This is a genomic window from Sporomusa malonica (assembly GCF_900176355.1).
Classification (GTDB): domain Bacteria; phylum Bacillota; class Negativicutes; order Sporomusales; family Sporomusaceae; genus Sporomusa; species Sporomusa malonica.
This window is the reverse complement of record NZ_FWXI01000004.1, coordinates 1-57,671: the sequence shown is the minus strand read 5'-3', so window position 1 is coordinate 57,671 and position 57,671 is coordinate 1. Positions and strand designations below refer to the sequence as shown.

Below are 57,671 nucleotides of genomic sequence, written 5' to 3'. Positions count from 1 at the left end.
GTGAGTACCAGGCGCAACTTTGAGCTGAACTAGGCCATGGGGTGTAGAGACGCTAATTTTGTCCCCCAATACGGCTTGCTCAGGGCGGAGCGTGAGATCGGTTTCCAGATCGCTGTCGTTTATTTGCCAGGCAGCGGTGGGAACGACCCGGATATGCAGAAACAGATCGCCTGCAGGACCATTGTTGTAGCCTTTACCACCTAGCCCTTTCAGGCGCAGTGCTGCCCCGGGATAAAGGCCTGCAGGTACTTTTACTTTGACAGTTTTGGTGTCTTCTGTGACACCTGTACCGCTGCAGGACTGGCAGACACCTCGTTGGTTGAAACGCTGTCCTTCACAGGCGATACAGACGCTGGGCGTCGACAAGTATAAATCTTTTTCCACCCCGTGGATGAGTTCATCTACAGATAAGCTAAGCTCAGTATCTACATCTTCACCTTTATAATTAGCTTTTCGCGTCCGACCGCCGCCATACTGGCTATGATTGAAATCTTGGCCGAAAATACTTGAGAAGAAATTGCTGAAACCAAATCCGTTGAGATCAGCATCGGTAACCCCCTGATAGGTATAGTTGTGGCTGCTATCGGTGTAGGATGGGTCAAAATGGCTTTCATCGCCCATCTTCCAATTCATTCCTAACTGATCGTATTTGGCACGTTTTTCAGGGTCACCCAATACTTCATAAGCTTCGTTGATGAGTTTGAACTTTTCTTCTGCTGTGGTCTTGGCGTCACCTTGATGAAGGTCGGGGTGATGCTGACGGGCCAGTTTGCGATAGGCTTGTTTTATTTCTTTTTCAGAAGCGGTTTTGGAAATCCCGAGTGTTTCGTAATAATCGATATATTTCATAGAAACATCACCCCTTTTTAAATTATGTACTGAGCCAAGACTTCCGCCTTTATAGGCGGAGAATCAGATGGAGTAGACTCCCCTCTGATTCTCCAATGTTTCAACTATGCTGAAACGAGTTTACTCATACTCAACGTCGATTATATCATCAGGTTGGTTAGTTTGCTTGGTGGAATTATTGCTGTGATTTTGTCCAGCATCGTCGGGTTTCCACTGGATGGCCTGGTTATAGGCTTGCTCTAGTTCACTTTTTAGCTGGTGCAGCTTAGTCATCTCAATGGTGTCTTCGGCGGTTTGCTTGACTGCATCCAGTGCAGCAGTCAGGCGTCCGCTAATATGGGCGGGCAGGGAATCTCCCTTTTCTGTTACGAAGTTGCGGGCCTGATAGGCCAGAGAATCTAGTTCGTTTTGTAATTCCACATAGTGCCGGCGATTTTTATCTTCCTCCGAATAGCGCTTCGCATCGGCCACCATGCGGTCGATATCCGACTTATCCAGGTTGCTGGAACCGCTGATCGTGATGGATTGCTCCTTGGCGGTAGCTTTGTCCTTGGCGCTGACGGTGAGAATACCATTGGCGTCAATGTCGAAAGTGACTTCGATCTGCGGCATACCACGTGGTGCTGTTGGGATACCAGTCAATTTGAAGCGACCCAGGGTACGGTTGTCGGCTGACATTTCCCGTTCGCCTTGGAGAACATGAATGTCTACTTCAGCCTGATTATCATCAGCAGTGCTGAAAATTTGACTGCGGCGGGCTGGAATGGTTGTGTTGCGCTCAATAATTTTAGTCATAACACCGCCCAAGGTTTCGATTCCAAGGGATAGTGGTGTAACATCCAGGAGTACTATGTCTTTGAGGTCACCGCTCAAAACAGCACCCTGGATAGCGGCACCTACAGCTACGACCTCATCTGGATTGACACTTTGGTTAGGGTCTTTGCCGGTTAGCTGTTTGACTAAGCGCTGAACTGCCAGGATACGGGTAGAACCGCCTACCAGGATGACTTCATCGATGTCCTTGGCGCTCAGTTTAGCATCAGCCAGAGCTTTTTCCACCGGAATGCGGCAACGTTCGACCAGGCTGTGTGTGATCTCATCAAATTTTGAGCGGGTAAGTTTGTTGTCCAAATGCTTGGGGCCGCTGGCATCGGCTATGATGAAGGGCAGGTTGACGGTTGTTTCCGTGACGGCTGACAACTCAATTTTAGCTTTTTCGGCTGCCTCGGTAAGGCGCTGCAGTGCTTGTTTATCTTTAAGAAGATCAATTCCGTTATCTTTCTTGAATTCGGCTACCAGCCAATCGACGACAGCTTTGTCAAAGTCATCGCCGCCCAAATTGGTATCACCGTTGGTGGCTTTCACCTCAAACACGCCGTCAGCAACGTCAAGAATGGACACGTCAAACGTTCCGCCGCCTAAGTCAAATACCACGATGGTTTCGTTCTTTTTCTTATCCAGACCATATGCCAGTGCGGCAGCGGTAGGTTCATTGATGATTCTCAGAACATTGAGACCGGCGACACGGCCCGCATCTTTGGTAGCTTGACGCTGGGCATCATTAAAGTAGGCAGGAACGGTGATGACTGCATCGGTAATTTTTTCTCCTAGATACTTGCTGGCATCATCAACCAGCTTGCGGAGTACTTGAGCCGAGATTTCTTCAGGTGCATATTGCTTATCATCAACAAGGAAATTTACTGTGTCATCAGATCCTTGGACTACTTTGTAGGGAACCGATTTCATTTCACCAGCGACTTCTTTGAAGCGGCGACCAATGAATCGTTTTACTGAGTAAAAAGTTTTTTCCGGATTTAAGACAGACTGACGTTTGGCTAGTTGGCCGACAAGACGCTCGTTATCGCGAAATGCGACGACTGAAGGGGTAGTTCGGCCGCCTTCAACATTGGCAATGACCTCTGGACGTTCTCCTTCCAATAAAGCAATACACGAATTAGTGGTACCTAAATCAATGCCCACTACTTTTCCCATAACAAACGCCTCCTTTTATTTATAAGTAAGTAATATCCGTAAGGAATATCCGTAAGGAATTATTTGTTTACAAGTTAATATTAGCAGAAAATAGTTATCAATGAAAAAACAAGAAAAGCTTAAAAATGGCCATTTATAAGCAAATTAGCTATTTTAATGATAAAATAGTTAGAATTTGCAGGCAGGCTAATTATTTTGACCTTTATTGACTTTTGAAAATAAAAACGCAGCTCCCAAGCATTCTTACTTGCGAGCTGCGTTTTCTTTCCCCTAACCTTTATTCACTAAACGCCTTTAATCTGATTCAATACTTCAGCTATATCCGGTAGTTCAGGAATTGGATAAGTTTTGACCCAAAGAACTCTTCCGTCCTCACCAATAAGAACATTTGCCCGTTCTGAGAATCCTTCCTGCTCGCGAAACAGGCCATATTTATTGGCAATTTCGCCGTGCGGCCAAAAGTCAGCCAACAACTGTACTTGAGCAATACCTAATTCTTTTGCCCATGCATTTTTGCACGGATAAGAATCAACACTTAGTCCAAGCGGAATAGTGTTATAACTCTCGAATTCCGCCAAATTGGCTTCCAACGATTGCATCTGTTCGGCGCAAACCCGCGTCCATGCAAGGGGGTGCCACGAGAGTAGCACTTTTTTACCTTTGTAGTCTGTCAGGCGAATGTCCTGCCCTCGGTTGTCTTTTAAAATAAAATCAGGTGCGAAATCTCCAACACTAATTCGGTTCATAGTAATCGCCTCCACTCATGTCTTAGGTAATTTTACCCATTATATAAAGTTATAAATTATCATCGGAAAATCCTTCTTGTAAAAAAATATATATTCGAACTGGAAGCATATCCGGTTTCTATAAATAGCAATAGCTGTTCATTTCTGATTTTTCTTTTGTGTTACAGTTAATGAGGGTTTTCAAAGTTATTAATAAATTAACGAAAAGTAAATTTGGCATCTTCATGACTTTACGAGAAATCGAGAAATATGTAGCGAAACGAGGAGGATATTATAATGAACAGACGTGTTGTTATTACGGGGATGGGAGCCGTTACTTCTTTAGGATTGGGGGCAGAGGAACTGTGGCATTCAATAAAAAATGGAAAGTCCGGTATTTCCCGAGTGGAAAGGATTGATGTGACGGATTTCCCTACCCAGGTCGCGGCAGAGATTAAAAATTTTGACCCAAATCAATTTATTGAGAAAAAAGAAGCTAAGCGAATGGATCGATTTGCCCAGTATGCTGTGGCGGCAACTCGAATGGCATTTGAAAACTCACGTATTAGTGATGGTACAATAGACTTGCAGCGGACCGGTATAATAATTGGCTCAGGCATAGGTGGACTGGAAACCTTGGAGAATCAGCATCGTGTGTTATTGGAGAAGGGGGCAGATAGAGTCAGTCCCTTCATGGTGCCGATGATGCTGCCCAATATGGCAGCTGGAATGATCGCTATTAAGTATGGGATTAAGGGATTTACTGAGTGTGTTGTTACTGCCTGCGCTTCATCGACAAACGCAGTTGGCGATGCTTATAAGATAATTCAAAGGAATGATGCTGACGTTATGCTTGCCGGCGGGGCAGAAGCGCCAATTACAAGATTGGCCTTGGCTGGTTTCTGTGCAAGTAAAACAATGACCACAAATCTGGATGCTGATACTGCTTGCAGACCATTTGATTCTAAACGGGATGGATTTGTTATGGGTGAAGGTGCGGGGGTACTCGTACTAGAAGAACTTAATCATGCTTTAAACAGGGGAGCGGATATTGTTGCAGAAGTTGTTGGCTATGGTTGTACCAATGATGCATATCATATAACAGCACCTAGCCCCGGTGGAGAAGGGGCTGCGCAGTGTATGAAATTAGCCTTAAGTGATGCCAATCTGAATCCTACTGATATTCAATATATTAACGCTCATGGAACTTCGACTGAGCTAAATGATAGAACTGAAACTGCTGCAATTAAATCTGTTTTTGGGGAATATGCTTATCAGTTGGCTGTTAGTTCCTCAAAATCAATGACAGGTCACTTGTTGGGAGCTGCCGGAGTAGTCGAGTCAATAATTACTGCGTATGCAATAAAAGAGGGTTTCTTACCGCCAACAATTAATTATAAAAATCCGGATACTGAATGTGATTTAGATTACATTCCAAACTATGGAAAAGCCAAAAAAATTACTCATGCATTGAGCAATTCCTTTGGCTTTGGCGGGCATAATGCAACACTGATTCTAAAAGCTTACTGTTAATTTATTGATCTAGAGTAAAACTAAGTTTCGGAGAGTTAGGGGGGGCGGCAGCTGGTGGATTTAAAAGAAATTATCACAGTGTGCATCCATTATATTGAGGATAATCTTCATAAGAAGATCACATTGGACGACATAGCTACGTTTTGTGGGATGTCAAAATATCACTTGCATAGGATGTTTAAATCATTGACGGGAGAGCCCCTGATGGAATATGTCCAATCCCGAAAGCTCTCCTCCAGTATCTTTGATCTGAAGGATACGAATAAAAGAATCATCGATATTGCGATGGATTACGGTTTTGATTATGAACAGTCTTATATTAGAGCCTTCCGGAAAAAATTTGAATTTACACCTTTAAAGGTGAGATCTGAACCGATGTCGCTTGTTATTCAAGAAAAGTTAAATCTAGATGACATTATGTCAGTTAACAATTCTGTGATATACAAACCCTCATTTATATTTAAACAAAAGTTTTCCTTAGTGGGAGTAAAGCATAAGATCATGAGTAAGTCTGGCGATAAGGTTGCTAACTCTTACGGTAGGAATTTCTTTTATAATCAGAAACAGCGGATTGTTAATACTATTGATCCACAAGAATACTTCGGATATACGGACTGGAGTGAAAATGATAATGGCTGTATCTATTACATGCCATCTCTTCAAGTACATGATCTGACTCATATACCTGAAGGTATGGAGGGGATTTCAATACCTGCTCATAAGTATGTAGTTTTTCGTTTCGTCGGTTTTTTTCGTCCAGATGATATTAATGGGAGACAGGTAGGGCGGCTGCTCGTCCATATGTATTCGAAATGGATTTTCAAGTCAGGTTATAGATTTGCGGATACGTTTAGATTCGAATATATAGACACCAAGTTATCAAAGGATGATTATTGCGAGCTTGATATATATCAGCCCATTGTAGATGCATAAAAAGGTAAATATCCCATGGTAATAAATGTAGAGCCATAATTCGCGATATGCGAATTATGGCTCTAGTTGATAAAAGGATGGTAAAGAGGTTACGATAAATCCTTCAGATCCGTAATAAAGGCCACTACTGCCTCCTCTTTTGTAGCCCAAGAGGTGACAAGACGAATAACAGAACTATCGGAGTCGATTTTCGTCCAGATATAGAATAAATACTTTACCTGAAGTTTCTCAATAAGCCAGTTTGGTAAGATCGGGAATATTTGATTGGTAGGGGAATGGGTTAGAAATTTATAGCCTGCATTACTTATTTCGTTCTTCAACAAATCAGCCATCTTATTAGCGTGTTTCGCTAGATCGAAGTACAGACCGTCTTCGAATAGTTCTTGAAACTGTATGCCAAGAAGCCGGCCTTTGGCCATTAATGCCCCTTTCTGCTTCATATGAAAACGGAAATCGTCTTTGAGAGAATCATGGCAGATTACAAGCGCTTCCCCCAGTAGTGCACCGTTCTTGGTTCCGCCGATGTAGAAGGCATCTACCAGTATACCTAAATCAGACATTTGCAGGTCATTCTCCGCAGAGCATAACGCCGAACCTAATCGCGCGCCGTCAACGTATAAATATAGGTTATTTATTTTGCAGAGCTGGCTTATCTGTTCCAGTTCGTTCTTTGTATAAATCGAGCCGATTTCTGTTGGATTTGAAATGTAAACAAGTCTCGGTTTCACCATATGCTCGTCTGTATGCGCATCAAGTACAGCTTTGATATGGGTAGTGTTAATTTTTCCGTCGCTTACCTCAATAGAGATGACTTTGTGCCCTGTGGCCTCGATAGCTCCGGTTTCGTGAACTAGAATATGTCCGGTACTAGGCGCAATGACTGCTTCATGTGGCCTTAAAAAGGCTGAAAGTGCGGTAAGATTCGTTTGAGTACCGCCAGAGAACAGGTGAATATCGATATCGTAACGTTCTATTTTTTGTTTCAAAAGCGCAATGGCTTTTTTTGTATAACAATCCTCCCCATAGCCTTCGGTTTGTTCAAGGTTAGATTTCGTTAAAGCGCTCAATATTCTTGGATGCGCTCCCTCACTGTAGTCATTCTTGAAACTATACACTGTTTTAAATCCCCCTCTTACTATTTGCCTCTTGGTGTTTGTTGGCTGACTTAGAAATTGTGAGTAAGAATGATATTCAACCGGTGCTGAGGCCCATCCTTTCGCAAGATAAAGAAACAGATGGAACAATGCATTATCAATCTACTCATTGGTGAGACTAATATCTGAATGTTTATTACGTTGGGTCACAGGTGAGCAGATGAAAAAATTTGCAGGTTTTGAAGAGACATACGCCTTACAGTCAGCTGCTGACGTAGCAGGTCGTGATTTTTGGTTTCAGAGCGTGGTTTTTACTTATCAATGGTGGCTGTTAGTGGCCCTAACCATTATTCCCTTCATTATCTGGTGGAAGATCGTTGATCGTCGAAGATTTTTTGAAATCACAACCTATGGACTGCTGATAGCACTTTTTGCCGGCTTACTAGATGCTATCGGCGTAGAAACTGATGCTTGGGAATATAAATATGACCTGCTTCCGCTGCTGGATGTCTTCATCGTATATGATATATCAGTATTACCTGTTAGTTATATGGTTATATATCAGTATTGCCACACGTGGCAGTCATTTGCTATTGCTCATGTCATAGTTTCACTTGTCTTTGCTTATGTTTCGGAACCCCTTCTTGTTTACTTAAAAATATACCAACTTATTAATTGGCAACACACATACTCTATTCCTGGATATTTTCTCCTTGCAGTATTTATCCGCTGGGTGATGAGCAAATTTATTAAGAAAAGCCAGTCGTTTTGAGGCAAGAAGGGAGAACGATTACGAGATGAGCGAAAATTCTTGCCAAATTAAGTTGCCTTTAATTGTAATTATGTTAAAATATTGGTAATAACCTATATGTGTATTTTTATGTCATATCGTGGCGACTGAAAAGGGGTGAATATGATGATCAAGCTTCCTGAACTTAGTACAAATTCATTCTGGAGTAGTCAGTACAAACCTTCTATAACAAGTATCATAAATTCATCAGATCCAAAGTTTAGCCAACTGGATAATAGTTTTAGATCGTTAAAACTATTAACTCGCATGTCTGTGCAAAATTTGCAGAGCCAACAGCAGCAGTATCGCCAGAATGTTGTTGACTTTACTAGTAGTGTAAGTAGTGTAAATAGCAGTGCTAAAACACTGGCAACACCTAACTTCTTTGAGCGGAAGTATGTGTCAGCCAGTTCTGATGCAGTGACTGGTGAGGCGAAGACTGGGGCCAAGACCGCCCAGTATAGTGTTAGTATTAGTCAGGTGGCTACAACCCAGCGTAATGAGGGAACTAGCTTAGCCGGTAGTGCTTATGGTGGAGTAGCGACCGGTATCTCAACGTTAGGTATTCAGGTAGGTAGTGGTTCAGAGCGTCAATTCTCGGTCAATGTCCTATCGACCGATACAAATAAACAAGTATTAAACAAGTTTGCCAGTGCCATTAATAACAGTGAGACTGGAATTAAGGCTGAGGTCAAAACTAAGAATAACTTTCAGTATTTGAGTCTGGAATCAAAAGAGACAGGTGGGACGAATAGTTTTACAATTCGAGATATTAGTGGCAGTGCTGGCGCGGCTTTGCAACTTGGCAATAAGGTGCAAAGTGCAGCAGATGCTCAGTATACAGTCAATGGCACAGCTTATCAGTCTTCTACCAATAAAGTATCATTAGATAGTGGTAACGTGTCGTTAAATTTAAATAAAATTACTACTGGAGTTATTAAGGTAGAGATTGATCAGGATGACAGTAAAATTGTGAACGAAGCTAAGGCATTGGTGACTAGTTACAATAGCTTACATGACATTCTTAGTAATAGTGATACTATCACACAAAAGGGAAGCAAGGCACTAAATAGCGTAGAATCTCTAGTAGGTAAGACAAGGGCGGGGGAATTTGCTGCTATCGGGATTTCGTTGGAGAAAAATACTGGAGACTTAAAGATAGATGAGAAAAAGCTGTCGGCAGCTTTGGCTTCCAATTCAGAGAGCGTGAAGAATCTCTTTGCTGGCGGGGGGGGATTGGGTAAAACTATAGAACGTGTTACTAAAGAATTATCCAGTAATCCCGTGAACAATTATCTAAAGTCACCTAGTACGATGGATGCATTGAACTATACTGCCCAAATTACTGGGAACAGTTGGATGATGCAACAAAATAATCTATTCCAAGGTCTATTTGTGAATATGATGGCCTAACTTTTGAGGTCGGAATGTACTGAATGGGGCAGGGGGACAGGCTTAGCGTTTATAGGAAACGCTAAGCCTGTCCCCTATTTTGGTGCTTTGTTTTCAGGTTAAGGGCGAAAAAATGCAGAGGTTTCACCAAAAGTCTGTCGAAGAAATTTGCCAACAGCCTGTCCAATCAAGGCTTTTCCCTTGCTATCTGGATGTAAACCATCGGTAGCAAATTGAGCAGGCATAACACCCTCACCACTCATAAATATTGGCGTAATATCTACATGGTAGGGTTGGTCCTTTATCCATTCGTTTACTTTATGCCACTCACTCTGCCACTCTGAGCTTGTATCCTCGTTAAAAGCGCGTTTTATAAGTGCAGGATTTACTGGAGTAAGTGTCAGAAAAACGGGGATGATCTTATTTTCCTGGCATTTTTCCCTAATTTGTCGTAAGTTATTAATTACGTCTGACGCCGGAGTTCCAGCACGAATATCGTTAATTCCCCCCATAATCACAAGTATTTGTGGATGAAAAGGCAATACGTCATAGTCAAACCGCGCATAGATAGTATTGGTTGTGTCACCACTCCGTCCTAAATTTTTCATGGGAATACCGACATAACTTGTCCAGTCGTAAACCGGATCACTCGGAGGATTAGAAATCGCACCACCACCATGAGTAACGCTGTCACCCAATGCAGCCACAATATTACCTTCTCCCTGAACTGTAAAAGGCTGCGCCTCTGACCATTTTCCCAACTGCTGCCCTTTGGCATCCAGAGCAACGACCCGCCACCAATATATGCCTGGTTCTGTAAAAGCGTCGATGTCATAACAGTCAAATGACGAGGCCCCTTTTATTACATAACTCTTTTTAAGGTTGTTAGACTGGAGCTCTCTAGAAAAAATTTGAACCTCATAAGCAGCTGCATTCAAAACTGGAATCCAAGAATAGGTAGGATATAGAGGAAGTCTAGCCAAAGTATCTAAATGAGCGGTAATAAATGGTGATACTGGGTCAACTTCACCGTCCACCAATTTCATCGGATCAGTAAACGGGGAAATCGGCTCTCGGTCCAAATTCAACGCCCTCACTTGCCACCAAACTGCCTCTCTTTTAGGAAAAAGCGAGATGTCTAACTCAACTCCGGGAGTATATATTTCATTGTAAAGAGTGTTATTTTCAAGGTTGATCTCATCTTTCATACCCTCATGTTGGTTCCTAAACACAAGCTGGTATGCTACTGCATCCGGGATAGCTTCCCATACTAAGCGAATTTTTTTTCCATTCAAATCTCCTGACTGAGCTTGAGAAGTACAGGGGAAGGAAATGGATGATTGAAAAAATGGGAATAACAGAACCAAACAAAACAAGATACTCATGGTTCTGAGTACAAAAGAAGTCCTACGCTTTCTTCGGTTATTAGCCTGGCGTGACAGGCGATTACGATCTGAACGTGTCATTTTGGATTACCTACCTTGCATTGATTGTGGTCTGGGATGTATTAAAGTCATATCATTCTTCTATTGGCTTCTCAGGTCCACGGAGTTGGTACTGGTAAAAATTCAAGTCAAGCCATTTGCCAAATTTATATCCAGCTTTCCGAATAATACCAGACTCGCTAAAGCCTAATTTTTCGTGCATTAACTTACTACCATCATTGCTAGCGTCAATTCCGGCGACCAACGTAGCATAGCCGTTTGCGTTAGCAATCTCTATGAGCTTTTGCAATAGGGCGGTACCAATATGTTTTCCTCTATGGTTTTTGTGGACGTAGACTGAATGTTCTATTGTATACTTATATGCAGGCCAAGCTCTAAAAGGTCCAAATGTTGCGAACCCGACGACTAGATTGTTTTCTTCAAACACCAAGACAGGAAATCCGTCGCTAACCTTTTTTTCATACCATGAGCTTCTATCCTCGAGGGTATGAGGCTTGTAATGATAGACTGCCGTCGTGTTAAGTATTGCGTCATTATAAATATCCAGAATAGCAATTAAATCGCCATGCTCTGCATAACGAATCATAGGCACACCTCCATATAGGTTGTTTATCTTTAATTTCGACAGGAACTTTGGCGCTTCCTGCACGAATACGGGGGCTACATTGGCGGTTTTCTATTTACTTTTCCATTTATTTCTAGGTATTATATAATTCAATCGACAGATACTATGAGTGTAAAGGGTCTGTAATGGTCGAGCCAAGATTGGTGTCGGATATCTTCTGGTGTTCGGCATCAGTCGGCCAAAGATTGGCGTCGGGTCGAAAGGCTCGGCGTTAGTCGGCGGGAAGACTGGCATGGGTCTTGAAAGGCTGTACGGTAGCCCAACTGTTGCCGTGTGGTCCCAAGGGATCTATGTTGGTCGAGCTAAGACTGCTATGGGTTGTGAATCATACGGGTCGTTTGCAGTCGAGAGATTGCAGGCGGTTCAGTAGCTATCTGTGGTAGTCGAGCAAAGGTTTGCATCGGTTGTGTAATGCTTGTGGGTAGGCGAAAGTCTGCGTATAGGTATGTAATGATCGGTGTAGGCTGTAGCGTAGATTGTTGCAGGCTCTTTACTCTAACGAATTTTTTAATCCACTCAACAATTGAGTGGATTTTGAATTTCATAAGAAGTCCCCAATCGACAAATATTAGATTGTCGGCAAAGTGCATTTCAATGTGAGGGATCCATGGACAATACAGCTTTAAATTTGGCACGAATCCAGTTTGGGATCACGCTGACATATCATTTTTGGTTTGTTGCCCTTACCCTTGGACTTTCTATCCTAATCGCATTAATAGAAGCTCATTACGTCCGAACTGGAGACAAAAGCAGTAAGGTAATGGCAAAATTCTGGGGCAAGCTGTTTTTGGTTAACTATGCTGTTGGGATAGCGACTGGTCTGGTTAACGAGTTTCAGTTCGGGATGAATTGGTCGGAGTTGTCAAAATTCGTAGGAAGTATGTTCGGGTCTTCATTAGCGTTTGAAGCCTTAACTGCTTTTTTCGTGGAATCTGTTGCGATCGGAATATGGGTGTATGGTTGGGATAAGATTTCTAAACGTGCTCATCTTGCCGCTATCTGCCTTATAGCGGTAGCCAGCAATTATTCAGCGTTCTGGATTTTGTCAGCCAATTCTTTCATGCAACATCCTGTGGGCTATATAATTAATAATGGGCGGGTGGAGCTAAACGACTTAGCTGCGTTAATCACAAATCGATATCTTTTTTACCAGTATTTCCATAGCATTCTATCTGGTTTGGTGGTAGCCGGGTATTTTGTTATGGCTGTTAGCGCCTATTACCTTCTCCGTAAGAATCATCTAAGCAGATTCAAGCGCTCTTTCAAATTAGGGCTAGTGTGCGCAATGATAGCCACGAGCCTCGTGGTTTTTACTGGGCATTTTTACAATCAGTATCTCGCCAACATTCAACCGATGAAAATGGCAGCATCGGAGGCCTTGTGGGAAACAGCCACTCCAGCCCCTTTTGTTGTCTTCGCCATCATTGATGAGGATAAGCGAAGGAATATGTATCAATTGGCACTACCATCAGGACTCTCCGTGTTGGCTTATAATAGTCTTAATACTCCTGTGAAAGGAATCAATAACTTACAAGCTGAGTATGAAGGTCAATATGGCCCAGGGTATTATATACCCCCAGTGACAATATTGTTTTGGAGTTTTCGGGCCATGGTAAGTATCGGTTTTTTTCTGGTTCTGCTGGCTTCATTAAATTGTTGGTATTGGCGAAAAAAGCAAATTGAAGATTGTCCAACCTTATTAAAAGTTACTATGTGGAGCCTGCCGTTACCCTATTTGGCAATCACTTTGGGCTGGACAATGACGGAAATGGGCAGACAGCCTTGGATTGTGTATGGCCTATTGCTAACTGAGAAAGGTGTTTCAAAAATTGTTCCCGCGGCGAGTGTATGGGTCTCTTTGATTACGTTTTCAACGGTCTATGCCTGTATTGCCTTGGCTGCTGTTTATGTTGCTCGCAAAATAATCCTTGAGGGCCCTGACAACTAGGTTAAGCAAGATTCTGATAGGGGTAATAATGGACTTAAACACGATATGTTTTCTAATGTTTGGCTTTCTATTCATTGGTTATTTGGTGTTAGAAGGTTTTGATTATGGCGTTGGTATGATTCTCCCCTTCCTCGGGAAATCAGATACAGAGCGTCAGGCAATTATTAATACGCTGGCCCCAGTATGGGAAGGAAACGAGGTATGGTTAATAGCCGCCGGTGCAGTGTTATTTGCTGGTTTTCCTCAGGTCTACGCCACGCTGTTCAGCGGGTTATACCTTGCGCTGCTCTTAATAGTATCTTCGCTTATTTTTCGGGGAGTTGCTTTTGAGTTTCGCAATAAGGATATCAACCATAATTGGCGGAAATTTTGGGAATGGGCAATTTTCTTTGGTGGAGTTATACCTGCATTGCTCTGGGGAATTGCCGTTACCAACCTTTTAACCGGGTTGCCGATAAACGGCGAAATGCAATATAGCGGCACTTTTTGGGATTTGTTAAATCCATATACGTTGTTCGGTGGATTGGCTTTTGTTTTTGCGTTCTTATTGCATGGAGCGGTTTATCTCACGCTAAGATTGGATCAACAGTTAATTCTACGGACAAGAAAGATGGGGCTTATCACAGGCAAATACGCGATGTATATAGTTGTAGTCTTCGCTATTCTAACATTTGTATATACGGATTTGACATCGAAACCAATAGCAAGCGGGATATTGGTAGCATCTGTGTTGACATTGATCCTTTGTTATCGTTGCCTAAGGGATAGGGAATATACTAAGAGTTTTGTTTGCAGTACTGTTGCTATTTTTTCTATGATTGCCGCTATGTTTGTCGGACTGTTTCCCAGGTTTATTGTTTCCAGTTTAGATCCGAATTGGAGTCTTACTATTTACAACTCCGCTTCAAACCCTTTGACCTTAAAGATCATGACAGTGACTATGGCAATAGTTTTGCCTGTTGTGCTTGTGTTCGAAGGTTGGAAATACTATATCTTTAGGCAGAGGATATGTGTAACTGAAATAGGCTTCAAGTCACGGATAAAACTATGGGAGCAATTACATGATAAATTAGAAGAGCTAAATAAATATTATCGCATTACTACCATCGTTCTAGAAAAAGCAAAAAGTACCGTAGAAAGAGGAGGCAGCATACAATTAGATGAAATGAAACACGGTAGTGTGACTAGGCAAATCTTTGAATTTAAGGCTTTAATACAGCGTGGTCGTCAGCTAATGTACATTATTGCCGAGAAGATAAAAATCTTAAGGAAATCTTGAAATCATTTATTATCAATTTAGCTAATCTAGTTAAGACGGCCAATTATTATTGACAAGAATGCTAAGATAGGATAAAATCAATTCGATGATTATCGAATTTTGATATAGTTAACAGCGGAGATGTAAAACATGGATACAAAAAAAATGGCAAAGATATTTAAAGCTCTTTCAAATCCCAATCGGTTAGAATTATATTTAAAGATTGCCGAGGCGCATGAAGCTAGTTTTGAAACTGGCGGAGAATGTTCTGTCGCAGACATTATGAGTTGCCTAAGCATCGGTGCCCCAACCATTTCGCATCATATAAAAGAATTGGCGAACGCAGATTTGATTGCCACTGAAAAAAGGGGAAAATTTTTAATCTGCAGGGTAAATGAAAAATTGGTTACTGAAGTCAGTAAGCTGCTAACGCTGCAGCAATCGCCTGAATAGACCTTTTTTTCTTCTACATTTCGACAATTATTAAACTATAATAGCGTCGTTGTAATGATATTTTAAGGAGAAATACAAATGAAAACCTTTTATTTTACGGCCACAGGCAATAGTTTGTATGTTGCAAAAAGAATTGGCGGAGAACTACACTCGATTCCTCAGCTGCTGAGGGAAGAGAAGAGTGAATTTGAAGATGAAGTAATTGGGTTTGTATTTCCCTGTTATGGATTTGGAATCCCAAGGATCGTAACCGACTTTATCCAAAAGTCGAAATTTAAGGCTAAATACTTCTTTGCAATCATGACTTATGGTAATAAGGCAGCATCCGGGTTAAAAAACATAGAGGAAATTGGGAGCAAAACTGGTATTCAATTCAACTATACAAATGAAATACTAATGATTGATAACTATCTACCTTTATTTAAGGTAGAAGACCAGCTAAAAAAAGAGAGCTCGAAACAAATTGAAGAAAGACTGGACCAAATAGTAGGTAATATCAAAAGCAGACAAGAAAAGCTGATAAGAAAAGGACTTCTTTCGGATATGTTCTCTAAGCCTATCCATAATTTCTCAGCTAAATATCATCAAGATGATGGGGATAAGCGGTTTATTATTCAGGACAAATGTAACAGTTGTAAAGTATGTGAGCAGGTTTGTCCTGTCAGTAATATTAAAGTTGGAATAAAACCAAAGTTTCTGCATAAATGTGAATGTTGTTTTGCATGTATACATCATTGCCCTCAAAATGCCATACACTTGAAAGCAGAGAGAAGCTCAGCTAGATTCATTAACCAGAATGTAAAACTAAAGGAAATCATTAATGCAAATAATTAGAGCAATTTCTAGGTGCGGGATAGAGAGTAGAGGGATAATGTATGAAAAGCAAGTTTATTAATCAAATTCCTACGCCGATGGGTATGGACGTAAAGAAGCTAGCTACCACGCTAAAAGACTTTGTAAAAGGAAATCCCCAAGGAAGGCCAGATAGGTCTATTCCAGTGGAGCCTTTAGATACTAGCAGCTTGCTAGGTAAGGAACAAACAAGGATTATATGGTTTGGTCACTCTACTGTACTACTAGAAATGGAAGGAAAAAGAGTATTATTAGACCCGACGTTTGCTAGAACTCCTTCCCCCTTTCCTCTTTTTGGCGGTAAACGTTATAGCGAAACACTACCGATAGAGCTAGAGGACTTGCCGCCCATTGATATTGTTCTTTTATCTCACGATCATTATGACCATTTGGATTATGGTTCAATTACCAAGCTAAAGGCCAAAGTCAGTCAGTTCTATGTTCCCCTTGGCGTTGGGAGTCATTTAGCGAGATGGGGTATTGCAAAAGAGAAGATAAAAGAACATGATTGGTGGAATGAATCGGAAATTGGGGGACTACGACTAGTCGCTGCACCAGCCAGACATTTTTCCGGTAGAGGTCTATTCGATCGTAACACAACCCTGTGGTGTTCATGGGTAATTGAAGGAAAGCATTCAAAGGTATATTTTAGTGGTGATAGCGGCTATGGTCCTCATTTCAAAGAAATAGGAGAAAAGTACGGACCTTTTGATTTGACGTTAATGGAGTGTGGTCAATATAATGAGCGGTGGTCTACGATTCATATGATGCCGGAAGAAACAGTACAGGCTCATCTTGATGTAAAAGGTAATCTTCTAATCCCCATACATTGGGCTGCCTTTTCTTTGGCGTTGCATGACTGGACAGAGCCTATTGAACGAATAACCAAAAGGGCAAAAGAAGGCAACACACCTGTTTCTACGCCGAAAATAGGGGAAGCTGTTGTCGCTGGTGCTGCTGAGTACCCCAAATCTATTTGGTGGAAATAAACGATCACTAAGGCGGTTTTGGACATCCGAAAATTTTAATGGCGAGGTGTGATGATTTTGTTGTACAGAAAGTTTGGTAAGACAAATGAAATGGTCTCAGTTTTAGGATTTGGCTGCATGAGGCTGCCGATTATTGCCAATGATCCAACAAATATTGATGAGGACAAAGCAATTAACATGATTCGGTATGCCATTGATTCAGGCGTAAATTATGTGGATACTGCTTACCCCTATCACGGCACCGGTTTTACTCAAGGCGGAGCAAGCGAACCTTTTGTTGCTAAAGCCTTAAGGGATGGTTATAGAAAGCGAATCATGCTAGCGACCAAGCTCCCCAGTTGGCTGATCAAAACTAGAACCGATATGGAAAAATACTTAAATGAACAATTAGAACGCCTTGAGACAGATGTGATTGATTTTTACCTAGTACATTCATTAAATAAAGGCGTTTGGCCTGTATTAAAAGAAGCTGGCATTAGCGAATTTTTAGATCAAGCGATTAAAGATGGAAGAATCAAATACGCTGGATTTTCTTTTCATGATGAGAGCGGGCTCTTTAAGGAAATTGTAGATTATTATGACTGGTCATTTTGCCAAATTCAATATAATTATTTGGACGAAGATTATCAGGCAGGCAAGGAAGGCCTGGAGTATGCTGCCAAAAAAGGTTTGGGTATTGCGATTATGGAGCCTCTACGCGGCGGTAATATTGTCAATCTGCCCACGGCAGCAAATACTTTACTTGATCAAGCTGAGGTAAAGCGAACTCCGGCGGAATTGGCTTTACGATGGGTATGGAATCATCCGGAAGTATCTGTTGTATTAAGCGGTATGACTACTATGGAGCAGGCGACGGAAAACATAAAAGTGGCCCAAGAGGCACAGGCTAATTCACTAACGGCAAACGAAGTAGGAATTGTTGAAGAAATAAAAAACCTTTTTAAAGAAAGAATAAAAGTGAATTGTACAGCATGTGCGTACTGCATGCCTTGTCCTGCAGGAATTAATATTCCGTTTTGCTTTTCAACATATAATGACTATTGGGTTTTTGACGGCACTCCCTCAGCAAAGCAACGGTATGAGATTTTAACTAAGTTTGCAGCTCCAGCGTCCAAGTGTGTAGAATGTGGCAAATGCGAAGAGCATTGTCCGCAAGGCATTGCAATTCGTGAAGAATTAAAGAATGTTAATGAATTATTTGAATGAGAACAACTATTTGGCAAAATACAACTAAGTCCTGTAAATAGCTAATGCCGCCAACATTGTCGTTGGCGGCATTAGCTATTTACTTCCATATCCAAAAGCCATGTTTTGTTCGCTTAACTTCTTCAGGGTGGTTTTTGAGAATCTTTAAATATTCACGCCTGTTTATGTGCGTCATAGACACCCTCCTTTTTGAGTCTCTATGACAGCATGTGTCTGTTTTAATTAAAATATACTCCGGCAAAAGTTGCACTTTGTTTGTTAGAAGCTTCGGATTGTTATCTTTTGCAGGAGTTTAGTAGTTAAATGGCAAATATTACAATATTTACAATTCTAATTGAAGAATTCTTTATCCTAGGCGAAAGCTATGTTCCCTCTTTCAAAGTCTGTTAGAAGATCTAGTAGTTCGTATATTTTTAAACCATAATCGGAGGATGATTTATGCGTATTGAACTGCCTAAAGAAACTGCCTTGCTCATAATTGACGTACAAAAAGCCATAGATCAGCCAGAATGGTCTAAGTATGGAAAGCGGAATAATCTTAACGCTGAAACTAATATGTCATTAATCTTAAGTAAATGGCGACAGTCAGGGCGCACGATAATTCACGTAAAGCACGAATCAAAGGAACCTAATTCAACGTATCGGCCGGGTTTTGTTGGATGTGAGTTTAAAGAATGTGTCACACCAATAGAAGGTGAACTAATAATTATTAAGCATGCCCATAGTGCATTTATAGGAACAAACTTAGAGGCAATACTTAATGAGCAAAAAATTTCATGCTTGGTGATTTTTGGAGTAATAACCAACAACTCGGTGGAGACCACTGTCAGAATGGCTGGAAACTTAGGATTTAATACATATCTAGTAGAAGATGCAACATTTACGTTTGCTAAGCCGGATTATCGTGGCCATATTTATAGTGCCGAAGAGGTGCATGCGATGTCATTGGCCAATATGAATAATGAATATTGTAAAATTATTACTGCGAGTGAACTGGAAAAGGTATTATGAGATAAAAAAAGCAATAATCTACAATACGTTATCCCTAAAGATAAAGATAATATAATTAAAATTCCAATTTAAAAATGGAAAGGGGTAATGTATAGTGACTACTGGTATTTTAGAAGCGATTCAAGAAGAAATGGTTTTTGGTACCTCTGATGAGATAAAAGTGAGGGACTTAACATGGTATGATCATCCTACATTTTTAGGGGTTTCATTAAAACATCTCATCACGGCAAAAAATACCGACGGAAAATTTAGTAGCCATTTGGTACGCGTGAATAGTGGATGTGAAATTGGTAAACACATTCATGAGGGTAAATGGGAATTGCACGAGGTAATAAAAGGTCATGGGAGATGTATTATTGAAAGCAAAGAGGTCAATTATCGTGCTGGTGTCGCTGCAGTAATTCCTCCTGACATTCCCCATATCGTAAAAGCTGGAGAAGAAGATCTCTACATTTTGGCAAAGTTTATTCCAGCATTAGTATAATGGTTTTCAATAATATTAAAGTCGATCGCTAATCGTCGGTCGGCTTTAATACTGTGTAAAGGTGGAAAGAATGCCAATGAAACAACTGTCTGGAAGAATTCATTTCTATGATTTCAGGAAAACTTTTGGACTAGAGCTTATACGTGGAAGACATGTTAGGCATAATTTCTCTCGCCATACTCACAGGACTTTATGCATCGGGGTAGTGGAACTAGGAGTTCGCTTTATTTTATGCCGTGGAGAACGGTATGAAGTAATACCTGGTCAGGTATTTGTCATACCCCCGGATGAGGCGCATTCCTGTGGATCAGGAGGAGAACCACATACATATCATCTGTTTCTGATTACGTCAGATCTACTGAACATGATACTACCAAAAAATGAAAAGGATAGTTATATAATTAAGAACTTAGTTTTCGATGATAGAAGGCAGTTTGCGCAATTGCTAAACCTTTATACTGTATTAACGAGTACCGAGACGAGCTTTTGCAAACAATCCGCATTAATCTCTACGATAGGTGAAGTAGTTGAATATTGCGCGGATATTGCCGAAGATTTAAGGATAAGTAATAATCAGTATGACAGCGTTAAGCGTGCTCAAAATTTCATTGAAACCCATTATGAAGATAGCTTTTCGCTAGGTGATATTGCAAGATCTGCCTATCTTAGTCCCTATTATCTGATTCGTGTTTTTAACCAAGTAATTGGGATTCCCCCACATATATATCAGCAGCAAGTTCGTATACGACATGCTAAGGGAATGTTAGCCCATGGTATTTCGATAAGCGAAGTAGCATTTAAAACTGGTTTTTCAGATCAGAGTCATTTTTCAAATACATTTAAAAAATTAGTTGGTATAACGCCGGGGGAATTTATAAAGTCTATTTAAAAGCTTGATCGACTGTTTCAATAAAAGCATGTAACGCAGGTGAAAGCCACTTGCTTTTGTGATAGATAAGCTGCGTCATATATTGTGGAAGCGGCAGATGGTTTGTCGCTGCAGCCAGCTGGTTATTTTGAAGTTCTTTTTCAACAGTAAAACGAGGGAGTAGTGAAATACCTAAGCCCAGCATAACCAACTGCTTAATAGATTCAATACTATTTACTTCCATGCTAGCGCGAGGAGTGATATAGGAATCATCAAGAATTCGCTCAAGCGTTGCCCGATAGCTGCAACCTGGTTCGGTCAAAATAAGGCATGTTTCACTCAGCGCTTGGGGTGAAATTATCTGTTTAGCAAAAGGATGATCCGGGGCGGTAATAAAAACCATTGGTTCAAGTGACAAGGTTTTCACTATAAAGTCAGGATCTTCCACTTTACGGTTAATTATTAGGGCAATATCCAGCTCGTTGTTACGAATACAGTCGCGAATTTTACTGCAATTCTCAAACTTTAGAACGAGTTCTACGTTAGCGTAATCATGACGATAAGTCTGTAATAAAGTTGGAATCTTATAAGTGCTGAGTGACTCACTTGTTCCGAGGATTATTGTTCCATGAGGCGTATTTGCGGGTTTGACTGCTTCTTTCGCCTCATCAGTAAGTTTAATGATTTTTTCCGCATAAGTTTTAAAAGTTCTGCCTTCAGAAGTTAGATTGATTTTATGTCCCAGACGGTCGAAGAGTTTAATACCCAGGTAACCTTCCAGGTTTTTTATCTGCGTAGTTACAGTAGATTGCGTATACCCGAGATGAGTGGCAGCTTGAATAAAGCTGCCCATTTTTGCAATGCTGAGGAAGGTTCTTAACTGGCGTAAATCCATGATTATTCTCCTTGCAAATTCGAAAAAATTGAATGTTTCATTTGAAATATTCAATTTTACGCTAATGTAATCTATATGATACTATGAAATCATAAATATTTCCAGAAATTAAGGGAAGGTGGGAAACGGCTGTGAAAAAAGTATTGCTTTTACTGGCTAACGGCTTTGAAGCTTATGAAGCCAGTGTTTTTACAGATGTATTAGGATGGAACGAATATGAAGGAGATGGAACTACTCAAATAGTGACTTGTGGAATGCACAAGCAGCTAAAGAGCACTTGGGGATTTACCGTCATTCCCGAGATACAAGTAAATACTGTGGACGTATCGAATTATGTTGCCTTAGCGATTCCCGGTGGATTTGAGGAGGCTGGTTTCTATCAAGATGCCTATCACGAGGAATTTCTCTCCTTGATTCGTCAGTTTGATGAAGCCGGAAAATATATAGCGACAATCTGTGTAGGGGCGTTGCCTGTAGGTAAGAGTGGAGTTCTCACAAGGCGAAAGGGGACTACCTATCATCTTAATAATCAGTTACGGCAAAAGCAATTGGCTTCGTATGGAGTAGACATAGTGAATCAACCAGTAGTTGTTGATGGAAATATTATTACTTCTTCTTGCCCAGCCACGGCGTTGGATGTAGCTTTCATTTTACTTGAGCGGCTAACATCAGTAGAAAACTGCCAGCGTGTAAAGTCCCTTATGGGATTCCAAGACATTGAATGACTCAGGCTGGCAAAAACGCAATACCCCCTATAAGTAGGATTTTTTAAGGTTGAAATAGAGTAAATGCTGGAGGGATAAGCATGGCGCAACAATTGAATGTAGGTATTCTATTGTTTAATGAAGTGGAGGTACTGGATTTTGCAGGGCCGTTTGAAGTATTCTCTATAACGACATCACTCAGTAAACTGGATAGGCCTTTTGCCGTACATATTATTTCGCAAACAGGAGAAATGGTGAGTGCCCGAAATGGTTTAATGGTAAAACCTAGCTATAGTATTGCTGATGCGCCTGCATTGGATATATTAATTATTCCAGGCGGGTATGGTGCTGAGGAAATAGAAATACATAATGAAATAATCATTGATTGGATAAGAAAACAATCAACTAAAGTAAAACTGCTCGCATCGGTTTGCACAGGTGCTTTTCTTCTGGCAAAAGCAGGACTGCTTGATGGTAAAAAAGCGACTACACACTGGATGGATATTGAACGACTAGCAAGGGAGTATCCTCAAATTGATATTCAGCAGGGGCAAAAATATGTAGATGAAGGATCAATCATTACTGCCGCTGGAATTTCTGCTGGTCTTGATATGTCATTTCACATCATAAAAAAACTTTTGGGTCCTGAGATTGCCAGAGCTACGGCCAAACGTATGGAGTACGATATAGTGATCGCTGAGTAAAACTGCTATTCAGAGTACGTGCCTCAAGTAAATTGCCTATCAAATTGATAATATGAACTATTTTATCGCCATGTAGTTGACATTTCAACTACATGGCGATAAAATTTAAGTAGTTGAAATATCAACTACTTAAATAATGCGTAAAATATTGAGCAGGATTAAAAAGAGTTAAAATCATACAGAGAAGAGCTCTAATAAGTTAGGGGAAAGGTCAACAAGGAGGCGTACAAAAATGAAAAAAATTAGTATACGGGAATTTTCTCAGGAGTATCAAAATGATGTTATTGATTTAATTCTCAATATTCAACGAAATGAGTTTGATATTCCTATAAGCAGAGAAGATCAACCAGATTTAGGTGATATCCCCAACTTTTATCAATCAGGCTGTGGGAATTTTTGGATAGCACTTTATAATAACCAGGTTGTTGGAACAAGTGCACTGATAGATATTGGAAATCATCAAGGGGCTTTAAGAAAAATGTTTGTGAAAGCTGATTATAGAGGGAGAAGCTATAATACAGCAGATTTGTTGCTATCAGAATTAATGTCATGGGCCAGTGAGCATAACATGCATGAAATTTACCTGGGAACCACCGAAAAATTCTTAGCTGCACATCGCTTTTATGAGAAAAATCGGTTTGCTCTAATATCTAGTGAGTTATTACCAAATACATTTCCAATTATGAAAGTGGATACAAGATTTTATAAGATTACGCTTAAACAGCAATCAGTGTGATTATTTACCCCAACAACTATAGAGACTTTCAAGTGATTTGGTATAATTTTTCCCTGGCAAGCCGGTAATGAATTGGCAATCCGGACTTTTGCAGGCATGCTCACCACTGCAATATTTCGTAAGTAGTTCGCTGGTCTGCTCCTTTCCTTGATCGGAGAGGGTATATGCTGAAATTTGCTGAGCTACTTCTTTATTTGTAAACGAGCAATGGATAATTCTATTAATTGTAATTGTTTCTCGCATTCTCAATTTCCTCCCAAAACTTCGGTATATTCTAAGAATATACCGAATAATCGTGTTGAGAGATAGACAAATTATGTTAAAAGATTATTAATTTTTCGTTACCATGCACTTAAATTTAATATTGAGAAATGTAATTTGATCGTTTAGCCGGAGAAGTAGCTATCCAGCTTTTTGATGTATTCGGACTTGGTCATTAGAGGGCGATAGGACTTTATGATGGAGTTTGCTTCTTGCGCATTGTTTGTGAGCAGATCGATGACTGTCATTGCCATGAGTTTTGCAGGTAGGACGCAGGCTGCAAAGTAGTCTACAGCTTTGAAATCCCGTGTGTGCAGCGCACCTGCTACCCCGCCAATATAAGGGTGAATGGTTGGCATGAGGTGGGACACATCCCCCATGTCGGTGGAGGCGCCGAAGTGCCCGGAATATTTAACATTCTCTTTTGATACCATTTGCAAGGCGTTGGCGATAAACAGGTTATTGAAGGATTCGGGGCAATTTAGTGGCAGGTAGCCGGGCAGGGTTTTAATAACTGTCTGTGCTCCAATGGCATCGCCACCAGCTCGGAATGCCCGATCTACCTTAAGGTGCGTAGCGTCGATGGCGTTCATGGTTTTAGCTCTTACGTATGTTTCCAGCCGTACATCGGCTGGTACGCTGTTTACCAGGTCACCGCCCTTGGTGATGATAGGGTGTACGCGCACAATATCACCGTCCCGGAAAGTCTCCCGCAGGGCGTGAACCCCCATGAGGCCAAGCATGGCAGCATTGAGCGCATTAATGCCTTGGTCTGGGGCTTCGGCCGCGTGTGCTTCTTTGCCAATATACTGAATGGTTTTGCCGATAAAACCATTGCTTGATTCACCCATTACTACTGTAGGCTCAGGTGATTCCTTAGCAGAGTGAATCATCATTGCCATATTAATATCATCAAAGGCGCCGCGATAGATCAGCTCTTGCTTGCCGCCGAGGTAATGGATTTTTCCTTCTTCGCGAAGTTTCATCCTATAGGCAATCTCGACATATTCTTCGGCAGGCACGGCCATAAAGGCTACGTTTCCCGTAAGGTGCGGGCTGATACCGCTCAGTTTCAGGCCCAGTGCCGCACCCAGCATAGCACCAAGCTGGAGATGGTGCCCGCAGGCATGCGCTGCCCCGGTTGTTGGGTCGGCAGAGGGGCTATCGGGACATAACACTGCATCCAATTCCCCTACTATGGCAACAGTAGGACCGTTGCTCTTTTCCTTTAAGGTCGCTTTTACACCTGTGATGGCTAATCCGTCCTGGTATTGTAAGCCAATTTCATCAAAGAAATCCTTCACTGATTGAGAAGTGACATATTCTTTGTAGCCCAACTCCGGATGCTGTGCAACCGTTTGTGCTAGACTGATGATTTTTTCACTATGTTCGTCAATAATTTTGCATACTGCACTTTTTAAATCCATTGTTTGCATAAATAACTCCTAATTTGTTTTTTATCTATTTTACCATAGGTTACCTATAATATGGTATAATGTGTGTTATATTTCACTAACAAAGGAGGAGTTACAATCTTGGCTATCTTAAAGAACTGGAAAATTCATATTGTGGCACTCATTATTGTCGTGGTTTGTGAGTGGATTGGTACGAAAAAGGTGCCGCTGGGCCCAGGGGTACTATTATTCCTGCCAATGCTGTATGCAATGATTATTGGTGGTATTCTGAGTGTTCCTCGTTTGAAGTTAATTAAAGTCGAGGAAATGAACCTGGCTTCGACTATTTTAAGCATAACCACACTTATGCTTGTTACTAAACTTGGAACGGTAATCGGCCCGCAGGTTGTAAAGGTCGTACAATCTGGACTTGCTTTATCGTTGCAGGAGCTGGGACATTTCCTGGGGACCGTTATCCTTGGTCTGCCAATTGCGATCGCACTGGGAATGGGGCGTGAAGCTATTGGCGCAACATTTTCCATTGACCGAGAACCTAATATTGCCATTATCGGGGAAAAATATGGGATAAGCTCTCCTGAAGGGCGCGGGGTAATGTCTGTTTACATATGTGGTACGTTATTCGGCGCAGTATGGCTGGGATTATTAGCAGGCTATCTTGCTGCTTTAAAAGTATTCCACCCGTATGCATTAGCCATGGGAGCCGGAGTTGGTTCAGGCAGCATGATGGCGGCAGCCTCTGGTGCGATTAAATCTGTTTTCCCTGATAAGGCCAATGAGATTTTAATGTATGCCGGGGCCTCAAATCTTTTAACGACCATTATCGGCATCTATTTTTCACTCTTTATATCCCTGCCGCTTACCGAGAAACTTTATGGTGTACTTAAGCCTATTATCGGGCGAAAAGACAGTACGAAGGAGGTAAGCCAATAATGAGTATCCGAGACATGTTCATTGCCTTTACCTTGATGGGGATTATGACAATAGCAGGTAATACTATTGGTTATAAGATGCCGGTCGGAGAGGCTGCTATTGGTTATATAATCATGCTGGTAATTACGTTGCTGGGTGCTGGGCTTACCCGTGTGATACCCCTTAAGCTGCCGATGGTGTTTTGGGTATCCATAGTGGCGCTTGTTGCTACAGCCCCAATTTCGCCAATTGCCGCGACGATTACTTCATATACCTCTAAGGTTGATTTTCTTGCTATTTGTACGCCAATTCTAGCTTATGCTGGTTTATCTATCGGCAAGGATATAGAGGCCTTCAAGCAGATGTCTTGGCGAATTATTGTGGTGGCATTGGCTGTTTATACAGGTACGTTCTTGTTTGCCACTCTCATTGCGGAGATTGTGTTGCGTTTTGAGGGCATAATTTAAAGTCATATTATATGGTCTGATTTCTAAATGAAAACCAGCCGCAACCTTGTGCAAGGGCGGCTGGTTTTTGCTGCATCTGGCCATAGGCTGCATGGTCCAAGTGAACAAAAAATGTTAAAGTCTATATCAACTCTAATTTGGCCATCTTACGGTACATAGTAGTGCGACCTATTCCTAGTTTTCGGGCTGCAGCAGCGATATTTCCATTAGTATCTTTTAATGTCTGAATAATCCGTTTTCTCTCGAGGGCGGCAGTTTGCAGCGATATTTCATTTTCAAGACTAGCGCTTGATCTTTGAAACTTAGTTTTGTATTCATTAGGTAGGTCTTCTATGGTTAACGTTGATGCTCCTGTCGATAAGGCTATCATATTCTCGATACAGTTTTCTAACTGTCGTACATTGCCTGGCCATTGATTATTAACTAAATGGTGAAATAACTCTGGGCTGATATCCATTCTTGGCAATCCGAATTTATTACAGAATTTTTCGATAAAATAGGGTACTAGATCCCAAATATCCTCAATTCGTTCTCTAAGTGGGGGGATTTCTATAAAAATGACTTTTAGACGATAATATAAATCTAACCGAAATTTTCCTTGATCTACCATCCGGCGTAAATCCTGATTAGTTGCAGCAATAACACGGGCATCCATTACCCGGCACTTATCATCACCAATACGATAGAATTCTTTTTGTTGAAGGACTCTTAACAGTGACGCCTGAACGTGAAACGGCATATCACCGATTTCATCTAAAAATATTGTCCCAGCACTCGCTAGCTCAAATTTCCCCGGCTGTCCACCCCTCTTTGCCCCCGTAAATGCGCCGTCAGCATAACCAAAGAGTTCGCTTTCTACCAGGTTGTTGGGAATTGCCGCACAGTTTAATGTTATAAAAGACTTTTCCTTTCGAATACTGGAGTTATGGATAGTCCTAGCGACAATTTCCTTGCCTGTACCACTTTCCCCTTGGATGAGAACGGTTGAGTCTGTCCGAGCTGCGCGCGTAGCGATATCAAGGATAGAATGAGTTTTTGGGCTGCGTCCATGCCATTGATTGTTTTCACATTCTACTATGTGATTAAACGAAATCGGTACATAGAAATTTTGTGGTTCTGTCTTCCTTAAACCGTCGTTATCAACATGTACTGAGCCACGCAGCAAGATTTTACCTAAAACATCTAGATCTCCCTTGGCAAGATTAAATCTTGCTTTCATTTCAGCGATTTGGAGGCTTTGTTCAATCATAGTTGCTCCAATGGTCGTTAACTCCATTAAATGTTTATGCTTAGCACCGGCCTCGCCAGAGATGTTAAGTACTCCCATTAAGTTTCCGTCACTGGAGCTAATAGGAGAAGCCCAACAATCTAAAAAGCTAACAGGCAGCGAATAGTGCGTCCAGCCAGGAATCGCTAAAGGAGTTTGCTCGATGAGTACAGTACCTATCCCATTTGTACCCTTTAAATTTTCCCGCCAGTTAACGCCGGGGGATAAAAATATTTTTTCAGTTTTGTTAACAAATGAGGGATCTCCAAGGGTTTCCAGAATGTATCCTTCATTGTTACTGAGCATGATTTGATAATTACTTCTACGCAATAAACTTAATATATGCTGCAGGATTGGCTTAGCGGCATTAATTAGTGTTTCATTTCTTTCTAATAACTCTTTCAGTCTGCTCGATTGCAAAATATCATCTTGAAAGATCTGTTCATGATTGATATTTAGTCCCCGGCATCTTTTCCAAGATTGGAAGATAGGCGGCGGGACTTTATCTATTACTCTGGTATCATTTCCATGAATAAAACTGTTTAATAGGCTAGCCATAATTCACCTCCAGCAAAAAGTACACGATACGTGTATCACTAATGGTACATTAGTCCAAGCAAACCGCTCCTTGCTTGGTACATATTTCCATATAGATTTATAATATTCCTTTTTTGAATACTGCTTATTTTTGAGTTTGTTGATGAATAAGCCATCTACGTAGTATTATTTTTAAAATCTAATTTTGGCACAATGCTTGCATTATTAATAGTCCAGTAAATCAAAATGGGCTTAGCCCTAAGGAGGTTTTATATTTATGGCTATTGGTGAGCAAGTCTATGGTTATTTTATTCCTACCGTGAGCCTAATGGGCGTAGGAGCACACAAGCAGATTCCAGCACAAGTGAAAACTCTTGGCGGTACAAGTGTATTCCTAGTTACGGATGCTTACCTAGGCCGCCCTGGTGGGATGGCCGATGATATTAAGGCAATGCTGGAAGCGGATGGTATTAAGGTTGCAGTTTTTGCAGGAGCAGAACCCAATCCTACTGACAAAAACGTTCATGATGGTTTAACGGAATACCAGGAAAGCGGATGTGATACCATATTAACCCTGGGCGGTGGCAGTGCCCACGATTGTGGTAAGGGAATTGGCTTATTGGCTACCAATGGAGGAAACATTCGTGACTTTGAAGGTCTTGATAAATCTAAGAAGCCGATGCCGCCGTTTATCGCCGTAAACACCACCGCCGGTACTGCTTCTGAGATGACTCGATTTGCTGTTATTACCAATACTTCTAACCATGTAAAAATGGCTATTGCTGACTGGCATACTACTCCAAATGTTGCGATTAATGATCCTTTACTGATGGTTGGTATGCCGCCAGCTCTTACTGCTGCTACCGGCATGGATGCATTAACTCATGCCGTTGAAGCGTATGTTTCCATTGCCGCTACACCAGTTACTGATTCGGCGGCTCTAATGGCCATTAAACTTATAGCTACTAATTTACGAAATGCAGTAGCCAATGGGCAGAATATGGAAGCCCGTGACAAAATGGCTTATGCTGAATATTTAGCTGGAATGGCATTTAACAACGCGGGTTTGGGATATGTGCATGCTATGGCTCACCAACTAGGCGGTTTATACAACCTGCCGCACGGTGTGTGCAATGCTATTTTACTGCCTCATGTTGAAATATTTAATATTATTGCTTGTCCAGAGCGTTTTGTTGATATTGCCGTAGCAATGGGGGAAAATATACAAGGTTTGTCTGTCCGTGATGCTGCTGATAAAGCTATAGCGGCTATTAAAAAATTATCCGCTGATATTGGTATACCTTCCGGCCTTACTCAATTAAAGGTTAACGAAAAAGATTTCGAGGTTATGGCCGGTAACGCAATGAAAGATATTTGCAGCCTATTTAATCCACGTACTGCTACTCTTGATGATATAATTGGTATCTATAAGGCAGCTATGTAAAACAGTGGTTGAATGATGTAACTGGATTTATATCGATTCATGCTAAAATGATTGATTGCTATTAATGTATCCCCGCAAGGTTTGAAAAACCGCAGACGCTTCGTCTACGGTTTTTTAATGTGTGAAACCGCGGATGTTAACAATCGGTTAAAGTACTGTTAAGTCATTTGAATTGTAAGGGAAAAAATGCTAAAGTGAAATTACAAATTGAGGAATTAGATTAGGGTTGTAGGTGTGACAATTTTAGAATCGGCAAACTTATCGAAAGGTAAGGACGCAAAGCTATGGGTCTAAGGGCAAAAAGCCTATGATTGCCAGGTTGCCGTTTGGTACTAACAGCCAAACGCCTCATAAACCAGCTATGGGGCTGGTTTTATTATTTCTAAAACATATCCATGCCTAATTCTTTAGTTACTAGGAGGGTCAACAAGCCTATGAAAAAAAATATTATTATTTTACTCATGCTCGTTAGTGGTATTCCGTTACTGGTATCAACCTTCATTTCCCATTCTCTGTTTGCTAAACCGCTGGAGGCTGATTATTATGCGATTAATGCCAGCAAAGTTGAAGTTTTTAAAACGGAGACTCAATCCTACATTAATAGGCACATGGAGATTATTAAAGCGGTTTCCCGCACCGCTGCTGTAAAGAACTTGGATTTGCCAGCTACTAAACAACTACTTGCCGACTTTAAAAAGACCTATTCTAATATTGATATGGTTGTTTCTAATACAAAGGGTAGTCAAATTGTTAGAGGCGATGATGCCAAATTGGTCAACGTATCTAGTCGGTTTTTTTATCAGGAAGCGATGAAAGGCACAGACGAGGTTATTTCCGAAGTCCTCATCAGTTCGAGAGATGGGCAGCCAGTTGTGGTATTAGCTACACCTATACGTGCAGACAATGGAACCGTTATCGGGGTATTACAAGCAAATCTGTATCTTAACATCTTTAAAGACTTTGTCGTTAACCGCTCAACTAATGGAGTTACCGCGTACATATTGGATCAAGACGGAAAAATAATCGTTCACCCTACTGCCCAGGTAGCAGGAGAACGTACAGATATGAGTAAGCTATCCTTTATCCAAAACGCGCTGAAGGGTCAAAGCGGTTCTGAAGAAATCGCAGGGGAAAATGGTGTTCGCAAACTAGCCAGTTATGTATATGATCCCAAAACACGCTGGATTATTTGTATGGAAAAGAATTATGAAGAGTATGATGCAGTCAGCAAAGGGATGCTGCTCACCAATCTAATGGTTTTGGTTATCACGATAATAGTGGTCATTTTTGTCAGTATAGTTGTCTCCAACCGAATAACCAAACCCATCACTCAATTAGTAAGTGCGACAGAAACCCTGAAAAACGGTAATCTCAATATAAAAATAACAAATCAGAGTAATGATGAAATCGGTAAATTGGCACAAAACTTCGATGCAATGGTTAATGGGCTAAAAGCCTTGCTCAAGAACGTGTCAGTTTCCACCCAAGTAGTTTCGGCAGCAGCTCAGCAGCTAACCGCGAGTGCCGAACAATCGGCTGCTACTGCTGAACAAGTGACAACCGCAATTACCGACATCTCAGAAAGCGCTGAAAAACAAGTAACTACTGCCAATGATACCACCGGGATTGTGACTCAGATCGTTGCCGACATTCAGCAAATTGTTTCCGACTCTAGTACTGTTGTTGCGGTATCAGTGGAGACTGCCCAGTTGGCTGCAAATGGCGGAAAATCGATAGAAAATGCCGTTGCTCAAATGCAAAGTATCGAAACCAGTGTTGAAAATTCGGCGGCAGTGGTGACGAAACTGGGAGAGCGTTCCACCGAAATTGGTCAAATTATTGATACTATCTCCGGTATTGCCAGCCAAACTAATTTGTTGGCCTTAAATGCAGCAATAGAAGCAGCTCGTGCTGGCGAACAAGGACGCGGTTTTGCCGTAGTGGCCGATGAAGTGCGAAAGCTGGCCGAACAGTCAGGAAATGCTACTAAACAAATTGCCTTCCTCATTGGTGAAATACAGGCAGATACCAATAAAGCGGTTGTGGCCATGAACCAGGGCAATGACGAGGTCAAACGGGGAACCAATATAGTTAGTGAGGCTGGACAGACATTTGCTGAGATTATTGCCATGACTAATCAGGTATCAGACCAAATTCGAGTTATTTCATCCTCTATAGAGCATATGGCATTGAATAGCGAAAAAATCGTGGCTGCGATCAAAGATATTGATAATATGAGTAAAAACAACGCCAATCAGACTATGCAGGTATCAGCAGCCACCCAAGAGCAAGTTGCATCTATAGACGAGATAAGAAAGGCCAGCCAATCATTAGTGGAAACAGCGGATGAGCTACAAAATGCGATTAATAAATTCTCCTTATAACATTTTTTTCAGAGAGTAAACTTGTCGAAAGAAGGTCGTATAATTTCCAGGTTGCGGGTCGGTATTAACTAAGAAACCCGGTAGTGAGTAGGAAACAATTAATCAGAATGGAGCGATGAGTATGTCAAATGTAGGAATGCGTATTTTTCTTAATATTAATCGACCGCCCAAAGTTCTAATTGATGGTTTTGCAGGGATACCGGTAGCGAATATAGCAGACAGCATGAATCGCATGTCATGCATGAATGCAAAACTTCGCCCAGTTAACGACGTGCCTTTACTTGGACCGGCTTTTACCGTTAAGTCACGTCCTGGTGATAATCTTTTGCTTCACAAAGCAATTGATATTGCGCAACCTGGCGATATTGTAGTAGTAGATGCCCAAGGTGACTTAACTAACTCCATTATGGGAGAATTGATGGCTTTATGGGCAAAGAAACGAGGTATCGGCGGTTTTATTATCGACGGTGCTATCCGTGATCTTGGAGCATTAAAAAAAATGGGGATGCCTATCTATGCGGCAGGAGTTACCCCAGCCGGACCTTATAAAGACGGACCAGGGGAAATCAATGTTCCCATCGCTTGTGGCGGAGTCGTGGTTCATCCCGGAGATATAGTGGTCGGCGACGAGGATGGTATTGTAGTCTTAAGCCCGCGAGATGCCGAAAGTTTGTTGGAAAAAGCGAAAGCTAAATCTCAAGCTGAGAGTAAAATAGTGGAAGATATAGCGAACGTGGCGTGGGATCGAACGTGGATTGACCCAGCTCTTGCAGAACGGGGAGTCGAAATTATAAATGAGAGACGGTTTTCCTCACGGGCTGATGTTAATGTGCCTGTGAGAATTATACCCAAAGACTCAGAGCAGCATAGTGATGCCATTGCGATGAAGAGTCAAGGGGGATTGTAATTTGAATACTGATACAAAGATGATCAAGGCGGATTGTTTGCGCGACTATTGCTGCCAACTATTCAAACAGGTCGGTGTGCCAGAGGCTGAAGCTTATATCAATGCCGATAGTTTAGTGGATGCCGATTTGAAGGGTATCGACTCACATGGGGTAAGCCGTATGGCGATATACCTAAAAAGACTGCGTTTGAGAATCGTTAATCCAGCCGTTCAATTAAAAGTAATAACGGAAAGCCAGGGGACTGCCGTGTATGATGCTTGTAATAGTATGGGTGCTGCAGCTGCCTGCAAAGTGATGGAAGCAGCCATTGATAAAGCTCGTAAAACTGGTGTTTCCTTTATCACTGTGTGCAACTCTAACCACTATTCGGCAGCTGCTTACTTTGCTGAGATGGCGTTAGAGCATGATATGATTGGTTTTACTGCCAGTAATGGTCCGGCTCGTATTGCCCCTTGGGGTGGTACTGAGCCATTGTTTGGTACGAGCCCCTTTGCTTACGCCATTCCGGCAGGTAAAGAGCTCCCGATTATTGCCGATATGGCAAGCAGTGTAGTCGCTAGAGGCAAAATTATTATGGCTGCAAAAAAAGAGCAGCAAATACCTTTAGGATGGGCACGGAATAAGTTTGGAGAAGATACCACCAATGCCCAAGATGCCTTGGAAGGATCAGTATTACCTTTTGGCGGGCCGAAAGGATACGCAATTGCAACGATGATTGAAGTGCTAACCGGTATATTAGCAGGCTCCTGCTTTACAACTGCAATTAAAGATCTATATGCGGATTTTGATAATCCGACTTGTACGAGTCACTATTTTGGCGCCATTAGCCTTGAAGCTTTTGGGCCGGTACAGGAATTTAAAGATACCATGGACCAATTTATCGTAAGTGTAAAAAATAACCCCAAAGCTAAAGGCGTCGAGGAAATCCTTCTCCCCGGTGAAAGGGGATTGAATATGAAGAAGATGAGGCTGCAAGAGGGAATTCCTCTGCCACGAATTACTTTAGACAGTTTGAAATATGAAGGCGAGGTATGCGGCATACCCTATGACCTTGAATAAGATTTACTGATGGCAAGTCTCCAAGCCGGCTAGTAATGTCAGTACGGTGAAAAAGCACGTATTGGGGGGAATGATTGTGAAATTGGAGTTTGCTGCTGTTAACGAATGGTTAGGGAAGAAGATGTTTTTGCTGGTCTTGGTGGCGCTTGTGATGGGGTGTTTACTGAGAGTGCCAGATAGCCCGCTTGTTCGCGTTCTTCTTGTTGCATTGTTTGCCTACATGACTTTTGTTACTTCGCTGGGTACCGGCTTCAAGAGCTTTATTCAGGTGCTTGGAAGACCATGGGTTCCACTATGGGCTTTGATACTTATCCATCTTGTGACTCCGTTAATAGCCTACTCATTGGGGAACTTATTTTTCGCGAACATGCCCGAAACGAAACTAGGGTTGCTGATAGGTGCCGCCATTCCCGTGGGCGTCACATCTGTAATCTGGACAGCTCTTACTCAGGGTAATATACCCATTTGTCTCGTAGCTGTTACGCTTGATACGCTTATCGTTCCGGTGCTTTTGCCACTTTACTATAAACTGATAGTGGATCAGTCGATCATTATCAATTATGCATCCTTGCTTATCCAGCTTATTTTGATGGTGACGATTCCGAGCATAGCAGGAATGTTATTTTATGATTGGACTGGCGGCAAAGCAGCCGGTTTTTCTAGAGGCATCGGGGGAGTGAGTTCTAAAGTAGCCTTGTTTATTGTAATACTCTTAAACGCATCACTCGTAGCCCCAAACGTTAGCTGGTCAGTAGAAATAGTACAAATGATGGCCGTTGTGTTGCTGATGGTAGCAGCCGGCTACGTGCTGGGATATGTTGGTTCGTTATGTATACCTAACAGCTCACGTGATATTATGCTGGCGATGATCTATAGTGTCGGTATGCGCAATATTAGTTGCGGGCTTGTCATAGCAATTACTTACTTCCCGCCGGCGGTAGCAATCCCCATTACCTTGTGTATGCTATTCCAACAGCCGATTGCGGCGGTGATTCCTAATCTTTTTAAATACTTTGATGAAAGAAAGTTAAGATTTGAAGAGAGACGGCAACGCCATCAAAGAACTATTTATAATTCTTAGTCGATTGTATTATCCCTTAGATACCAAAGATTCACAGGATATTATCATCCAGGTAGTGGATTTTAGTTGACATTTCAACTAAAAAACCATATATTATAATTAGTTGAAATTGAAACTAATTATAATATATGGGGGAATAATTATTAGCAAATTAAAAAATAAGGTTCTCCGGGAAGTTGGGGCGCTTGCACGTTGCATTCAGTCAATTAGCGATATTAAATTTCGAGAAATAAAATTACAAAGAGGCCAATTCATATTTTTGACCCGTATTTGCGAATATCCGGGTATCAATCTGATCGATCTCTCCAACATTCTTAAAGTGGACAAAACAACAACCACCAAAGCGGTACAAAAGTTGATGGATGAGGGATATGTGCTGAGAGAACGTAGTGATGAGGATAAAAGAATGTGGCACCTTTTTCCTTCAGCCAAAGCTCAGAATGTTTATTCCTACCTGATAGAAGAAGAAAATCGAAATATTGAATGCTGTTTTACTGGATTTAGTCCAGAGGACAGAGAGACTGTTTTGAAGTTGCTAAAGCGAATGCGTGAAAATATTGAACAGGATTGGAAAGAATTTTGAAGTATTAGCGTTAGCTGATACTTTTTTGTTTTTTGTAGCGAATTGTGCAGCGAGAATAGATCGGATATCTTTTGGACTTCTACCAGTAAATTAATTGGATATTTACTTTTTTGGGCTTAATCTATATGATCAAAGGTAAATATTACAAAATGAAAGGAAGTTAGGTTTATGCAAATACAAGACGTACCTTTTTGTACAATTGAGTGGGATAAGATTACCCCAACAGAGCATTCCGGAATAAATGGAGTAGCCTACTGGCGCACATTCGAAATGGGGAATATTCGCGTGAGAATGGTAGAATATACACCGGGATATTTAGCCGACCACTGGTGTAATAGGGGACATGTTTTACTAGTCTTAGAGGGCGTATTAATTACGGAGCTTGACGACGGGAGAAAATTCACTTTAACTCCAGGCACTAGTTACCAAGTTGCGGATGAAGCTAATCCGCACAGGTCATATACTGAAACAGGGGCTAAGCTTTTTATTGTGGATTAGGTAAGAGGATCCTCGGAAAGGAGAACGGAACGACTAAGCCGCTTTACTAATATGGTGTTACGTTCCAGAAGTCTGACAAATGGTTAATAATGAGAAGAAACCGATAAATATAATCTATGGACTTCATGATAACATACCGAATAAAGTAGCAATTCCGCTTGTTATCCAACAAATAGTGGTATTGTCAATGGATTTGGTGCTGCCCGTTTTGATCATAAGTATGACGGGCGGGTCGCGAGAAGTAGCCCGAAATTTTGTAAGTATAATGATGATAGGGATTGGAATTGGGACGTTATTGCAAGTCTTACGTAAAGGTGCGATGGGATCAGGATATTTTTGCGCTGAGGAAACTGGATTTTTGTATTACCAGGCTTCTGCTTTGGCTGTGCAGACAGGTGGCTTGGCATTATTATGTGGTATGACCACTATTGCTGGTTTCTTTCAGGTGCTGCTTAGTAAAATAATCCCGCGCATAAGGTTTTTATTTCCTACAGAGGTGGCAGGATTAATGGTGGCAATGACCGGGATCGCCGGTATTGCTCCCGGGGTTTCGGCGATATTTGGCATTGATGATATAAAAACTACAATAGATACTACATCAATGTTGATTGGAATCATAACCTTGGCGATCATGGTTTCATTAAACGTATGGGGAAAATCTTCTATGCGACAATACTCTATATTTATCGGCATAGTAATGGGGTATATACTGTCTTCCTTATTCGGAATTTTAAAAGTAGATGATATTGGACAATTAGTTGCTACGCCATTTGTCGCTGTTCCTTCCATTCGCATGGAGTGGTCTTTTGATGAGCGATTAGTATTGCCTTTTTTCATCGCAGTTATTTGCTCCACTCTGAAAACAATGGGTAATTTAGCAATATGCCAAAAGACAAATAACGCAAATTGGAAACGCGTTGATATAAAAAATGTTGGGAATGGCATCTTTGCTGAAGGAATTGGAACATCATTTTGTGGAATTATTGGCTGTATGGGACTGAACAGTAGTTCAAGCAGTGTGGGGTTATCTATTGTAAACGGGGTTACTAGTCGCTATTTGGCGTACCTTGTAAGCGGTGTGTTTATTGCGATGGCTTTTTTTCCGAAAGCTGCTGCTTTATTGGCTATCATGCCTGCACCCGTTATGGGAGCAGTGCTGCTAATAAATCTTGGATACTTTATTATTGAAGGGTTTCAAATAGTTGCTTCACGTATGCTCGATGATAGGAAAATATTTGTAGTTGGTTTATCACTGGTTTTGGGATTGAGTGTAGACTTACTGCCCAGCATATATGCTCAATTTCCGGTGCAGCTCCAGCCTTTATTCAAATCCTCCCTTGCAGTGGTTTCCCTTACTGCTATTTCTTTAAATCTGTTATTCCGTATCGGCATAAAACAGAAAAGTACTATTGAACTAACATTAGGAACGGATTCGACAGAAAAAGTGATAAATTTCATGGAAGGCAGTGGAGCGGCTTGGGGAGCGCGAAGTGAGGTTATACACCGGGCTTCATCCGCAATTATAGAGTTCTTCGAGACAGCCCTTGGATTAGAGCTGGTTAGAGACGGAAAGGTAAAACTAGAAGTCAGTTTCGATGAATATAATTTAGCTGTCAAAGTTGTATATAACGGAGCTTTGATGGAATTTCCTGAGAAACGTCCAACAGATGAGGAACTGCTTAATGACGACAGTGCACTCGTAAGATTATCGGGGTTTCTGATGCGTAAGTATTCAAACAGGATAGATTCTTGTATTTTGGGTGAGAGTTGCATTGTGCAATTTCATTTTGAACACTGATCTGCCATGAAACGAGTTTAACAAAGTAGAACCATAGCTAAATCTTAGGGTTAGCTATGGTTCTATTAATTTTCAAAGGATTGACTTCACGATAATATTCAATAGCAATTTTGAATTGGAACCACCTGAGCCAATCGAGAATATATTTAAACTGGAGTGTGAAAAAAAGCTGGAGTGATAAGTTTATGACTTTAAGTGTATGTAAATACAAGGATGAATTGCCGTTGAGAACCATAACTAAGATACGAAATATATTGACGGACTTAAATATTCTTGCAGTTGAAACTGGATGGAAGAACTCTGCGGATGGGTTTTACTCAGTCACTGTTACGATTAGGAACACTAACCTTGCTACAAACGGAAAGGGAACCACATACGAGTATGCTTTAGCAAGTGCCTACGCCGAACTTATGGAAAGACTTCAAAACCAGGCCTTCTTTCGGCTTAATTATGATTTAAAAGAAGATGCTCTCGGGTATCAGGGGTTTTACTATGCTCCTGATGAGCAACGCATTGGTAGGGAAGAGTTTCTTAACAGTAATGAGGAGTGGTCCAGCATCCAAATTAATAAAACACCTAGGGACTTTGATGTTCAAGAATTGCTCAAAAAGTGGCAGCAAGTTTCTTACGAGAAGGTTCCAGCAGACTTTATTGCTTTACCATATCTTAATATCAATAGTGGACATATATCCCACATACCGATAAAGATGGTTTCCAAAATGTATATGTCTAATGGAATGTGCGCTGGTAATACAACCGAAGAGGCGTTGGTTCAGGGACTCTCGGAGGTGCTAGAACGCTACGTCAACATGCGTATATTAGTTGACGAAATTACTCCACCTGACATTCCGGTAGAATATTTAAAACAACATCCTATCATTTATCGAATGATTCAGCAAATTGAACAAAGCGGGAATTTTGAAGTAATCATGAAAGACTGCTCCCTCGGGCAAGGACTTCCCGTAGTAGGGGTAATTTTTATCAACAAAGATGATCAAAGTTATTTTGTTAAGTTTGGTTCTCACCCGATCTTTGCCATTGCGGCTGAAAGAACTTTAACAGAACTATTACAGGGGCAGGAAGTTCGAGATATGATGGGTGTGAAAGAGTTTGTCTACAGGAGTCCGGTAGATGAAGATCATGAAAATGTACTTGGTATTTTAGTAAATGGATCGGGATACTATCCATCACGATTTTTTGCTTCAAAATATAGTTATGATTTTACCGAATTTCCTAGTATAGAAGCAAATAGCAATAGACAATTGCTTGAATATCTGTTTAGTTTAATCAAGGGAAATGGCTATCAAATTTTTGTCCGTGATAATTCCTTTTTGGGTTTTCCTAGTTTTCATATCATAGTCCCTGGTATGAGTGAAATTGAACAGTTTTTTGATATAAAGCCGATAGATGAATACTCGCAATACAACAAAGTAAAAGAGTATATTAGAAATTTACCAGAAATAACCATTGAGAAGACTGATGAAATTATCAAGTTTTTTGGCGAAATTCCTTATCATAATGGAAGTTCAATTGCTAATATATTGAATCTGACAATCAAGAAACCTCTCCCTTGGTACTATGTGAGAATAGACTTGTTTCTGAGCGCACTCCATTATTGGAAAGGTGATTTTGCTAATGCTTATTATGCGTTTGAGAGGTTTTTAGATTTTTCAAGGCGCATGCAGCCGGGAGTGTTTGATCGGGGTTTATTTAATTTTTATAAGTGTGTACGAGACTATTTTGGAGCCCGTGCCGATGAAATGGAGGAAGGCGATATTGTCAGTCTTCTAAGTGAGTTTTATCCTATTCCTATGGTTCAAGGGGTTATTAACGAATTTGGAAGTGCGGACCGATTTTTCAATGTATTTGGGTATCTTCAGTGCTGGCAGTGCGAAAAATGTGACTATAGCGAGGGTTGTTCGTATATTGAGCACGAAAAGGTATACAAAACGCTTAAGGAAAAATACGCTGAAAAACTGATAGAGCAGGCCACATTATCAAGACTAGCATTGCCATAATTCTTTATAAAGAAAACACGGCTTGCGCCGAGCCTTTGGCGACAGCGGAAGCCGATGTTGCCCTTATCCAGGAGAAAGTTATACTTTCTATCAGGACAAGGAAAATAAGCCCGTAGGTGATCTGGATACCCACGATCACCTACGGGCTTATTAACAAGCTAACCTATCGCTGGTAGTTTATCTGGCCATGCAGTTCATGCAACTCATTGCTTTCATGCACTTCATGCACTTCATAGATTGCATGCAGTCCATGGATTTACAAGAGTCCATAGATTTGCAGGAGTCCATATAGTCCATGGACTTACAAGAGTCCATGGATTTGCAGGAATCCATGCAGGACATGGACTTACAGGAGTCCATAGATTTACAGGAATCCATGCAGGACATAGACTTTTTGTGGCTCATAAAATACGCCTCCTATTAATAGTGGGGTGCCTAGTAACATAATATGATATATAGTATCAAATGTTACTTAGACCCGGGATATTATAAGGAGTTAAGCAAATGATAGGGTCGACTGGTTTATTACAGCACGTACATAATCCGATAGACTGGTATCCGTGAGGCGAAGCTGCGTTTGTTTCCTGAAAATTACCTGCTTGGTAGGGAGCTGCAAAAAAGAAAATATGTAGCCGGAACGACTTCTGTGATACATTTTTTAGTCATCATTACACAAGCTATCTTCTGGAGGTGTATCATGAATACTAATGAGCTATTTCATCAACTTCAACTTCAAATCTGGAATATAACCTGGACCCGCTATATTAATGAAGAGCTTTTTTCAAATCAATGGTGGGGGATGCTTATCCTGTTATCGATTTTATATGCAGTATGGATAAAGCTACTGGATAAAAGCAGAACATTTGAAATTCTTTTGTTTGGCTCCTTTGTAGCTGTACAGGCAGTGCTTGTAGATATCGTAGGTTTTTCTATGGGTCTTTGGCAACACAACATAAGGTTAATCCCAATTGTCCCGGGAGTATTCCCCATAGATTTTACAGTCGTTCCGATTCTACTCATGTTTGCCCATCAGTATGGGTCTTCCTGGACAAGATATCTTACCTGGTCAGCTTTAGCTTCCATCTTATTTAGTTCTGGGATATCACCTGCCTTTCAACTCTTTGGAATAAAAGCGTACTATAACTGGAATTTCATTTATTTTTTCTTTCTTATGATGGTTGTGGCTATTATATCGAGGGCAGTTATTCAAATGATTGCGAAAGTCGTTCAAATAAACTCGACCAATTTTTCATCTTCAAAAGGGTTTTCTCTTTCGCCTCAGCCAGCAGCCAAACGTTTATCTTATGTAGAAGAAACTGAAAAAGATACTCAGGAATAATTAGTAAGCTTTACTCTTTTCGTATTAATTGGTAATAGTGATTATAATAATATCAATTTTAGTAACAATATTGTTTTTAGGCGCTTCGGGTTTTGGGTAATTATAGAATGTAAGTAAAATAGACATTAGGCAAATTTCTTACCTAATGTCTATTTTTTATAGCGTGGCATGTTATGGAAGTGGACTTAATATGGGGGGGCGCATCTCTCATAAGAAAAGATAACAGGCTGATTGCAAAAAAAAGATAGCATGGTATAATTATATTGAATAAAATTTCAATCAATAAAAGAGGGGGAGTGGTACTTTGACGAGGAATAAAGAACTAAATCAAAAGATTAAGGAAGAACGCAGACAACAGATACTGTCAAATGCACTAATGCTCTTTGCCCAAAGGGGTCTGGCGGCTACTAAGATAATTGATATAGCTTCAGCTTCAGATATATCCCAGGGGCTTATGTACCACTATTACAAGTCTAAGGAAGAGATTTTTATTGAATTGATTCGAATTGCCTTTGATAGAATGAATGAAGCGTGCCGCTGGCTAGTAAGCCAACCCTTATCACCAAGGGAAAAGATTAAGTTTGCAATTGAAGAACTACTAAAACTTCTGGAACAGAACGAAGATGCTTCACGGTATCATTTGCTTATCGCGCAGGCTACCGCATCAGATGCTATTCCTGAGGAAGCTAAAAATATAATAAAAAAAGAAAACACATTTCCCTATGAAGCAATTGCCAGTATTATTGCTGAGGGACAAAAAAACGGTTCAATTAAGATGTATGATACTAAGGAATTAGCTATGGTATTCTGGACGTCAATAAATGGCTTAGCCATATATAAGGCGGTCCATGGAAAGAAATTTAAGGCTCCTGATGCTAATATACTTGCAAGCATGTTTTTTAAGGAATAACACCGTCAAGAATTGATAAAATTGGAGGGATAACAATGCCCAGTTTGCGGGGACGCTTAATCAAATTTTTATTACAAAACCGTCATTTTTTTAGCTTAAAATTTAAAAAGGAAATTATCGATTGGAGTCAGTATGAAGCGATACTCAGTTTTCGTAAACAGGTTGAAGAAGGGGCCGGAAGATTTGGCAAGATGCCGAAAGAAATCCAAGTATCACCTGTTTATATAGATAGTCTCTATGCCGAATGGATTTTACCGGCTGGAGCAACAAAAGATAAAATAATACTATACTTTCATGGCGGCGGATATGTGTGTGGTTCGTGCCATGCGCACCGAGCGATTACGGCTAAGTTTGTTAAAGGCAGCCAAGTTGGTGCACTGCTCTTTGAGTATCGATTGGCTCCAGAGCATCCTTATCCTGCAGCCATAGAAGACTCATTAAAAGTATTTCGTTGGTTGTTGGATCAGGGGGTTGAGCCTTCTAATATAGTATTTGTGGGAGACTCCGGCGGAGGAGGTTTATGTTTAGGCACTTTACTTGCACTTCGCGATCAAGGTACTCCTCTTCCTGCTGCGGCAGTGGCTTACTCTCCGATTACAGATTTGAAGTGTGCTGGTGAATCCCATCGAACTAAAGCTAAGGTATGTCTATCTCCAGAAGGGATGGCAAACGCTGTGGCAAAGCATTATGCAGGGGATAAGGGTTATGAATTACCATATGCATCACCTCTTTACGCGGAACTTCAAGGGCTGCCACCTCTGCTTATTTATGCCGGTGAAGATGAAATCCTTCGCGACGACTCAACTCAGTTTGCGGCAAAAGCGAAAAATGCAGGTGTTGACGTCACTTTAAGGGTTGGGGAGGGTATGTTCCATTGTTATCCCGCGACGGCTCCCCTTTTTCCGGAGGCTACACAAGCAATGCATGAAATTTGTGCTTTTGTCAAAATGCACCTTGGCAAGTAATTATAAAGGTTTAGCATTTTAACCTTTATGCAAGCATGTAGCTTAATATAGCATTGATATGTATCTGTGTCGTGTCCAAAACCAAGGCATCTAAATCATTTTCCTGAATTATAAGCGGCAGTTCGGTGCATCCGAGAATCAGTGCATCTGCATTTTTCTCAGAAATCATTCGATTTGCGATCTGCAGCACTGTTTTTTTATCTTCCGGTAAAACGATGCCCTCCTGCAAATTCGGGAAAATAATATTATGGATTGCCTTTTGCTCATCTTCCGTGGGGACAAATGCATCGATACCATATTTCGCAAACGCATTTGAATATAGCCCGCTGCTCATCGTAAAAGCTGTACCGAATATCACGACGCTTTTGCAATTCTTTGATTGTGCGTATTTGCACGTTTCATCGACGATGCTTATAAGGGGCAAAGGGGATTGGCTATTAACTTCACCAAATACGATATGAGCAGTATTGGCCGCCATGACCGCAAACTCAGCCCCACCAGCCGCCAGGTTTTTTATTGAGGTGACCAATCGATTAGTAAACTCATCCCATTGCTTGTTTGATACACAGGAATACATTTCGGCGAGATTTAAGCTGTCGATGATCATTTGGGGATAGTTATCGCCAGCTGTCCTCACCCGATAACCATCGATGATCCCTTTGTAGTAATCCAGCGTGGATGCAGGGCCAATCCCACCTACCAGTCCAACTTTTTTCATTATAAGCACCTCCAGCAAATATTAGTTTGTTTTTCAACCCTTGATTTGATTATACCACGATACGGGTTATAGCCACTATTATGCTTATATAGATACATCCTTTGAGAGATTATTAAAGAGTTTTCTGAGCATAAAAGAATAATTCGGTTGAGGTTGTTCCATCTGGTTCAGGATAATCCTTTAGCTGACAATAGATTAGGGAGGTAAGATTCAGAATGAAGATCGATGTTGCGTTTTTGCCTAAAGATGTAAATAAACCTGATATTTCAGACACTATTTGTATTATACTGGACATATTCCGTGCAACAACTAGTATAGTGACTGCTATGGCTAATGGCTGTAAAACCATTATTCCAGTTTCAAATATTGACGAGGCTTATAGTGTGGCTCGCCAAATGGAATCTGCTCTATTTGCGGGTGAGCGGCAGTCAATAAGGATCGAGGGATTTGATTTTGGGAACTCACCCTTCGAGTTCTCTACAGATAAGGTGAAGGATCAAACGATTATTATGACTACTACCAATGGAACAATTGCAATTACATCGACAGAAGAGGCTTATCTTACATTGATAGGCTCATTTATAAATGCTAAAGCAGTTTGCCATCAGGCTAATGAATATGGGAAAGATATTATGATTGTTTGCGCCGGAACTGATCAGCTTTTTTCACTAGAGGACGCTCTCTGCGCAGGACTATTAATTAGCATCTTAAATGAGGAAGCGGACTTGATAATGACAGATTCGGCTCAGGGGGCCTGGATGATGTATAATGGAGCGAAAAAATCTATAGTGGAGATTGCTAGTAACAGTAGAAATGGTAAACGACTATACGATATAGGCAATAAAACCGACATCGAATATTGCCTACAATCAAATATTGTAAATGTCGTACCTCGGTATAGCGAGGGAAGGATTACATTGGCAGCGAAAGAGTAAGATTAGATTCGAAGATATAAGGTATGAGTATTGGTTCACATTTCACTCAATAACGAGAAGGCCAAGAATCTCAATATAAAAAGAAGAATGTGCATATGTCAATGTAGATAACTCTCCGAGTCATGGCGTGAAATAAAGGGGGGCGTTTATACATGGATTTGATATATAAACAAGTGAACACTGAACAGGAATTGATTGAAAGCATAAATATCATCCGAGAATCTTTTCTTACGGTAGCGGGAGAATTTAATCTTACAAGCGAGAATGCTCCCACCAATCCAGCATTTATTGAAATAAGACATTTGCAAAAAATGCGTGAAAAAGGAATTGTAATGCTTGGGGTGTTTTGTAAAACGGTACAGATTGGTTTTGTTGCCATTGAAAAACATAAAGATAACGGTTTTTATATGGAACGATTGGCAGTATTGCCTAAATATAGGCATAAAGGATGTGGCCGGCAGATTGTTGAGTATGTGACAGATTACGTTGCTGACCAGGGGGGCGATACCGTTTTAATTGGTGTTATTGATAATCATGAGATATTAAAGGCATGGTATCGGAAATTGGGATTTACGCAGTCTAATGTTAAACATTTTACCCATCTTCCTTTTCCTGTGTGCTATATGGAAAAAAGATTGCATATTTCGTCGGTTTAAAAATAGAGCAGGACCCGCCTAAGCTCTTCGCTTTAAGCGGGTCCTGCTCTATTTTGAGACTGTATAGCATTGGACGCGACAAATCCAATGTTTTCTGGCATCTGTGTCACTATCTTAGAGGCAGATTCCACTACATATCGCTGTTGTCTACCTTGCGCTACTCAATAATGGACAGGGCTACTTGATTGGCTGCTTGAGTTGACTGTTCAGAGCTAGCATTGAGTTGTTCCGAAGACGCTGCAACCATAATGTATGAAATCAGATTACGATTTATAGACAGGTGGATCATGAAGCCACCCGCGTTTATCCATAAGCTTTTTTAGTGTTGCTCCGAAAATTGTTTTTTTAGCGATAATTTTGAAAAAGATTAATCCTACATCAGCACGAATAGACTCTGTAAGTCCTCTTGAAGCATAATTAATTCCAAGAAGAAGATTAAAAGACATTAGATTGGCAATTTCTTCATCATTTAATTTTGCTCCCTCAGGGATAAGTTGAAAATCTACAACTGGTTTTGGTGGCGTCCCTTTGGGTAAGGGCACCCTTTCTGCTAGCAGAAACTCTTGTATCTCCTTAGCAATTGGCTGATGAACGCTAGCCTTTGCATCCCAGAGCTTTTCTTTAAGCTCCTGGTCTTGAGCTAGATTGTAAGCTATTTCTTCATTGCGCATCGTCGTCTCACTTATAGCAAGAAAAAACCATAAATTCGTGGCTTCCATAATATTTAATGGTCTTTTTTCGCCATCTAAAAATGGTTCAAACGCATCATGAATTACCTCAAAGATATTCATAACAATCAACTGCCTTCCAACAATATCAACTGCATCTAGTATATCCCAAATTTTGGCTATTAATGCACTTCATTGTCGAAGGTATTATTTGCGTAAAAAAAACCCTTTTCCAAGAATAAAATGAGACAATAAATAATGACAGGCTTTAAAAAAGAGAAAGGAAGTAGGTTACATGACTCAGATTAGTAATACTCTATCTACCGGAAGTACAACCGCTTCTATGTATACTTCTTATGCTCAGAAATCAAAAACGCAAAAAGAAGAGGATGCACAGTCGCAACAGACTAATTCAACAACCAGCTCAATCAATATTACATCGACAGCCACACCCCAATTAATTACTGACCAAGCTGCTTCAGACACTGAAAAAACTGGTATTTCCGCAGCATATTCGGTTGAAATCAGTCAGGAAGGTTCTCGCTTGAATGCACTCAATTCTTCAACAAATGCTAAGCAATCATCGGCTGACATATCTTCTGCCAGCTCCCCAGACACTGCAGCCTTAGCAACCTCCTCTCTTAGTGAGACTGCTAAAATGTCCAGTACAACTGCTCCTAGCGGCGCTGCTCCCAGTGGTGACGCAAGCAGTGATGATTCTGATTCCACCTCTAGTGATAGTCTCTCACAATACAGCGAATCTCAGTTAAAAGAGATGCTGAGTAACGGTGAAATCACGCAGAGTGAATACTCTGCAGAAATCAGCAAACGTGAACAAGAAGAACAAGAAACCGAGAATGCTAACTCTACTAACACCGCAATTGATATTGCAAAATAGCTTAATGACGATGAAGAATGAAATCTAAATAATATTGGGTAGAGCAGAAAAGCATGAACCTCCATTGTCAGGAAAAAAACTTGATGATGGGGGTTTACATTTATGGAATGAAAAGGAAAGTAAAGTAGTAAAACCCACGCATATAGTGCGTGGGTTTACCTGGTTATGAGTTCTTTTGATTGTTCTTCGAATTACACTATGCAATTTAGTTTTTCTTTTTGCCCGGAAACTTTAAGCCACTAGTTAAAGTAATAAATAATATCATTAAAGCAAACGGGTTTTTCCGAGGTATTTCGATAAGTGTGTGCTTTATTAGCAGCAAAAGCTAGTGCATCGCCTTTTGCTAGCTTGTATACGGTTTCCGCTATCACCAGTTCCATTTCTCCTTCTGTTATGATTATATATTCCTCGACGCCGTCATTGTGAGGGGTGGAAATATGATCACAGCCAGGTTGTAGATAAATAGTAAATATTTCAAATCTTCTTTTGTCATCGTAGGGAAACAATGGATATGCAGCCATTTTATTTTTGTATTCATATAGAGGGTGAACTTCTTTGAATGGGATGTAGCGTATTTCATCATCATTCGCTTCGATAAAATAGGAAAACGATACATTCAGACCAGAGGCAATTTTCCACAATATTGCTACAGACGGATTGGAGAGACCCCGTTCAATCTGCCCTAGCATCGGTTTGCTTACACCGGTTAACTCAGAAACTTTATCTAAACTAAGGTTTTTCTTTTTTCTGATATCATATAGATTTTTACCTATAATAACCGACAAGTTCTCCATCTTAGCCTCCATTAATACTATTGTATGTTATAACATACAATAGTATAATATAAAATATACATTATAGCATACATTTGTATTATATCATATGTAAAGCGTTAGGGGGCAGTTGGGTGAGCTATAACTTAAGCAAAAGCGCACAGAAAGTACAGGATTTACTCGATGAGTTTGGCGTCAAACTTCACGTTAGGGAAATGTCCGAATCAACCCGAACATCGCAAGAAGCTGCTGATGCTATAGGCTGTGAAGTCGGCCAAATTGCAAAATCGCTGGTATTTAAAACTAAAGCTGCCAGTAAACCGGTATTGATAGTGGCAAGTGGAATCAACCAGGTTAACGAAAAAATAGTGGCTAAGCATCTTGGCGAAAAATTGGAAAAGGCTGACGCGAAGTTTGTACTTGAAAACACGGGATTTGCTATAGGCGGGATATCACCAATCCGGAGAGATAACTACTTTGCTGTATATATGGATGAAGACCTAATGAAATATGAAGAAGTTTGGGCAGCAGCAGGTACACCACATGCCGTATTTAAACTGACCCCAGATGTCTTGCGGGATATATCTGGAGCAATTATTATACCCGTTAAGTAACGGATTGCTTCAAAAACCTAGCCGATCCCAAAACAATGTGTATATCTTTGATACGTTATTTTTTACAAGCATGCCGGCAGGATTGTCTAAAGAATTTGCAGAATCGTGGTTTAAGGCAAACATTCGAATGTAAGCTTTTTGGGGGTAAAGATATGGCAGATTGAATACAATCCATTGACTTTGGATATAATTTTACTGGAGTGCGCAACTCCCTAGGCCGGAGCGACTGTATAAAGCAGAGCTCTGGCTTTTTAAGTTTATTCCCATTCCCATAAGCTGCCTTCCCTAGGCTGGCGGTGGCTCAATCGGTCGCACGTTTATTATGGTTTTCAATGCTTATCTCTATCTCTCAGAATTTAAATCATTGTTCACGCAAACAATAAGTAATGGGAGGTGATACTGTGGTTAAGAATAATTCGAATGACTCTCAGGCGCAAAAACGCGCAAAAGAACAAAACCAGAACCTCAAAAATAAGGATATTAGCGGCGATAAGCATCTCACAGGTCCCAATCACCCATCAACCTGAGGGCACATAGGCTGCTCTTACTTCCGCTTTCGCCAAGGCTCGGCGCAAGCCGTATTTTCTTTAGAAATACTAAATTTGGGGGTGACTCACTTTGGAAGAAACCATTTTTAGTGGTAGCAAGTTGTCTCGCGAAATTTCACTTAAGCGGGGATCAGCAGATACACCTCAAGATGACAAAAGAGTAAAACGAGATATCCGAGTAGCTAGAACTAAATAGTCTTTTTTCCTCTAACGTATATAAGCCGTACTTGGGAAATACTAACTTTCAGGAGGTGTTTTTTTGAAAAGCTCTGGTAGTTACGGTGAAAAGCTTGGATATACATTGCCTAATAACGAAAAGACTGAAGCTAAATATACTACTGGCCAAACCGGAGTTCAGGAAAACTCTGATGCACCACCTGAGACGAAAGAACAGCACACAATAGAAGCACCAAAGGTTTCTACTCTACATTATTGAGTCGGCAATTATGCCGGCTTTTTTTTATCCTGACAGAAAGTATAACTTTCTCTGGATAAGAGCAACAGCGGCTTATTGATTTACAATTGTCAGCAATTTGCTTAAACTGCTTCTTTATATATCATCATACCAATTAGTCTCATGGCTTAAACACCAAGCAAAATGTAGATGACATATCTTTTTTGCTTAATGGGCAGATTTGTATTGAGTTTGTGAACTTCTTACAGTACGCTATAATAGCAAGTAATGTAGTATGTTAACAATAAGTATGCTTAAATGAAATGAGGATGATATGTGGAACTGTTTGCAATACTATTAAGTCTGATCTTACTAATGTTCTTTGCCTTCCGCGGTTACTCCATTATCTTGTTCGCCCCATTGTTCGCCATTTTGGCGGCAGCGGCCAGTAATTTTAGTCTGATGCCGGTCTATACTGAAATCTTTATGACTAAGGCGGCCGAGTACTTTAAAATGTATTTTTCAATTTTCTTACTGGGGGCCGTTTTCGCTAAAGTTATGGAAGACGGCGGGATGGCTCGGGCAATTGCTGGAGCTATAGCCAGTACACTGGGTAAAGAGCATGCTATACTCGCGGTAATACTAGGGTGTGCCTCCCTCACTTACGGCGGTATCAGCGTATTTGTCGTTGTTTTTGTAATGTATCCATTTGCGGCTGCCCTGTACCGGGAGGCGAATATTCCTAAACGTTTCATACCTGCTGCTTTATGGCTGGGAACATTCACCTTCAGTATGGGTGCTTTTCCGGGTTCGCCCCAGATTCAAAACATCATACCAACAGCATTTTTTGGTACTAGCACCTGGGCTGCTCCCTTACTTGGCATGAGTAGTGGGTTCGCTGTTTTCTTGCTGGGTTGGGCTTGGCTTGTATACAGACAGCGCCAAGCTAAGGAACTGGATGAGGGGTATGGGGCACATACAGTAAACGAGCCGGAGGACAAAACGGAGCGCCAATTGCCGGGCCAGATGCTTGCATTTCTCCCTCTTATCGTAGTTCTCCTGACTAACCTATATCTTAGTAATCCCTTCAAATGGTCTTGGGCTTATCAATGGAACGAAGAAATCCTGTTACCCTTCAAAGTTTTGAAACTGTCACTTTTGAGCACAAGTGTAGACAAAGTACGAGCAATCTGGTCGCTGAATATTGCCTTGATTCTAGGCATCCTTCTAGCAATATTCATTGGGCGTGAGCAGCTTTGCAGAACAGCTGGGATTGCATCTTCACTCAATAGCGGAGCAAACAGCTCCCTTGTAGCAGTCCTTAATACGGCTTCAGGTTATGGTTACGGCAGCGTGGTAGCCAGTTTGGCAGGCTTCCAGGTAATAAAATCCTTCTTGATGGATATAAAAATTGGGGCAGGCCCCCTGGTCTCAGAAGCCATTACTGTCAATATTATGGCGGCAATTACCGGCTCGGCGTCAGGAGGAATGACAATAGCACTTGGTATGCTTGCTGCTGACTACTTAACCTGGGCACAGGCGGCCAACATCTCACCCGATGTTCTGCACCGTTTTGCCGCGCTGGCTTCCGGCGGGCTGGACTCCATGCCTCACAACGGTGGTCTTATTACAGTGATGGCAGTATGCGGCTTAACCCATAAGCAATCATACTACGATCTTTTTGTAATTACAGTTATAAAGACATTACTGGTATTTATATTTATTGCGCTGTACATATAAACAAGGAAAAACGAGCCGGAAAGTAATTCTTCGAACAACAGTAAAGTAAATACTGCAGCAGGAAAAATAAGTAAAATATCGAACTAGAGCCATAGCTAATATTACGATAGCTATGGCTCTAGAATTTATATAAAACAAGTCGATTGAAGGTGGACGCTATTTGTATTACATACCGGATGAAATTTATAAATATTCTGGGGAGGTTAGTCGGACTAGGTGTAAATGCCATTCGTTTTAAAAAAGTAAGCTACTGTGAAATTGAAATGCTCCGAGAACAATATTCCTTATGGCCTCATGTTCAAGCCTTCGGGATGAACGGATCCGATTAAGGTAGCCGTAAAGATAGAGTTTAAGTAAATCCTTCGGATGATAGGGTAGGCGTCCTAGGCTTGGGCAGACCGATCTCTGAAATTTCAGTTCCTCCATGTCCAGTTGATTCACATATTTGTAGATTCGTGTTAATAAGAGGGGCGGTTTTCACACAGTTTGCCGTCTGTGAGTTTCTATAAAGTTATTGAAAATGATTATCATTAGTGTTAAAATGTAAATGTCATCACAACAATGTTTGTAAGCTCAGCTCAGGCGGTTACTTGTGTTTTTCATAAAATAATATGAGGAAGTGTTCAACAATGTGTACTTCATGTAATGCAACGTTCACAATATTTTCTGTTGAAATCGTTACAAAAGAGCCAGTTAGTACAAATACGGAATTGTATAAAGAAATGGCTCACAGATTGTTTCAAAACAAAGTAATTTCAAATATTAACGTTAGTAAAAATCAAGCCTATACTGTTAATGACAGACAAATATTTGGGTTCGATCTCCATTTGGCTAATACAAATGACCCTCTTACGGTAACTCTCGCTAATGTTGAGAACGCGCTGAATGGGATTCTGGACAAATTTGAAGACTATTATGAGCTGAAGATAGAACTTAAATAAATTGTTTAACAGCTAAGCATCCTACGGGGTGCTTTTTATAATTTCTTAAATAGGAAAGCCGTTCATGACAGTGATGCTATGTTCATTAAGGTAACGAATTATTCTTTTTATCCAAGCGAGTGTGGAATTTTGTCAGTGGCACTGTTATGAATAATCTATGGTTTGAAAAATACAGCCATTCATCGAATAAAGCCAGCTAACTTAAAAGAATATACTTTCGGATAGTATCGCAAAAAGCAAATTCATTTTACTATTAAAGTGGATTTGTTTTTTTGTGGAAATGAGGTGTTTTTATAGAGAAATAACTTGAAGTGATTATTGACGCAACAGTCTGGTTGGTCACGGGCACCGTGCCAATATTCTCAATCTGGATATACTCATGTCGGGGAGGTTTTATATCCTAGCGAGAAGGGCACTATCCATGGCGTGCAGCTAAATGCCAGTCACAGATAGTCGCCCTATATGCGAAATACGCCAGCCGTGTGTGGGAAGGCGTTTCGACCCTGAAATAAAGGAAACATACCGGGAAATATGTGTGCGCCAAGCGGTCAATTTCCAGTATTGGGATATGGATGGCAATCTAGCGGTTTGGAAAGAAAAGGAACTATGCAAATTCTTTTTTGTGCATTGAAATGAGAATGGCAATTTCACCTATGTCTTTGAATAAGTAACTTCGTTCGAGAAGTATCTTTCTGAAAAAATAAAAATGGTGGGGTGCATGGAATTGAAAAAGTACATTCAGCTATGTTTGATATGTTTAGCTGTATTTTTAGGATCATGTTGCTTTTTGTCGCCTAGGGTGGAAGCAGCAGACAAGGTTGTTTGGACAACAACCAATTTGTATTATGAATTAAATAGCGATGGTAAGCCAAAAGATGTTCTTTTGAAAAAATGATTGATCCTTATAGCGATTCTAATCACAGATTTAGAGTTACTAATGCACAAACCATTTGGCCTGTTGAGGAATATGAAGTAATTCAAGGTCTTACAAAATGGAAACAAAGTGATGCGGCAGGTTGATCCGCTCTTATTAGATTTAAGTTTTCTCACGCGGCTGGACTTTTGTATACTATATTTTTTAGCTGGACTAGCAGGAATTGGTTATGGGATCAAAAAGAAAAGCAGGCTGACCGTATTGGTTGCGGTTGCAGTGAGTATTATATTTGGGCTGATGATACTTGCCAGTATTATATTGGTTTATGGAGAAATCACTAAAGTGATCCTATGTGTGGCTAATAATCTACGCCGCCTATATAGGCGGGAGTTTTGGCTCGAACAATAAGACAAATGATTACAGCAGGGGGATGGGAGAATATGATAGCCAGATTATTTATGGTGGGAATACTTGTTATAGCCTTATTGCTTTCAGGGTGTGGAAGAAGTCCCGAGGAAGCCAGAAAAGATTTATCTGATAAGAAAATACAATATACTGAACAAAGTTTTGTAAAAGCAGTTGAAGACAATGATGCCAATGTTGTTGAGTTGTTTTTAGAGGCAGGAATGAGTCCGAATATAATTACAGACAACGGGAATCCGTTGATAACTGCAGCCGCAAGTGGCAATCTGGAAATAATGAAGTTGCTGATTGAAAAAGGCGCTGATGTTAACATAAAGAGAAAAATTGTGGGCAAGGATAAGGCGGAATTGACGCCCGTGCTTGCAGTGATTTTGGGCAAAGGGAAAGGAACAGACAAGCAGGAAGCATTTAAGCTTTTACTGGATAAAGGTGCGGATTTGAATGTGCAGTTTATTTCGAAAGGCTTTGAGGCTACACCGCTGATGATGGCAGTATTGCAAAATGATACCGAAATTATCAAATTGATAGTATCCAAAAAAATAGATATAAATGCGGCAGATGCCAATACGGGACTTACGGCCTTGATGCTGGCGGTAAGCAATAACAATGTTGACGCGGTTAAAGAACTCGTAGCTAAAGGGGCAGATGTCAACCGTAAAGATAAAAAAAATGGTACGGCGCTTTCTGTTGCTAAATCAAATAATAACCCTGAAATGATTAGTGTATTGACTAATGCAGGGGCAAAATAATAGGACGCTGTATACGGGCGTAATATGTTCTTGTTTAATAAATAGGTGTGTGGTATGAGGCTTTGATTTATTGCTAATAAATCGTGGTCTGATGTCAGTACTAATTATTGGCTTAATTGGAGGCTGCAATTAGGGGGAGTATGGTAATAAAAATGGAAAGAAGAAGGTAAACAAAATTGAATGTGAAGAATTCCAATAATAAAAATTCAACTACCCCTTTTCTGTGTTATGAATAAGTTCTTACGCTAAACAAAACAGCCAGGGTAAAAATTTCATGTTGCCGATTGAGGCGGTAAAGAGTGGTGGCCAGTGAACGAAGCCGGTGGAAATAGATGCATTATTGGAATTGTCAATGCTAAAGCATTTGCCTATTATGATGGCGGAGAATATAAGATTGATTTTAAAAAGAACAAAATAGCGTGACCTTCGCCGAAGAATCACGTGTAGGGAGGCCTCGGTTTGAGGCCTCCCTTTAAATGTGGCTCGCGCATATCAAAGAAATACTCGAATCTCGGTTCCTACATATGACGCCCTATTCGCTATGGTTCAATATTACTTTCGAGTTCAATTGGGCGACAAAGCGGCATCATTGCTCGTGAGCGGCGTGGGTGGGGGAAACGAACTTTCCACCTAGGGGCCGTCTAACCCAAAATGGATGTTCACCGGGGGCGATCCTTCATATTCTACTGGACTTTTTGCGGGATGGATTTGCCATGCGAAATGATTTATCGGTAGAACCATCGATGAGTTAACCCCAATTTACTGCATACGACATTGTGACATTGTTTTATATGCTATGCAAATAAGTTTGTAATATTTTTTTATAATCAACTTCAGTTGGTGGGAGTTTGCCATTTGTAATTACAAATTTAATTTTATCATCTATACTAGGAGCTACTCCTTTTTGCTTTAATATATCTGCCAAGTGATTTATGGTTCCAACACTTCCGTCGAAAAAAACAGTTTCCTTTGTAAACGATTTTTGCAAAACCTTGTTAAATAATGGGAAATGTGTACATCCAAGAACAACAGCACCATAATCAAGTATCGCTAATGGTGCAAATTTCTTTTGCAAATACTGATATACATCTGAAGTGTCAAACTCAAACTGTTCGGCAAATTCTACCAAGCCGCCTAACGCCATTGTATCAACCATTTCTGTCGCATCAAGTCTATGAATTAATTGATGAAATTTTTCCTCCCGTAAAGTAAGACTGGTTGCCAATACCAATATCTTTTTACCTCTTTCTTTACAATAAGCAACAGCTGGTTTTACAGCAGGTTCCATTCCAATGATTGGGAAACTATAATTCTTTCGCAATTTCCCGACAGCAACACTTGTTGCCGTATTACAAGCGATCACCACGGCATCTACTTTGATTTTAGCCATATAATTCATACCGTTTTGGACGTATTGTTTTACTTCGCTTTTTGTCTTTTCCCCATAAGGCAAATGCTCAATATCTGCATAGTAAGTGTAATCAGCAAACGGTAGTATTTTTAAAGCGTGACCAAGAACAGTTAAGCCGCCAATACCAGAGTCAAAAAAGCCGATCTTCATCCTAATCCCTTCCTAGCTTCAATTATTGTATTTATATTATCATGAACAACCCGTCAAAATATAGAACTCCGATTTTAAAAAGTAGTGCCTATATAATACCATAAACTAGCAGCCGTAGGAATCTTTTAGGGGAGTTGACTGTTCTACTTCTACAACGTAGTGGGTGCTACAGGGTGTCAGAGGGAAGGGGTTATTGACAACAATGGAATGTCAATAACCCCTTCCCTCTGACACTCTTAGTGTAGCTTTACTTAAATGAGGAATTATTGGTATAATATACAAAAAAAGACAAAAAAGTAATACTAATCAATTCTGATACTACATACAATGGTAATTTGAAAATAGTAGTGCATTGCTAGATACATAGCTTATAGTTATTGACGGGAGTGGATGACTAATTAATACAATGCTTGCGATTCAGATGAATATTTTTATGATAATATTGTTGTCAAGCATTGCTGTACATGCTTGCTATAAGCTAGATCGAAAAGAGCAAGTTAACAGGTTGTTTTTAGCATTAATATTCTCAACGATATTAATATTAATATTAGAAATTTTGAGTGTATTATTAAATTCTAGTAATTACATTAGTTTTATTATTGCACATAAACTGGTTAATACATTAGGATTCACGCTGGCACCAGTGGTACCAATTTGTATAGTATTGTATGTATATAGAAGAACAAACAAATACCAAAAAATGAATATAAATCAGGTTCTCTGGTTGAGTGTGCCCTTGACTTTAAATAGCATCATATCATTGGGCAGCTATAATTTTAATTGGATATTTGGTATAACCAATGAGAATATATATATACGGGGGCCACTGTTTTTTGTTTCACCGATGACAAGTTACATTTATTACATGATAAACTTACTATTCTTATATAAAGCTCGTGAGAAACTCAATAGAGAAGAACTGCTCATACTTAGTTTGCTTACAATGCTCCCCTCTTTGCTGTCTATCTTTCAATTGTACTACTTTGTATATTTAACGATTTGGAATAGTGTAGCCATTGCTGTTGTAATTAACTATGTTTTTATTATACACAGTCAGACAAAAATCGACTCATTAACAGGATTGGGAAATCGCATAGCTTATGATGAATATCTTACAATTTTGTGTAGGAGAAGTAACATTGTTTTAGCGGTAATAAATATTGATCTGGACAACTTTAAAAGTATCAATGATGTTTTTGGGCATCATGAAGGCGATAGAGTGCTGAGGGTATTTGCTAAGCAGCTGGAAGCTGTCTTCGAAGGAAAGGGAGTTTCTATCCGTTTGGGCGGTGATGAGTTTATTGTCTTGATTAACGAAAATCAAAGAGAAATAGTAGAGAAGTATATAAAAATGCTAAATGATAACATCAATGCATATAATGCAAGCAGCAAAATGCCTTATCGTATTAAATTTAGTTATGGAATGGCGATATTTAACAATACGTATAATAGTATACATGAGCTTATTCAGCATAGTGATAAACTTATGTATGAAGAAAAGAAAAAAAGAACTGAAGAAATCTCAAAAGCCAACGTAATAGTTGAATGCTAAAAACTAATTGGGCGATAAGATCATGTGTTTCGTAGTTTATGCAATCTAGAGGACGTTTAGCTACTGGAGCAGGATTGGTTTGTTTGTCCAACTAACTTATTTGACGTAAGTGATACGGAGAAACGTCACTGGTAACTGCGAGAAGTGACCTTACGAGTGACACTGGCGTGACACAGGGACCTGATTTGTCAGGGGGAAACAAGGGGACGGTTCTGTGCGCCAAGAAGTGCACAGAGTATAGCGGGTGGGAATCCCGCCTGAGAAGGCTTAGCCAGCCACTCTGTATCTAGCCTTGGGA

The 57,671-nt window shown here is 40.6% G+C and carries 57 protein-coding genes and 1 riboswitch (1 of these 58 running past the window's edge); of the genes, 42 read left to right on the top strand and 15 right to left on the bottom strand.

Going from position 1 to position 57,671, the window contains the following annotated elements; all coding sequences use genetic code 11:
* The 3 genes from B9A22_RS05550 to B9A22_RS05540 form a co-directional block, all read right to left on the bottom strand.
* Positions 1 to 849 carry the 5' portion of a DnaJ C-terminal domain-containing protein gene (locus B9A22_RS05550; protein ID WP_084574722.1) on the bottom strand. The gene continues 183 nt to the left of window position 1, outside the view, so the window shows 849 of its 1,032 coding nt (coding positions 1–849); the start codon lies at positions 847 to 849; its stop codon lies beyond the left edge, outside the window.
* Positions 850 to 969: 120 nt separating this feature from the next.
* Positions 970 to 2,841: a molecular chaperone DnaK gene (gene dnaK, locus B9A22_RS05545; protein ID WP_084574721.1), complete on the bottom strand. Its 1,872-nt coding sequence runs from the start codon at positions 2,839 to 2,841 to the stop codon at positions 970 to 972.
* 284 nt (positions 2,842 to 3,125) lie between these two features.
* Positions 3,126 to 3,587: a redoxin domain-containing protein gene (locus tag B9A22_RS05540; RefSeq protein WP_084574720.1), complete on the bottom strand. Its 462-nt coding sequence runs from the start codon at positions 3,585 to 3,587 to the stop codon at positions 3,126 to 3,128.
* A gap of 276 nt (positions 3,588 to 3,863) precedes the next feature.
* Between B9A22_RS05540 and fabF the strand changes: the two genes are divergently transcribed.
* Both fabF and B9A22_RS05530 read left to right on the top strand, forming a co-directional pair.
* Positions 3,864 to 5,099 (top strand): beta-ketoacyl-ACP synthase II, encoded by a 1,236-nt coding sequence (fabF, locus tag B9A22_RS05535; RefSeq protein WP_084574719.1) that lies wholly within the window; start codon positions 3,864 to 3,866, stop codon positions 5,097 to 5,099.
* 54 nt (positions 5,100 to 5,153) lie between these two features.
* Complete coding sequence (locus B9A22_RS05530) at positions 5,154 to 6,032, top strand: helix-turn-helix domain-containing protein (RefSeq protein ID WP_245823828.1); 879 nt, start codon at positions 5,154 to 5,156, stop codon at positions 6,030 to 6,032.
* A gap of 89 nt (positions 6,033 to 6,121) precedes the next feature.
* Here the strand turns inward: B9A22_RS05530 and B9A22_RS05525 are convergent, their stop codons facing one another.
* Positions 6,122 to 7,147, bottom strand: a complete 1,026-nt coding sequence (locus B9A22_RS05525; RefSeq protein ID WP_084574717.1) for a threonine aldolase family protein — start codon at positions 7,145 to 7,147, stop codon at positions 6,122 to 6,124.
* A 199-nt stretch (positions 7,148 to 7,346) separates the two neighbouring features.
* Between B9A22_RS05525 and B9A22_RS05520 the strand changes: the two genes are divergently transcribed.
* Positions 7,347 to 7,898 (top strand): CBO0543 family protein, encoded by a 552-nt coding sequence (locus B9A22_RS05520; protein ID WP_084574716.1) that lies wholly within the window; start codon positions 7,347 to 7,349, stop codon positions 7,896 to 7,898.
* A 141-nt stretch (positions 7,899 to 8,039) separates the two neighbouring features.
* Entirely contained in the window at positions 8,040 to 9,329 is a 1,290-nt protein-coding gene (gene fliD, locus B9A22_RS05515) for a flagellar filament capping protein FliD (protein WP_084574715.1), read from the top strand.
* 98 nt (positions 9,330 to 9,427) lie between these two features.
* Here the strand turns inward: fliD and B9A22_RS05510 are convergent, their stop codons facing one another.
* Together B9A22_RS05510 and B9A22_RS05505 are read right to left on the bottom strand one after the other, a co-directional pair.
* Positions 9,428 to 10,693 (bottom strand): SGNH/GDSL hydrolase family protein, encoded by a 1,266-nt coding sequence (locus tag B9A22_RS05510; RefSeq protein ID WP_176215409.1) that lies wholly within the window; start codon positions 10,691 to 10,693, stop codon positions 9,428 to 9,430.
* Between the two features lie 133 nt (positions 10,694 to 10,826).
* Positions 10,827 to 11,339, bottom strand: a complete 513-nt coding sequence (locus tag B9A22_RS05505) for a GNAT family N-acetyltransferase (protein WP_084574713.1) — start codon at positions 11,337 to 11,339, stop codon at positions 10,827 to 10,829.
* A gap of 199 nt (positions 11,340 to 11,538) precedes the next feature.
* Here B9A22_RS05505 and B9A22_RS25990 point away from each other — a divergent pair, with 199 nt between their 5' ends.
* From B9A22_RS25990 to B9A22_RS05455, 10 genes are all read left to right on the top strand, one after another.
* A complete protein-coding gene (locus tag B9A22_RS25990; protein ID WP_245823827.1) occupies positions 11,539 to 11,748 on the top strand; it encodes a hypothetical protein in 210 nt (69 codons plus the stop codon).
* Positions 11,749 to 11,985: 237 nt separating this feature from the next.
* On the top strand, positions 11,986 to 13,326 hold the full coding sequence (locus B9A22_RS05495) for a cytochrome ubiquinol oxidase subunit I (RefSeq protein WP_084574712.1): 1,341 nt from the start codon (positions 11,986 to 11,988) through the stop codon (positions 13,324 to 13,326).
* Positions 13,327 to 13,354: 28 nt separating this feature from the next.
* Positions 13,355 to 14,605, top strand: a complete 1,251-nt coding sequence (gene cydB / locus B9A22_RS05490; protein ID WP_084574711.1) for a cytochrome d ubiquinol oxidase subunit II — start codon at positions 13,355 to 13,357, stop codon at positions 14,603 to 14,605.
* A gap of 129 nt (positions 14,606 to 14,734) precedes the next feature.
* The gene (locus B9A22_RS05485) at positions 14,735 to 15,037 is read left to right on the top strand and encodes an ArsR/SmtB family transcription factor (RefSeq protein WP_084574710.1); all 303 of its coding nucleotides are present in this window, start codon (positions 14,735 to 14,737) and stop codon (positions 15,035 to 15,037) included.
* Between the two features lie 78 nt (positions 15,038 to 15,115).
* Positions 15,116 to 15,871 (top strand): EFR1 family ferrodoxin, encoded by a 756-nt coding sequence (locus B9A22_RS05480; RefSeq protein ID WP_084574709.1) that lies wholly within the window; start codon positions 15,116 to 15,118, stop codon positions 15,869 to 15,871.
* Between the two features lie 41 nt (positions 15,872 to 15,912).
* Positions 15,913 to 16,878, top strand: coding sequence for an MBL fold metallo-hydrolase (locus B9A22_RS05475; protein WP_084574708.1), 966 nt, complete (start codon positions 15,913 to 15,915; stop codon positions 16,876 to 16,878).
* Between the two features lie 51 nt (positions 16,879 to 16,929).
* On the top strand, positions 16,930 to 18,084 hold the full coding sequence (locus tag B9A22_RS05470; RefSeq protein WP_245823824.1) for an aldo/keto reductase: 1,155 nt from the start codon (positions 16,930 to 16,932) through the stop codon (positions 18,082 to 18,084).
* A 438-nt stretch (positions 18,085 to 18,522) separates the two neighbouring features.
* On the top strand, positions 18,523 to 19,095 hold the full coding sequence (locus B9A22_RS05465; RefSeq protein ID WP_084574707.1) for a cysteine hydrolase family protein: 573 nt from the start codon (positions 18,523 to 18,525) through the stop codon (positions 19,093 to 19,095).
* Between the two features lie 94 nt (positions 19,096 to 19,189).
* The gene (locus B9A22_RS05460; RefSeq protein ID WP_217805883.1) at positions 19,190 to 19,579 is read left to right on the top strand and encodes a cupin domain-containing protein; all 390 of its coding nucleotides are present in this window, start codon (positions 19,190 to 19,192) and stop codon (positions 19,577 to 19,579) included.
* 76 nt (positions 19,580 to 19,655) lie between these two features.
* A complete protein-coding gene (locus tag B9A22_RS05455; RefSeq protein ID WP_176215408.1) occupies positions 19,656 to 20,468 on the top strand; it encodes an AraC family transcriptional regulator in 813 nt (270 codons plus the stop codon).
* Here the strand turns inward: B9A22_RS05455 and B9A22_RS05450 are convergent.
* A complete protein-coding gene (locus B9A22_RS05450; protein ID WP_084574705.1) occupies positions 20,461 to 21,342 on the bottom strand; it encodes a LysR family transcriptional regulator in 882 nt (293 codons plus the stop codon). The two genes, B9A22_RS05455 and B9A22_RS05450, sit on opposite strands and share 8 nt — an antisense overlap.
* Before the next feature lie 131 nt (positions 21,343 to 21,473).
* Here B9A22_RS05450 and B9A22_RS05445 point away from each other — a divergent pair, with 131 nt between their 5' ends.
* The 3 genes from B9A22_RS05445 (at position 21,474) to B9A22_RS05435 (ending at position 23,486) form a co-directional block, all read left to right on the top strand.
* Positions 21,474 to 22,067 (top strand): DJ-1/PfpI family protein, encoded by a 594-nt coding sequence (locus tag B9A22_RS05445; RefSeq protein WP_084574704.1) that lies wholly within the window; start codon positions 21,474 to 21,476, stop codon positions 22,065 to 22,067.
* Positions 22,068 to 22,147: 80 nt separating this feature from the next.
* Positions 22,148 to 22,750, top strand: coding sequence for a DJ-1/PfpI family protein (locus B9A22_RS05440; protein WP_084574703.1), 603 nt, complete (start codon positions 22,148 to 22,150; stop codon positions 22,748 to 22,750).
* A 232-nt stretch (positions 22,751 to 22,982) separates the two neighbouring features.
* Positions 22,983 to 23,486, top strand: a complete 504-nt coding sequence (locus tag B9A22_RS05435) for a GNAT family N-acetyltransferase (RefSeq protein ID WP_084574702.1) — start codon at positions 22,983 to 22,985, stop codon at positions 23,484 to 23,486.
* Here B9A22_RS05435 and B9A22_RS05430 read toward each other — a convergent pair whose 3' ends face one another.
* Both B9A22_RS05430 and B9A22_RS05425 read right to left on the bottom strand, forming a co-directional pair.
* Positions 23,487 to 23,729, bottom strand: a complete 243-nt coding sequence (locus B9A22_RS05430) for a hypothetical protein (RefSeq protein WP_084574701.1) — start codon at positions 23,727 to 23,729, stop codon at positions 23,487 to 23,489.
* Between the two features lie 143 nt (positions 23,730 to 23,872).
* Entirely contained in the window at positions 23,873 to 25,183 is a 1,311-nt protein-coding gene (locus B9A22_RS05425) for an amidohydrolase (RefSeq protein WP_084574700.1), read from the bottom strand.
* Positions 25,184 to 25,282: 99 nt separating this feature from the next.
* On the opposite strand from B9A22_RS05425, the gene B9A22_RS05420 reads away from it, so the two are divergent.
* Complete coding sequence (locus tag B9A22_RS05420; protein ID WP_084574699.1) at positions 25,283 to 26,092, top strand: DUF3100 domain-containing protein; 810 nt, start codon at positions 25,283 to 25,285, stop codon at positions 26,090 to 26,092.
* Positions 26,092 to 26,538 (top strand): hypothetical protein, encoded by a 447-nt coding sequence (locus B9A22_RS05415; protein ID WP_084574698.1) that lies wholly within the window; start codon positions 26,092 to 26,094, stop codon positions 26,536 to 26,538. Before B9A22_RS05420 ends, B9A22_RS05415 begins: the two co-directional genes overlap by 1 nt.
* A gap of 121 nt (positions 26,539 to 26,659) precedes the next feature.
* On the opposite strand, the gene B9A22_RS05410 is transcribed toward B9A22_RS05415, so the two are convergent.
* Positions 26,660 to 28,363 carry a sigma-54-dependent Fis family transcriptional regulator gene (locus B9A22_RS05410; protein ID WP_084574697.1) on the bottom strand — a complete coding sequence of 568 codons (1,704 nt, stop codon included), beginning with the start codon at positions 28,361 to 28,363 and terminating at the stop codon, positions 26,660 to 26,662.
* Positions 28,364 to 28,619: 256 nt separating this feature from the next.
* Between B9A22_RS05410 and B9A22_RS05405 the strand changes: the two genes are divergently transcribed.
* From B9A22_RS05405 to B9A22_RS05350, 12 genes are all read left to right on the top strand, one after another.
* Positions 28,620 to 29,786, top strand: a complete 1,167-nt coding sequence (locus B9A22_RS05405) for an iron-containing alcohol dehydrogenase (RefSeq protein ID WP_084574696.1) — start codon at positions 28,620 to 28,622, stop codon at positions 29,784 to 29,786.
* Positions 29,787 to 30,027: 241 nt separating this feature from the next.
* Positions 30,028 to 30,113: riboswitch (cyclic di-GMP riboswitch) on the top strand.
* A 107-nt stretch (positions 30,114 to 30,220) separates the two neighbouring features.
* Complete coding sequence (locus B9A22_RS05400) at positions 30,221 to 32,170, top strand: methyl-accepting chemotaxis protein (protein ID WP_176215407.1); 1,950 nt, start codon at positions 30,221 to 30,223, stop codon at positions 32,168 to 32,170.
* A gap of 121 nt (positions 32,171 to 32,291) precedes the next feature.
* Entirely contained in the window at positions 32,292 to 33,077 is a 786-nt protein-coding gene (locus B9A22_RS05395) for an RraA family protein (protein WP_084574694.1), read from the top strand.
* A gap of 1 nt (position 33,078) precedes the next feature.
* Positions 33,079 to 34,137, top strand: coding sequence for an Ldh family oxidoreductase (locus tag B9A22_RS05390; RefSeq protein WP_084574693.1), 1,059 nt, complete (start codon positions 33,079 to 33,081; stop codon positions 34,135 to 34,137).
* 70 nt (positions 34,138 to 34,207) lie between these two features.
* The gene (locus B9A22_RS05385; protein WP_139796190.1) at positions 34,208 to 35,218 is read left to right on the top strand and encodes a bile acid:sodium symporter family protein; all 1,011 of its coding nucleotides are present in this window, start codon (positions 34,208 to 34,210) and stop codon (positions 35,216 to 35,218) included.
* 109 nt (positions 35,219 to 35,327) lie between these two features.
* Positions 35,328 to 35,801 (top strand): MarR family winged helix-turn-helix transcriptional regulator, encoded by a 474-nt coding sequence (locus tag B9A22_RS05380; protein WP_245823822.1) that lies wholly within the window; start codon positions 35,328 to 35,330, stop codon positions 35,799 to 35,801.
* Between the two features lie 168 nt (positions 35,802 to 35,969).
* Entirely contained in the window at positions 35,970 to 36,299 is a 330-nt protein-coding gene (locus B9A22_RS05375) for a DHCW motif cupin fold protein (RefSeq protein ID WP_084574691.1), read from the top strand.
* A 79-nt stretch (positions 36,300 to 36,378) separates the two neighbouring features.
* On the top strand, positions 36,379 to 38,097 hold the full coding sequence (locus B9A22_RS05370) for a uracil-xanthine permease family protein (RefSeq protein WP_084574690.1): 1,719 nt from the start codon (positions 36,379 to 36,381) through the stop codon (positions 38,095 to 38,097).
* 158 nt (positions 38,098 to 38,255) lie between these two features.
* Entirely contained in the window at positions 38,256 to 40,115 is a 1,860-nt protein-coding gene (locus B9A22_RS05365; protein ID WP_176215406.1) for a YcaO-like family protein, read from the top strand.
* Between the two features lie 697 nt (positions 40,116 to 40,812).
* Complete coding sequence (locus tag B9A22_RS05360; RefSeq protein ID WP_084574688.1) at positions 40,813 to 41,454, top strand: CBO0543 family protein; 642 nt, start codon at positions 40,813 to 40,815, stop codon at positions 41,452 to 41,454.
* Between the two features lie 304 nt (positions 41,455 to 41,758).
* Positions 41,759 to 42,364 carry a TetR/AcrR family transcriptional regulator gene (locus B9A22_RS05355; RefSeq protein ID WP_084574687.1) on the top strand — a complete coding sequence of 202 codons (606 nt, stop codon included), beginning with the start codon at positions 41,759 to 41,761 and terminating at the stop codon, positions 42,362 to 42,364.
* 35 nt (positions 42,365 to 42,399) lie between these two features.
* A complete protein-coding gene (locus B9A22_RS05350) occupies positions 42,400 to 43,329 on the top strand; it encodes an alpha/beta hydrolase (RefSeq protein ID WP_084574686.1) in 930 nt (309 codons plus the stop codon).
* Between the two features lie 25 nt (positions 43,330 to 43,354).
* Here the strand turns inward: B9A22_RS05350 and B9A22_RS05345 are convergent, their stop codons facing one another.
* Complete coding sequence (locus B9A22_RS05345; RefSeq protein ID WP_084574685.1) at positions 43,355 to 44,047, bottom strand: aspartate/glutamate racemase family protein; 693 nt, start codon at positions 44,045 to 44,047, stop codon at positions 43,355 to 43,357.
* A 215-nt stretch (positions 44,048 to 44,262) separates the two neighbouring features.
* Between B9A22_RS05345 and B9A22_RS05340 the strand changes: the two genes are divergently transcribed.
* Complete coding sequence (locus B9A22_RS05340; protein ID WP_084574684.1) at positions 44,263 to 44,982, top strand: 2-phosphosulfolactate phosphatase; 720 nt, start codon at positions 44,263 to 44,265, stop codon at positions 44,980 to 44,982.
* Between the two features lie 152 nt (positions 44,983 to 45,134).
* Positions 45,135 to 45,638 carry a GNAT family N-acetyltransferase gene (locus B9A22_RS05335; protein WP_084574683.1) on the top strand — a complete coding sequence of 168 codons (504 nt, stop codon included), beginning with the start codon at positions 45,135 to 45,137 and terminating at the stop codon, positions 45,636 to 45,638.
* Between the two features lie 263 nt (positions 45,639 to 45,901).
* Here the strand turns inward: B9A22_RS05335 and B9A22_RS05330 are convergent, their stop codons facing one another.
* Complete coding sequence (locus tag B9A22_RS05330) at positions 45,902 to 46,429, bottom strand: DUF3231 family protein (protein WP_084574682.1); 528 nt, start codon at positions 46,427 to 46,429, stop codon at positions 45,902 to 45,904.
* Between the two features lie 172 nt (positions 46,430 to 46,601).
* Here B9A22_RS05330 and B9A22_RS05325 point away from each other — a divergent pair, with 172 nt between their 5' ends.
* Positions 46,602 to 47,204: a hypothetical protein gene (locus tag B9A22_RS05325; protein WP_084574681.1), complete on the top strand. Its 603-nt coding sequence runs from the start codon at positions 46,602 to 46,604 to the stop codon at positions 47,202 to 47,204.
* 239 nt (positions 47,205 to 47,443) lie between these two features.
* On the opposite strand, the gene B9A22_RS05320 is transcribed toward B9A22_RS05325, so the two are convergent.
* Positions 47,444 to 47,998, bottom strand: a complete 555-nt coding sequence (locus tag B9A22_RS05320) for a helix-turn-helix domain-containing protein (RefSeq protein ID WP_084574680.1) — start codon at positions 47,996 to 47,998, stop codon at positions 47,444 to 47,446.
* A 113-nt stretch (positions 47,999 to 48,111) separates the two neighbouring features.
* On the opposite strand from B9A22_RS05320, the gene B9A22_RS05315 reads away from it, so the two are divergent.
* From B9A22_RS05315 to B9A22_RS05310, 4 genes are all read left to right on the top strand, one after another.
* Positions 48,112 to 48,591 (top strand): YbaK/EbsC family protein, encoded by a 480-nt coding sequence (locus B9A22_RS05315; protein WP_084574679.1) that lies wholly within the window; start codon positions 48,112 to 48,114, stop codon positions 48,589 to 48,591.
* Between the two features lie 401 nt (positions 48,592 to 48,992).
* Positions 48,993 to 49,118, top strand: a complete 126-nt coding sequence (locus B9A22_RS26260; RefSeq protein ID WP_281252354.1) for a hypothetical protein — start codon at positions 48,993 to 48,995, stop codon at positions 49,116 to 49,118.
* A gap of 280 nt (positions 49,119 to 49,398) precedes the next feature.
* Entirely contained in the window at positions 49,399 to 49,575 is a 177-nt protein-coding gene (locus tag B9A22_RS25275) for a hypothetical protein (RefSeq protein ID WP_176215405.1), read from the top strand.
* Between the two features lie 294 nt (positions 49,576 to 49,869).
* Complete coding sequence (locus B9A22_RS05310) at positions 49,870 to 51,273, top strand: GntP family permease (RefSeq protein ID WP_084574678.1); 1,404 nt, start codon at positions 49,870 to 49,872, stop codon at positions 51,271 to 51,273.
* A 234-nt stretch (positions 51,274 to 51,507) separates the two neighbouring features.
* Here B9A22_RS05310 and B9A22_RS26540 read toward each other — a convergent pair whose 3' ends face one another.
* On the bottom strand, positions 51,508 to 51,726 hold the full coding sequence (locus B9A22_RS26540; RefSeq protein WP_483881490.1) for a transposase: 219 nt from the start codon (positions 51,724 to 51,726) through the stop codon (positions 51,508 to 51,510).
* 269 nt (positions 51,727 to 51,995) lie between these two features.
* Between B9A22_RS26540 and B9A22_RS05300 the strand changes: the two genes are divergently transcribed.
* From B9A22_RS05300 to B9A22_RS05290, 3 genes are all read left to right on the top strand, one after another.
* A complete protein-coding gene (locus B9A22_RS05300) occupies positions 51,996 to 52,214 on the top strand; it encodes a hypothetical protein (RefSeq protein WP_245823820.1) in 219 nt (72 codons plus the stop codon).
* Between the two features lie 1,006 nt (positions 52,215 to 53,220).
* Positions 53,221 to 53,496, top strand: a complete 276-nt coding sequence (locus B9A22_RS05295) for a hypothetical protein (protein ID WP_084574675.1) — start codon at positions 53,221 to 53,223, stop codon at positions 53,494 to 53,496.
* Between the two features lie 32 nt (positions 53,497 to 53,528).
* Positions 53,529 to 54,260 carry an ankyrin repeat domain-containing protein gene (locus tag B9A22_RS05290; RefSeq protein WP_176215404.1) on the top strand — a complete coding sequence of 244 codons (732 nt, stop codon included), beginning with the start codon at positions 53,529 to 53,531 and terminating at the stop codon, positions 54,258 to 54,260.
* 787 nt (positions 54,261 to 55,047) lie between these two features.
* Here B9A22_RS05290 and murI read toward each other — a convergent pair.
* Entirely contained in the window at positions 55,048 to 55,821 is a 774-nt protein-coding gene (murI, locus tag B9A22_RS05280) for a glutamate racemase (protein WP_084574673.1), read from the bottom strand.
* A 406-nt stretch (positions 55,822 to 56,227) separates the two neighbouring features.
* On the opposite strand from murI, the gene B9A22_RS05275 reads away from it, so the two are divergent.
* Positions 56,228 to 57,373, top strand: coding sequence for a GGDEF domain-containing protein (locus B9A22_RS05275; RefSeq protein ID WP_245823818.1), 1,146 nt, complete (start codon positions 56,228 to 56,230; stop codon positions 57,371 to 57,373).
* Positions 57,374 to 57,671 lie beyond the last annotated feature (298 nt).

Excerpts from the sequence above, each read along its gene's own strand:
- B9A22_RS05430 (WP_084574701.1), bottom strand. The coding sequence starts at position 23,729 with ATGCGAGAAACAATTACAATTAATAGAATTATCCATTGCTCGTTTACA.
- fliD (WP_084574715.1), top strand. The coding sequence starts at position 8,040 with ATGATGATCAAGCTTCCTGAACTTAGTACAAATTCATTCTGGAGTAGT.
- B9A22_RS05405 (WP_084574696.1), top strand. The coding sequence starts at position 28,620 with ATGGCTATTGGTGAGCAAGTCTATGGTTATTTTATTCCTACCGTGAGC.
- cydB (WP_084574711.1), top strand. The coding sequence starts at position 13,355 with ATGGACTTAAACACGATATGTTTTCTAATGTTTGGCTTTCTATTCATT.
- B9A22_RS05480 (WP_084574709.1), top strand. The coding sequence starts at position 15,116 with ATGAAAACCTTTTATTTTACGGCCACAGGCAATAGTTTGTATGTTGCA.
- B9A22_RS05485 (WP_084574710.1), top strand. The coding sequence starts at position 14,735 with ATGGATACAAAAAAAATGGCAAAGATATTTAAAGCTCTTTCAAATCCC.
- fabF (WP_084574719.1), top strand. The coding sequence starts at position 3,864 with ATGAACAGACGTGTTGTTATTACGGGGATGGGAGCCGTTACTTCTTTA.
- B9A22_RS05360 (WP_084574688.1), top strand. The coding sequence starts at position 40,813 with ATGAATACTAATGAGCTATTTCATCAACTTCAACTTCAAATCTGGAAT.
- B9A22_RS05275 (WP_245823818.1), top strand. The coding sequence starts at position 56,228 with ATGCTTGCGATTCAGATGAATATTTTTATGATAATATTGTTGTCAAGC.
- B9A22_RS05300 (WP_245823820.1), top strand. The coding sequence starts at position 51,996 with ATGGCTCACAGATTGTTTCAAAACAAAGTAATTTCAAATATTAACGTT.
- B9A22_RS05350 (WP_084574686.1), top strand. The coding sequence starts at position 42,400 with ATGCCCAGTTTGCGGGGACGCTTAATCAAATTTTTATTACAAAACCGT.
- B9A22_RS05325 (WP_084574681.1), top strand. The coding sequence starts at position 46,602 with ATGACTCAGATTAGTAATACTCTATCTACCGGAAGTACAACCGCTTCT.
- B9A22_RS05335 (WP_084574683.1), top strand. The coding sequence starts at position 45,135 with ATGGATTTGATATATAAACAAGTGAACACTGAACAGGAATTGATTGAA.
- B9A22_RS05330 (WP_084574682.1), bottom strand. The coding sequence starts at position 46,429 with ATGAATATCTTTGAGGTAATTCATGATGCGTTTGAACCATTTTTAGAT.
- B9A22_RS05385 (WP_139796190.1), top strand. The coding sequence starts at position 34,208 with ATGATTGTGAAATTGGAGTTTGCTGCTGTTAACGAATGGTTAGGGAAG.
- B9A22_RS05320 (WP_084574680.1), bottom strand. The coding sequence starts at position 47,998 with ATGGAGAACTTGTCGGTTATTATAGGTAAAAATCTATATGATATCAGA.
- B9A22_RS05470 (WP_245823824.1), top strand. The coding sequence starts at position 16,930 with ATGATTTTGTTGTACAGAAAGTTTGGTAAGACAAATGAAATGGTCTCA.
- B9A22_RS05370 (WP_084574690.1), top strand. The coding sequence starts at position 36,379 with ATGGTTAATAATGAGAAGAAACCGATAAATATAATCTATGGACTTCAT.
- B9A22_RS05395 (WP_084574694.1), top strand. The coding sequence starts at position 32,292 with ATGTCAAATGTAGGAATGCGTATTTTTCTTAATATTAATCGACCGCCC.
- B9A22_RS05435 (WP_084574702.1), top strand. The coding sequence starts at position 22,983 with ATGAAAAAAATTAGTATACGGGAATTTTCTCAGGAGTATCAAAATGAT.
- B9A22_RS05400 (WP_176215407.1), top strand. The coding sequence starts at position 30,221 with ATGAAAAAAAATATTATTATTTTACTCATGCTCGTTAGTGGTATTCCG.
- B9A22_RS05340 (WP_084574684.1), top strand. The coding sequence starts at position 44,263 with ATGAAGATCGATGTTGCGTTTTTGCCTAAAGATGTAAATAAACCTGAT.
- B9A22_RS05475 (WP_084574708.1), top strand. The coding sequence starts at position 15,913 with ATGAAAAGCAAGTTTATTAATCAAATTCCTACGCCGATGGGTATGGAC.
- dnaK (WP_084574721.1), bottom strand. The coding sequence starts at position 2,841 with ATGGGAAAAGTAGTGGGCATTGATTTAGGTACCACTAATTCGTGTATT.
- B9A22_RS05495 (WP_084574712.1), top strand. The coding sequence starts at position 11,986 with ATGGACAATACAGCTTTAAATTTGGCACGAATCCAGTTTGGGATCACG.
- B9A22_RS05455 (WP_176215408.1), top strand. The coding sequence starts at position 19,656 with ATGAAACAACTGTCTGGAAGAATTCATTTCTATGATTTCAGGAAAACT.
- B9A22_RS05425 (WP_084574700.1), bottom strand. The coding sequence starts at position 25,183 with ATGCAAACAATGGATTTAAAAAGTGCAGTATGCAAAATTATTGACGAA.
- B9A22_RS05375 (WP_084574691.1), top strand. The coding sequence starts at position 35,970 with ATGCAAATACAAGACGTACCTTTTTGTACAATTGAGTGGGATAAGATT.
- B9A22_RS05540 (WP_084574720.1), bottom strand. The coding sequence starts at position 3,587 with ATGAACCGAATTAGTGTTGGAGATTTCGCACCTGATTTTATTTTAAAA.
- B9A22_RS05440 (WP_084574703.1), top strand. The coding sequence starts at position 22,148 with ATGGCGCAACAATTGAATGTAGGTATTCTATTGTTTAATGAAGTGGAG.
- B9A22_RS05410 (WP_084574697.1), bottom strand. The coding sequence starts at position 28,363 with ATGGCTAGCCTATTAAACAGTTTTATTCATGGAAATGATACCAGAGTA.
- B9A22_RS05295 (WP_084574675.1), top strand. The coding sequence starts at position 53,221 with ATGCGGCAGGTTGATCCGCTCTTATTAGATTTAAGTTTTCTCACGCGG.
- B9A22_RS05465 (WP_084574707.1), top strand. The coding sequence starts at position 18,523 with ATGCGTATTGAACTGCCTAAAGAAACTGCCTTGCTCATAATTGACGTA.
- B9A22_RS05415 (WP_084574698.1), top strand. The coding sequence starts at position 26,092 with ATGAGTATCCGAGACATGTTCATTGCCTTTACCTTGATGGGGATTATG.
- murI (WP_084574673.1), bottom strand. The coding sequence starts at position 55,821 with ATGAAGATCGGCTTTTTTGACTCTGGTATTGGCGGCTTAACTGTTCTT.
- B9A22_RS05520 (WP_084574716.1), top strand. The coding sequence starts at position 7,347 with ATGAAAAAATTTGCAGGTTTTGAAGAGACATACGCCTTACAGTCAGCT.
- B9A22_RS05505 (WP_084574713.1), bottom strand. The coding sequence starts at position 11,339 with ATGATTCGTTATGCAGAGCATGGCGATTTAATTGCTATTCTGGATATT.
- B9A22_RS05345 (WP_084574685.1), bottom strand. The coding sequence starts at position 44,047 with ATGAAAAAAGTTGGACTGGTAGGTGGGATTGGCCCTGCATCCACGCTG.
- B9A22_RS05450 (WP_084574705.1), bottom strand. The coding sequence starts at position 21,342 with ATGGATTTACGCCAGTTAAGAACCTTCCTCAGCATTGCAAAAATGGGC.
- B9A22_RS05290 (WP_176215404.1), top strand. The coding sequence starts at position 53,529 with ATGATAGCCAGATTATTTATGGTGGGAATACTTGTTATAGCCTTATTG.
- B9A22_RS05510 (WP_176215409.1), bottom strand. The coding sequence starts at position 10,693 with ATGAGTATCTTGTTTTGTTTGGTTCTGTTATTCCCATTTTTTCAATCA.